At 68.3% G+C, this 56,573-nt stretch carries 52 protein-coding genes, 3 tRNA genes, 1 rRNA gene and 1 pseudogene (1 of these 57 running past the window's edge); 32 read left to right on the top strand and 25 right to left on the bottom strand.

What is annotated here, in order from left to right; translation table 11 throughout:
• The 4 genes from B0I29_RS21660 to B0I29_RS21645 all read right to left on the bottom strand — a co-directional run.
• A protein-coding gene (locus B0I29_RS21660; RefSeq protein ID WP_375790620.1) for a VTT domain-containing protein crosses the window boundary here: on the bottom strand, window positions 1–453 show its 5' end (the start). It extends 657 nt beyond the left edge of the window; 453 of the gene's 1,110 nt are visible here — the first part of the coding sequence; the start codon lies at window positions 451–453; its stop codon lies off the left edge, out of view.
• Window positions 454–539: 86 nt separating this feature from the next.
• The gene (locus tag B0I29_RS21655; protein ID WP_111650868.1) at window positions 540–3,038 is read right to left on the bottom strand and encodes a polynucleotide kinase-phosphatase; all 2,499 of its coding nucleotides are present in this window, start codon (window positions 3,036–3,038) and stop codon (window positions 540–542) included.
• Window positions 3,035–4,414, bottom strand: coding sequence for a 3' terminal RNA ribose 2'-O-methyltransferase Hen1 (locus B0I29_RS21650; protein WP_111650867.1), 1,380 nt, complete (start codon window positions 4,412–4,414; stop codon window positions 3,035–3,037). The genes B0I29_RS21655 and B0I29_RS21650 overlap by 4 nt, the downstream gene beginning before the upstream one ends.
• A 65-nt stretch (window positions 4,415–4,479) precedes the next feature.
• A complete protein-coding gene (locus B0I29_RS21645) occupies window positions 4,480–6,018 on the bottom strand; it encodes a COG1361 family protein (protein ID WP_111650866.1) in 1,539 nt (512 codons plus the stop codon).
• Between the two features lie 158 nt (window positions 6,019–6,176).
• Here B0I29_RS21645 and fbaA point away from each other — a divergent pair, with 158 nt between their 5' ends.
• Window positions 6,177–7,202, top strand: a complete 1,026-nt coding sequence (fbaA, locus tag B0I29_RS21640) for a class II fructose-bisphosphate aldolase (protein WP_111650865.1) — start codon at window positions 6,177–6,179, stop codon at window positions 7,200–7,202.
• Window positions 7,203–7,306: 104 nt separating this feature from the next.
• Window positions 7,307–7,831, top strand: a complete 525-nt coding sequence (locus B0I29_RS21635; RefSeq protein ID WP_245972667.1) for a hypothetical protein — start codon at window positions 7,307–7,309, stop codon at window positions 7,829–7,831.
• 36 nt (window positions 7,832–7,867) lie between these two features.
• Here B0I29_RS21635 and B0I29_RS21630 read toward each other — a convergent pair whose 3' ends face one another.
• Window positions 7,868–8,161 (bottom strand): hypothetical protein, encoded by a 294-nt coding sequence (locus tag B0I29_RS21630; protein WP_146616849.1) that lies wholly within the window; start codon window positions 8,159–8,161, stop codon window positions 7,868–7,870.
• 35 nt (window positions 8,162–8,196) lie between these two features.
• Window positions 8,197–9,387, bottom strand: a complete 1,191-nt coding sequence (locus B0I29_RS21625) for an LOG family protein (protein WP_111651066.1) — start codon at window positions 9,385–9,387, stop codon at window positions 8,197–8,199.
• Between the two features lie 76 nt (window positions 9,388–9,463).
• Between B0I29_RS21625 and B0I29_RS21620 the strand changes: the two genes are divergently transcribed.
• Window positions 9,464–10,456, top strand: a complete 993-nt coding sequence (locus B0I29_RS21620) for an ADP-ribosylglycohydrolase family protein (RefSeq protein WP_111650863.1) — start codon at window positions 9,464–9,466, stop codon at window positions 10,454–10,456.
• 47 nt (window positions 10,457–10,503) lie between these two features.
• The gene (locus B0I29_RS21615) at window positions 10,504–10,926 is read left to right on the top strand and encodes a DUF3151 domain-containing protein (RefSeq protein ID WP_111651065.1); all 423 of its coding nucleotides are present in this window, start codon (window positions 10,504–10,506) and stop codon (window positions 10,924–10,926) included.
• A 707-nt stretch (window positions 10,927–11,633) separates the two neighbouring features.
• Here B0I29_RS21615 and B0I29_RS21610 read toward each other — a convergent pair.
• The 3 genes and pseudogenes from B0I29_RS21610 to B0I29_RS21600 all read right to left on the bottom strand — a co-directional run.
• Window positions 11,634–12,569: pseudogene (locus tag B0I29_RS21610) on the bottom strand (MinD/ParA family ATP-binding protein); the annotation flags it as partial.
• A 374-nt stretch (window positions 12,570–12,943) separates the two neighbouring features.
• Window positions 12,944–13,909 (bottom strand): diacylglycerol kinase family protein, encoded by a 966-nt coding sequence (locus B0I29_RS21605; RefSeq protein ID WP_111650861.1) that lies wholly within the window; start codon window positions 13,907–13,909, stop codon window positions 12,944–12,946.
• A 1-nt stretch (window position 13,910) separates the two neighbouring features.
• Complete coding sequence (locus B0I29_RS21600; RefSeq protein WP_111650860.1) at window positions 13,911–15,200, bottom strand: adenylosuccinate synthase; 1,290 nt, start codon at window positions 15,198–15,200, stop codon at window positions 13,911–13,913.
• A gap of 104 nt (window positions 15,201–15,304) precedes the next feature.
• On the opposite strand from B0I29_RS21600, the gene purD reads away from it, so the two are divergent.
• Window positions 15,305–16,540, top strand: a complete 1,236-nt coding sequence (gene purD, locus B0I29_RS21595) for a phosphoribosylamine--glycine ligase (protein ID WP_111650859.1) — start codon at window positions 15,305–15,307, stop codon at window positions 16,538–16,540.
• Window positions 16,541–16,604: 64 nt separating this feature from the next.
• Here the strand turns inward: purD and B0I29_RS21590 are convergent, their stop codons facing one another.
• A complete protein-coding gene (locus tag B0I29_RS21590) occupies window positions 16,605–17,057 on the bottom strand; it encodes an SCP2 sterol-binding domain-containing protein (RefSeq protein ID WP_111650858.1) in 453 nt (150 codons plus the stop codon).
• A 167-nt stretch (window positions 17,058–17,224) separates the two neighbouring features.
• Between B0I29_RS21590 and purB the strand changes: the two genes are divergently transcribed.
• Window positions 17,225–18,646: an adenylosuccinate lyase gene (gene purB, locus B0I29_RS21585; protein WP_111650857.1), complete on the top strand. Its 1,422-nt coding sequence runs from the start codon at window positions 17,225–17,227 to the stop codon at window positions 18,644–18,646.
• Window positions 18,647–18,697: 51 nt separating this feature from the next.
• Here the strand turns inward: purB and B0I29_RS21580 are convergent, their stop codons facing one another.
• The gene (locus B0I29_RS21580; protein WP_111650856.1) at window positions 18,698–19,372 is read right to left on the bottom strand and encodes a S1 family peptidase; all 675 of its coding nucleotides are present in this window, start codon (window positions 19,370–19,372) and stop codon (window positions 18,698–18,700) included.
• Window positions 19,373–19,630: 258 nt separating this feature from the next.
• Between B0I29_RS21580 and purS the strand changes: the two genes are divergently transcribed.
• Genes purS through purL form a run of 3 tightly spaced genes read left to right on the top strand, consistent with a single transcriptional unit; the run spans window position 19,631 to window position 23,087 of the window.
• A complete protein-coding gene (purS, locus tag B0I29_RS21575) occupies window positions 19,631–19,888 on the top strand; it encodes a phosphoribosylformylglycinamidine synthase subunit PurS (protein ID WP_111650855.1) in 258 nt (85 codons plus the stop codon).
• Window positions 19,885–20,598 (top strand): phosphoribosylformylglycinamidine synthase subunit PurQ, encoded by a 714-nt coding sequence (gene purQ / locus B0I29_RS21570; protein WP_111650854.1) that lies wholly within the window; start codon window positions 19,885–19,887, stop codon window positions 20,596–20,598. Before purS ends, purQ begins: the two co-directional genes overlap by 4 nt.
• Complete coding sequence (gene purL / locus B0I29_RS21565; protein WP_245972666.1) at window positions 20,595–23,087, top strand: phosphoribosylformylglycinamidine synthase subunit PurL; 2,493 nt, start codon at window positions 20,595–20,597, stop codon at window positions 23,085–23,087. The genes purQ and purL overlap by 4 nt, the downstream gene beginning before the upstream one ends.
• A 97-nt stretch (window positions 23,088–23,184) precedes the next feature.
• Here the strand turns inward: purL and B0I29_RS21560 are convergent, their stop codons facing one another.
• Window positions 23,185–25,008 carry a carboxypeptidase regulatory-like domain-containing protein gene (locus B0I29_RS21560; RefSeq protein WP_146616848.1) on the bottom strand — a complete coding sequence of 608 codons (1,824 nt, stop codon included), beginning with the start codon at window positions 25,006–25,008 and terminating at the stop codon, window positions 23,185–23,187.
• A 152-nt stretch (window positions 25,009–25,160) separates the two neighbouring features.
• Here B0I29_RS21560 and B0I29_RS21555 point away from each other — a divergent pair, with 152 nt between their 5' ends.
• The 5 genes from B0I29_RS21555 (at window position 25,161) to amcA (ending at window position 29,873) form a co-directional block, all read left to right on the top strand.
• A complete protein-coding gene (locus B0I29_RS21555; RefSeq protein WP_111650852.1) occupies window positions 25,161–25,523 on the top strand; it encodes a sterol carrier family protein in 363 nt (120 codons plus the stop codon).
• A 115-nt stretch (window positions 25,524–25,638) separates the two neighbouring features.
• Complete coding sequence (gene purF, locus B0I29_RS21550) at window positions 25,639–27,249, top strand: amidophosphoribosyltransferase (protein WP_111650851.1); 1,611 nt, start codon at window positions 25,639–25,641, stop codon at window positions 27,247–27,249.
• Between the two features lie 35 nt (window positions 27,250–27,284).
• Window positions 27,285–28,436, top strand: a complete 1,152-nt coding sequence (gene purM / locus B0I29_RS21545) for a phosphoribosylformylglycinamidine cyclo-ligase (RefSeq protein WP_111650850.1) — start codon at window positions 27,285–27,287, stop codon at window positions 28,434–28,436.
• A gap of 140 nt (window positions 28,437–28,576) precedes the next feature.
• Window positions 28,577–29,680: a cyclophane-forming radical SAM peptide maturase AmcB gene (gene amcB / locus B0I29_RS21540; RefSeq protein WP_311733595.1), complete on the top strand. Its 1,104-nt coding sequence runs from the start codon at window positions 28,577–28,579 to the stop codon at window positions 29,678–29,680.
• Window positions 29,649–29,873 (top strand): multiple cyclophane-containing RiPP AmcA, encoded by a 225-nt coding sequence (gene amcA, locus B0I29_RS21535; protein WP_245972665.1) that lies wholly within the window; start codon window positions 29,649–29,651, stop codon window positions 29,871–29,873. The genes amcB and amcA overlap by 32 nt, the downstream gene beginning before the upstream one ends.
• 121 nt (window positions 29,874–29,994) lie before the next feature.
• On the opposite strand, the gene B0I29_RS21530 is transcribed toward amcA, so the two are convergent.
• Together B0I29_RS21530 and B0I29_RS21525 are read right to left on the bottom strand one after the other, a co-directional pair.
• Entirely contained in the window at window positions 29,995–30,216 is a 222-nt protein-coding gene (locus tag B0I29_RS21530; RefSeq protein WP_111650849.1) for a DUF3073 domain-containing protein, read from the bottom strand.
• Between the two features lie 181 nt (window positions 30,217–30,397).
• The gene (locus tag B0I29_RS21525) at window positions 30,398–31,462 is read right to left on the bottom strand and encodes a Glu/Leu/Phe/Val family dehydrogenase (RefSeq protein WP_111650848.1); all 1,065 of its coding nucleotides are present in this window, start codon (window positions 31,460–31,462) and stop codon (window positions 30,398–30,400) included.
• 149 nt (window positions 31,463–31,611) lie between these two features.
• On the opposite strand from B0I29_RS21525, the gene B0I29_RS21520 reads away from it, so the two are divergent.
• Both B0I29_RS21520 and B0I29_RS21515 read left to right on the top strand, forming a co-directional pair.
• Window positions 31,612–32,451 carry a DUF8083 family protein gene (locus tag B0I29_RS21520; protein ID WP_111650847.1) on the top strand — a complete coding sequence of 280 codons (840 nt, stop codon included), beginning with the start codon at window positions 31,612–31,614 and terminating at the stop codon, window positions 32,449–32,451.
• Between the two features lie 282 nt (window positions 32,452–32,733).
• On the top strand, window positions 32,734–32,943 hold the full coding sequence (locus B0I29_RS21515) for a BldC family transcriptional regulator (protein ID WP_014687221.1): 210 nt from the start codon (window positions 32,734–32,736) through the stop codon (window positions 32,941–32,943).
• A gap of 168 nt (window positions 32,944–33,111) precedes the next feature.
• Here the strand turns inward: B0I29_RS21515 and B0I29_RS21510 are convergent, their stop codons facing one another.
• On the bottom strand, window positions 33,112–33,483 hold the full coding sequence (locus B0I29_RS21510; RefSeq protein WP_111650846.1) for a PPOX class F420-dependent oxidoreductase: 372 nt from the start codon (window positions 33,481–33,483) through the stop codon (window positions 33,112–33,114).
• 19 nt (window positions 33,484–33,502) lie between these two features.
• Between B0I29_RS21510 and B0I29_RS21505 the strand changes: the two genes are divergently transcribed.
• The 4 genes from B0I29_RS21505 (at window position 33,503) to B0I29_RS21490 (ending at window position 36,759) form a co-directional block, all read left to right on the top strand.
• The gene (locus B0I29_RS21505; protein WP_375790621.1) at window positions 33,503–34,279 is read left to right on the top strand and encodes a class I SAM-dependent methyltransferase; all 777 of its coding nucleotides are present in this window, start codon (window positions 33,503–33,505) and stop codon (window positions 34,277–34,279) included.
• On the top strand, window positions 34,276–34,842 hold the full coding sequence (locus B0I29_RS21500) for an RNA 2'-phosphotransferase (RefSeq protein WP_111650844.1): 567 nt from the start codon (window positions 34,276–34,278) through the stop codon (window positions 34,840–34,842). Before B0I29_RS21505 ends, B0I29_RS21500 begins: the two co-directional genes overlap by 4 nt.
• 82 nt (window positions 34,843–34,924) lie before the next feature.
• Window positions 34,925–35,503 (top strand): hypothetical protein, encoded by a 579-nt coding sequence (locus B0I29_RS21495; protein ID WP_111650843.1) that lies wholly within the window; start codon window positions 34,925–34,927, stop codon window positions 35,501–35,503.
• A complete protein-coding gene (locus B0I29_RS21490) occupies window positions 35,503–36,759 on the top strand; it encodes a PrsW family intramembrane metalloprotease (RefSeq protein ID WP_111650842.1) in 1,257 nt (418 codons plus the stop codon). The genes B0I29_RS21495 and B0I29_RS21490 overlap by 1 nt, the downstream gene beginning before the upstream one ends.
• Window positions 36,760–36,764: 5 nt before the next feature.
• Here B0I29_RS21490 and B0I29_RS21485 read toward each other — a convergent pair whose 3' ends face one another.
• A complete protein-coding gene (locus B0I29_RS21485) occupies window positions 36,765–37,013 on the bottom strand; it encodes a hypothetical protein (protein ID WP_111650841.1) in 249 nt (82 codons plus the stop codon).
• 179 nt (window positions 37,014–37,192) lie between these two features.
• On the opposite strand from B0I29_RS21485, the gene B0I29_RS21480 reads away from it, so the two are divergent.
• The 3 genes from B0I29_RS21480 (at window position 37,193) to B0I29_RS21470 (ending at window position 38,708) form a co-directional block, all read left to right on the top strand.
• Window positions 37,193–37,543 carry a hotdog fold thioesterase gene (locus tag B0I29_RS21480; RefSeq protein WP_111651061.1) on the top strand — a complete coding sequence of 117 codons (351 nt, stop codon included), beginning with the start codon at window positions 37,193–37,195 and terminating at the stop codon, window positions 37,541–37,543.
• 79 nt (window positions 37,544–37,622) lie between these two features.
• Complete coding sequence (locus B0I29_RS21475) at window positions 37,623–38,015, top strand: hypothetical protein (protein WP_111650840.1); 393 nt, start codon at window positions 37,623–37,625, stop codon at window positions 38,013–38,015.
• An 18-nt stretch (window positions 38,016–38,033) separates the two neighbouring features.
• Window positions 38,034–38,708: a DUF2786 domain-containing protein gene (locus B0I29_RS21470; RefSeq protein ID WP_111650839.1), complete on the top strand. Its 675-nt coding sequence runs from the start codon at window positions 38,034–38,036 to the stop codon at window positions 38,706–38,708.
• On the opposite strand, the gene B0I29_RS21465 is transcribed toward B0I29_RS21470, so the two are convergent.
• Complete coding sequence (locus B0I29_RS21465; protein ID WP_111650838.1) at window positions 38,695–39,003, bottom strand: hypothetical protein; 309 nt, start codon at window positions 39,001–39,003, stop codon at window positions 38,695–38,697. The two genes, B0I29_RS21470 and B0I29_RS21465, sit on opposite strands and share 14 nt — an antisense overlap.
• Before the next feature lie 108 nt (window positions 39,004–39,111).
• Here B0I29_RS21465 and B0I29_RS21460 point away from each other — a divergent pair, with 108 nt between their 5' ends.
• From B0I29_RS21460 to B0I29_RS21440, 5 genes are all read left to right on the top strand, one after another.
• Window positions 39,112–39,927, top strand: coding sequence for a calcium-binding protein (locus tag B0I29_RS21460; protein WP_181557910.1), 816 nt, complete (start codon window positions 39,112–39,114; stop codon window positions 39,925–39,927).
• Between the two features lie 95 nt (window positions 39,928–40,022).
• The gene (locus tag B0I29_RS45815; RefSeq protein WP_181557909.1) at window positions 40,023–42,146 is read left to right on the top strand and encodes a hypothetical protein; all 2,124 of its coding nucleotides are present in this window, start codon (window positions 40,023–40,025) and stop codon (window positions 42,144–42,146) included.
• Window positions 42,147–42,289: 143 nt separating this feature from the next.
• Complete coding sequence (locus B0I29_RS21450) at window positions 42,290–43,531, top strand: calcium-binding protein (RefSeq protein WP_111650836.1); 1,242 nt, start codon at window positions 42,290–42,292, stop codon at window positions 43,529–43,531.
• Between the two features lie 199 nt (window positions 43,532–43,730).
• Window positions 43,731–45,095: a calcium-binding protein gene (locus B0I29_RS21445; RefSeq protein ID WP_111650835.1), complete on the top strand. Its 1,365-nt coding sequence runs from the start codon at window positions 43,731–43,733 to the stop codon at window positions 45,093–45,095.
• 193 nt (window positions 45,096–45,288) lie between these two features.
• Window positions 45,289–47,277, top strand: coding sequence for a calcium-binding protein (locus tag B0I29_RS21440; RefSeq protein ID WP_146616847.1), 1,989 nt, complete (start codon window positions 45,289–45,291; stop codon window positions 47,275–47,277).
• A 564-nt stretch (window positions 47,278–47,841) separates the two neighbouring features.
• Here B0I29_RS21440 and B0I29_RS21435 read toward each other — a convergent pair.
• The 8 genes from B0I29_RS21435 to B0I29_RS21400 form a co-directional block, all read right to left on the bottom strand.
• Window positions 47,842–48,351: a DUF6226 family protein gene (locus tag B0I29_RS21435; protein WP_146616846.1), complete on the bottom strand. Its 510-nt coding sequence runs from the start codon at window positions 48,349–48,351 to the stop codon at window positions 47,842–47,844.
• 112 nt (window positions 48,352–48,463) lie between these two features.
• A tRNA-Phe gene (locus tag B0I29_RS21430) sits at window positions 48,464–48,540 on the bottom strand.
• A gap of 13 nt (window positions 48,541–48,553) precedes the next feature.
• Window positions 48,554–48,627: transfer RNA gene (locus B0I29_RS21425), tRNA-Asp, on the bottom strand.
• 52 nt (window positions 48,628–48,679) lie between these two features.
• Window positions 48,680–48,752 (bottom strand) — tRNA-Glu (locus B0I29_RS21420).
• A 173-nt stretch (window positions 48,753–48,925) separates the two neighbouring features.
• A complete protein-coding gene (locus B0I29_RS21415; RefSeq protein WP_111650832.1) occupies window positions 48,926–49,834 on the bottom strand; it encodes a MerR family transcriptional regulator in 909 nt (302 codons plus the stop codon).
• Window positions 49,824–50,417, bottom strand: a complete 594-nt coding sequence (idi, locus tag B0I29_RS21410) for an isopentenyl-diphosphate Delta-isomerase (RefSeq protein ID WP_111650831.1) — start codon at window positions 50,415–50,417, stop codon at window positions 49,824–49,826. The genes B0I29_RS21415 and idi overlap by 11 nt, the downstream gene beginning before the upstream one ends.
• Window positions 50,414–51,895 carry a phytoene desaturase family protein gene (gene crtI, locus B0I29_RS21405; protein ID WP_111650830.1) on the bottom strand — a complete coding sequence of 494 codons (1,482 nt, stop codon included), beginning with the start codon at window positions 51,893–51,895 and terminating at the stop codon, window positions 50,414–50,416. Before crtI ends, idi begins: the two co-directional genes overlap by 4 nt.
• A 31-nt stretch (window positions 51,896–51,926) precedes the next feature.
• Window positions 51,927–52,955 carry a polyprenyl synthetase family protein gene (locus tag B0I29_RS21400; RefSeq protein WP_245972684.1) on the bottom strand — a complete coding sequence of 343 codons (1,029 nt, stop codon included), beginning with the start codon at window positions 52,953–52,955 and terminating at the stop codon, window positions 51,927–51,929.
• Between the two features lie 107 nt (window positions 52,956–53,062).
• On the opposite strand from B0I29_RS21400, the gene B0I29_RS21395 reads away from it, so the two are divergent.
• The 4 genes from B0I29_RS21395 to B0I29_RS21380 all read left to right on the top strand — a co-directional run.
• A complete protein-coding gene (locus B0I29_RS21395; protein ID WP_111650828.1) occupies window positions 53,063–53,950 on the top strand; it encodes a phytoene/squalene synthase family protein in 888 nt (295 codons plus the stop codon).
• The gene (locus B0I29_RS21390) at window positions 53,950–55,275 is read left to right on the top strand and encodes a cryptochrome/photolyase family protein (RefSeq protein WP_111650827.1); all 1,326 of its coding nucleotides are present in this window, start codon (window positions 53,950–53,952) and stop codon (window positions 55,273–55,275) included. Before B0I29_RS21395 ends, B0I29_RS21390 begins: the two co-directional genes overlap by 1 nt.
• Window positions 55,276–55,393: 118 nt before the next feature.
• Window positions 55,394–56,047 (top strand): hypothetical protein, encoded by a 654-nt coding sequence (locus tag B0I29_RS21385; protein WP_111650826.1) that lies wholly within the window; start codon window positions 55,394–55,396, stop codon window positions 56,045–56,047.
• A 462-nt stretch (window positions 56,048–56,509) separates the two neighbouring features.
• Window positions 56,510–56,573 (top strand): 16S ribosomal RNA (locus tag B0I29_RS21380); the annotation flags it as partial.

Genomic DNA, 56,573 nt, shown 5'->3' with positions numbered 1-56,573 from the left:
GCCGGCGACCGGGTTGAGGAACGTCCGCACGATCGGGATGAAGCGGGCCAGCACCACGGCCTTGGCCGGGCCGAACTTCTCGAAGTAGTACTCCGCCTTCTCGACGTACTCCTTCTTGAAGAGCTTCGACTCGGGCTTGTCGAACATCCGGCGGCCGTATTTCGCGCCGAGCCAGTGCCCGAGCTGCGCGCCGACGATGGCGAAGACCGGGGCGCCGATCAGCAGGGCGGTGATGGACAGCTTGCTGCCCGGGCCGAAGATCGAGTCGGCGACCGAGGAAGCCGCGACGCCCGCCAGGAACAGCAGGGAGTCACCCGGGAAGAAGAATCCGACGAGAAGGCCGGTCTCCGCGAAGAGGATGGCCAGAACGCCGGGCACACCGAAGGCCGAGAGCAGGTCCTTCGGGTCCATCGGGTTCAGAGCGAGCTGCTCGGTGAGCGCATGGATGTCCACGAGGAGCCAGGGTACCGGCCTGTTCAAGGCCGGTACCTGTATGAATCCTGTGGATACCGATTACTCGTCAAGAAGTAACTGTGTGGTCACAACCGGGGGTCGACCGGCTCCGATTCGGCCGCCAGGATGGCGAAGACCAACTCGTGCACCCGCCAGGCCGGCGCGCCCTCGGCCAGCCGATCCAAAGCGGCCAGACCGAGGCCGTGCTCCCGCAGCGCGAGTGCCCGTTTGCGGCCGAGATTCCGGCCGCGCAGCCGCTCCAGCTGCTCCGGCCGGGTGTACTCGGGACCGTAAATGATCCGCAGGTACTCCCTGCCGCGGCACTTCACCCCGGGCTGCACGAGCCGGCCGTTGCCGTCGGCTGCGGTCAGTCCCGTCCAGGGCTTGACCACCATGCCTTCGCCACCGCCGGCGGTCAGCGTGAGCCACCACTCGGTCGCTGCCGCTTCCGCCGCCGGATCGGCGAGATCCACGATCATCCGCCGGGTGGTGGTGAAGAGGCCCGGGTCTGCCGCGACCAGGCGGTCCGCCTGCGCCAGGTGCCAGTCATGATCCTTGCTTGTGTACGCGTGACCGGCGCCGGCCAGCACAGCGAAAGGCGCCAGCGTGATGCCGTCCAGACCGTCGGTCGGCTGCACATATGACCGGTACGCCGTCGAGTAGGCGTCGATCTCCGCCGACCTCAGTTCGAGCCGGTCCCGCAGCGCCGCCACGTCGAGCCCGCGACCCGCTGCCTGTTCGAGGACGGCCAACGCGACAGGCAGGGCGGATCGGCCGGCCGCGCCGACTCCGGCGTACTGGTCCCGGATCAGTGAGCCGGCCTTCGCCGACCAGGGCAGGAGTTCGGCGTCGAGCAGCAGCCAGTCGGTCTCCAGCTCGGCGAAGAGCGGAGCGGCGGCCGCACGGACCCGGGCGAGCAGCGGCACGTCCATCTCCGGCCCGAAGAACGGCCGGCCGGTACGCGTCCAGATCGCATCACCGGTGCCGGAGGCGGAGACCCGGACCACGGCCCGCGAGCCCATGTGTTTCTCCTCGCACACCACCCGGCCGACTCCGGCGGCCCGCAGGTCGGCGAAGGCGGACGACGGGTGCTCGAGGAAACCGTCGACTGTCGAGCTGGAACAGGGCGCCATCGTCGGCGGAAGCCAGACCAGCGTTTCCGGGTCGACGGCGAACCGGCCCATCACCTCGAGAGCAGCAGCGGCGTTCTCGGCCGGGACAGTCGTCCGCCCGTACCCGTAATCGATGTGACGACGGCCTGTCACGTCCGCGATGTCCAAGCCCGCATCGGGTTTGGTCGCGACAGCGAACAGGGGTCGCACCGGTGCGTAGTACTCCTTCGCCGCCGGTACCGCGACCAGCTCGCGCGACGGCCAGCGCAGTGCGGTGAGCGAGCCGCCGAAGACGCAGCCGGTGTCCAGGCAGATCGTGTTGTTGATCCACTCCGGGGCCGGGGTGGGCACGTGGCCGTAGACGACAGCGGCCGAGCCCCGGTAGTCCTTCGCCCAGGGGTAACGGACCGGCAGGCCGAATTCGTCGGTCTCGCCGGTGGTCTCGCCGTAGAGCGCGAAGCTGCGCACCCGGCCGGACGCCCGCCCCTGGTACGCCTCCTTCAGCCCGGCGTGCGCGACGACCAGGTTTCCGTCGTCGAGCACGTAGTGGCTGACCAGGCCTTCGATGAACGTCCGCACCTCGGTGACGAACTCGTCCGGTTCGGCGGCGAGCTGCTCCATCGTCTCCGGCAGGCCGTGGGTGAGCTGCACCTTGCGACCGTTGAGCTTGCGGGCCAGCTTCTGCTCGTGGTTGCCCGGCACACAGATGGCGTGCCCGGCCGCGACCATGCCCATCACCAGGCGCAGCACGCCCGGCGAGTCCGGGCCGCGGTCGACCAGGTCACCGACGAAGACGGCTTTGCGGCCCGGCTCCGGGTGGACGGCGTCGACCGGCCGGCCGTGCGCGTCGCGGAGCAGCTCCCAGCCCAGCGTGCCGAGCAGCGTCTCCAGCTCGGCACGGCAGCCGTGCACGTCGCCGACGATGTCGAACGGCCCGTGCTCGTCACGCCGATCGTTGAAGAGCTTCTCGTACCGGATCTCGGCGCCGGCGATCTCGTCGACCCCGCGCAGCACGTGGATTTTGCGGAAGCCCTCCCGGCTCAGCTGCTTGAGGGAACGCCGCAGGTCACGATGCATCCGGGTGATCACCTGGCGGCCGAATGTGCGGTCCTCGCGGGACTCGGTGCGCTCCCACGCGATCGACTCCGGCACGTCCAGGACGATCGCTGTCGGCAGTACGTCGTGTTCCCGGGCCACCTTCACCAGGCCGGCGCGGGCGTGGGTCTGCAGGTTGGTGGCGTCCACGACGGTGAGCCGCCCGGCGGCCAGCCGCTTGCCGGCCACGTAGTGCAGCACGTCGAAGGCGTCGGCGGAGGCCGACTGGTCGTTCTCGTCGTCGGCGACCAGCCCTCGGAAGTAATCCGAGGAGAGCACCTGGGTCGGCGCGAAGTGGTGGCGTGCGAACGTCGACTTTCCGGAACCGGAGATGCCGACGAGCGCGACGAGGCTGAGCTCGGGGACGTCGATGATCATGCGGAAACCTCCGTACCCTCGCTGGTGTTGATCTTGAAAAGAGCGAGCTGAGTGGGCGCGCCGGTCGTCTCGTGGTCCTCGCCGACGCCCCGGAACGTCACCGAGTAACCGTGCTCGGCCGCGACCCGCTCGGCCCACCCGGCGAACTCGGCGCGGGTCCACTCGAACCGATGATCCGAGTGACGCATCCCGGTCAGGCCTTCGTAGTGCACGTTGTACTCGACGTTCGGCGTGGTCACCACGACCGCGCCGGGCCGCGCGTGACCGAAGACGGCCGCCTCCAGCGCGGGCAGCCGGGACTCGTCGAGGTGCTCGATGACCTCCATCAGCACTGCCGCGTCGAAGCCGCGCAGCCGGTCGTCACGATAGGTGAGTGCCGTCTGGATCAGCCTGATCCGGTCCTTCTGCCGCTCCGGCAGCTGGTCCAGCCGCAGCCGCCGGGCCGCCTGTTCCAGCGCCCGGCTGGACACGTCGGCCCCGACGATCTCGGTGAAACCCCGCTGCTTCAGCAGCGCGGCAAGAAGCGCTCCACCCCCACACCCAAGATCGAGTACGCGTGAGGCTCCCGCCTCGGTCAACGCCAGAAGGACAGCCTCCCGGCGCTGTTCGGCGAGCGGCGCCCGGCGCTGCACCGGAAGCTCGGCCTCCTCCTCGGTGGCCGGTTCCTGATCCGCTTCGAGCAGCTGGAGGGCCGAGGTGGCCAGTGACTTGCGATGCGCCAGGTACCGGCGGGCGATCAGCACCTTCTCCGGGTGGCCGGCCAGCCAGCCCTCGCCGGAGCGCAGCAGTTTCTCGATCTCGTCCGGGGCCACCCAGTAATGCTTGCCGTCGTCGAGCACCGGCAGCAGCACGTAGAGGTGGTTGAGCGCATCAGCGACCCGCAGTACACCGGTGAGGCGCAGGTCGACATAACGGCTGTCGCCGCCGATCTCCGGTTCGAACGGGATCGGCGTCGCCGTCACCGCCCAGCCGAGCGGTGCGAACAGGCGGGTCACCAGGTCGGTGGTGCCGCGCAGCACCGGCACCCGGATCTCCAGCGGGATCGGCTGGGCGGCCAGGTCCGGGCGGTCCTTGGACGCGCCACGCAGGGCGCTGCGGAACACCTTGGAAAGCGCGCTGGCCAGCAGGCTGGAGGCGGCGTACGGGCGATCGTTGACGTACTGGCTCAGCTCGAAAGCGTCCCGCTGCGCCCGCAACCGCGCCGGGTCGACGTCCAGTAGCAGCGCCGCCGTGCACCGGTCCTCGGTCGCCTCCGGGTACATGACGTACGCCGTACCGGTGGGCACGTCGAAGGAGTGCACCTTCTCCGGATGCTTGACCAGCAGGTATCCGAGGTCGGTCGCGGGCCGATGGGTGGTCGTCAGGGTGAGCAGCACCCGCTGATCGTGTCAGCGACCGGCAAATGAGGCGATCGAAATAGCCATCGGTGTCAGGCTCGGGGTCAGGCTCGGCTGCGGGCTAGATAACGCCCTAGTCCACCCAGCACCAGCAGAAACGCGCCGATGGCCAGCAGCCCGGACGGCCCGGTGATCGGCAGATCGTCGTCACCGCCGGTCACGGTCACCACGATCGGGGCCGAGTCGTTCTTCCCGTCGCCGTTCAGCTCATAGGCCTGGACCGAGCCGTTCTTGCCGGACTTCTCCACCCGGAGCTCGAGATCGAAGTATTCGCGGTCGCCCGCTCCCAGCTCGGCGTCGCTCTCGCACCAGAGCCGGTTCGAGTCCGAGTCCTCGTCCTTGCCGTCATCGGTGTAGCAGTTGTCGCCGACTCCGACGAGCTGGGTGTTCTCCGGAAGCCGGATGCTGGTACCCAGACGGTTGTTCTCGAACAGGTCGGGATAGAGCCGCCCCGGACCGTTGTTGACCCGGCCGACGCGTACGTCGACAGTGCTGTCCGCCTTGGCGGTGACCTTGGCGCCGATCGCGGTGAGGTCCGCGGCGGGTCCGTCCTCGACCGTGACGGTGAGCTCGACGGTGTTGTCGTCCTCGGTGAGCTCCACCTGGGGGACCCCGGCCGTGGTGGTCGCCGGGCCGAGGGTCAGCTCGTCGCCGGTGCCCGGCTGCAGGTCCCCGAAGACGACGTCGAGGAGCTCGTCGGGCAGGGACGTCTTCAGGTCGTCCCACTCGGTCGCGGTGGTCCAGGTGAACTCGCCGTGCAGGCGGCTTCCGGAGGCCGCGTCGGCCGGGGTGCGTACGCCGATGGGCTCGGAGAGCGCGTAGGTGAGGTTCGGCTGGAGCTGGGTGTCGAAGGTGCAGATCACCGCCTGGCCGTACTCGCAGTTGCTGTACGAGGTGTCGGCCAGTGCGTCCCGGTCGACCCCGAGGTACAGCATCACGCCGTCGGCGACGGTGCTGCCGCCGTTGCTGACCCGGGCGTCCACCTCGGTCGTATCACCGGCTGTGACATCGATCGGATCGGTGTCCTCAGCGACCAGGTTCACGCCTTCGCCGATCCGTACCAGGGACTCGCTGGTGCTCTCCGGTCCGGCACCGACCGACGCGGTGACCCGGACGGCTCCCGAGCTGCCGGCGGCCGCGCCCGCCTTGGCCTCGACGGCGAAGTATCCGAGCCCGGTCAGTGGCAGGGCGTTGTCGATCCAGGTCCGGACGCTGCACGTGACGGTGGTCCCGCTGACCTTGCAGCCGTCGTCCGCCGGCGTGCTGGCGTATTCACTGCCGGTGGCGATGTTGTCGCGCATGATCCAGCTGCCCGTCTGGCTCAGCTCGACGTCGGCGAACGACGCGATGCCGGTCCAGTCGACGGTGAAGCGCACGACCTCCAGGCCGGCATCGCCGGCGCCGCCGATCGCGCCCCAGAGCAGGGCGTCCCGTGGCTCGCCGCCGGGCGTGAGGGTGAGCTGCTGGAAGTGGGTGGCGATGGTGGCCGAGGACGGCGCTGCCATGGCCGGAAGCGGGCAACCACCGACGGTGATCAGGATCGCGGACACGGTGGTCACGATCCGCCCGGGAAGTACGGACATGACCTGAAGGTTATTTGCCTTTTAAGCCCGATGTGCCGGGTTCTACTGACGAGTTTCGGGGTGATTTCCGCTACGCACCGCAACTGCGGAATACTGCCTGCTGGAGGACAGCGCGGTCCTGCCCTCTGCTTCCCGTTCCAAAGAGCAAGGAGCGCCCGATGCCTATCGCTTCCCCCGAGGTCTACGCCGAGATGATCGATCGTGCCAAGGCTGGCGCGTTCGCTTACCCGGCGATCAACGTGACGTCCTCGCAGACCCTCAACGCGGCCCTGCAGGGATTCGCCGAGGCCGGCAGCGACGGCATCGTGCAGATCTCCACCGGTGGCGCGGAGTACGCGTCCGGCCCGACGATCAAGAACATGATCACGGGTGCGGTCGCGCTGGCCGAGTACGCCACCGAGGTCGCCAAGAACTACCCGATCAACATCGCGCTGCACACGGACCACTGCCCCAAGAACAAGCTGGACTCCTACGTCCGTCCGCTGATCGCGATCTCCCAGGAGCGCGTCAACAAGGGCCTGGCCCCGCTGTTCCAGTCGCACATGTGGGACGGCTCGGCCGTGCCGCTGGACGAGAACCTGCAGATCGCCGAGGAGCTGCTCGCGGCGTCCGCCGCCGCGAAGATCATCCTTGAGATCGAGGTCGGCGTGGTCGGTGGCGAGGAGGACGGTGTCTCCGCCGCGATCGACGACAAGCTGTACTCGACCGTCGAGGACGGCCTGGCCACCGCCGCCGCGCTCGGCCTGGGCGAGAAGGGTCGTTACCTGACGGCGCTGACCTTCGGCAACGTGCACGGCGTCTACAAGCCGGGCAACGTCAAGCTGCGCCCGGAGATCCTCAAGGAGATCCAGGACGCGATCGGCGCGAAGTACGGCAAGGACAAGCCGCTCGACTTGGTCTTCCACGGTGGCTCGGGCTCGCTGCTCTCCGAGATCCACGGCGCCTTGGACTTCGGTGTGGTCAAGATGAACATCGACACCGACACCCAGTACGCGTTCACCCGCCCGGTCGTGGACCACATCTTCCACAACTACGACGGTGTGCTGAAGGTGGACGGCGAGGTCGGCAACAAGAAGGCGTACGACCCGCGCGCCTGGGGCAAGCTGGCCGAGAACGGTCTGGCGAAGCGCGTCGTCGAGGCGTGCGAGCACCTTCGCTCGTCCGGAACCACTCTCTCGAAGTAATCCCATCGGCATCGGCCGGTCCCCGTACGCGGGTACCGGCCGTTGTTGTCTTGCGGGGTTACGGAGAGGCAGGGGTACGATCGAACGTCAAGATCGGCGAGGCGGTGATCGTGCTCGGTATCGAAGGCTGGAAACCCGAGTGGCATCACGATGCCGAAGCGCTCGCAGCGACACATAGACATATGTTTGTGCGGCTCATCGGCCGGAAGCTGCGATCAAGCTGGCTCATGTGGGACGTCGCTCAGCGGGGCTGGTTCGCCGACGGCCCGGTCATTCTCGACTTTGGTTTGAGTCATGTCGAGATTACTCATCGTAAATTCGATGAGTGTGCGATCACCTGGGATCACATCGACATGGCCCGGCCGATCGACTGGTACGAGCACTTCGACTGGCGCGCCGACCCGAACGCCGCTCTGCGCAAGGCCCGTGGCCGGCAGCTGAGGGCCGTCAACATCATTGAGCACACCACGTCGGCGGACTGGCGGCCGCGCGTGCTGCACGCCGTCGAATTCCTCTTCGACGGCGCGCGCCTCGCGATCTACAACGCGATGGACGAGAACGGGATCACCGACGTGCCGGAGTCCGACCTGCCTCCGACGATCCACTGGCGCCGGGTCCACATCGCTTGATCACCGGGATTGATCACCGGGATTGATCAGATCCCGTCAGTCGCCGCCTCCGCCACCGCCGCCACTGTCCCCGCCGCCGCCGGAGTCCGAGGAACCGCCCCAGCCGCCGCCGGAGTCGGACGAGCTCCCGGAATCCGAGTAGTCGTACGAGTCCGACGAGCTGCCGTCCGAGTGCCACGACGAACCGTGACCCCGCGACCGGCGGTGCCGCACCGGGCCGTAGTTGCGCCCTCGCCGTGCGGCCCGGAAAACGAGCACCGCAACGACCCCCATGAACACGAAGAACGTCACCGCCACGATCGCGAAGACGACCACCACGAAGCTAGCCATGACCGCAGTGTGCGGCATGCCCGCCAGCAGGTCTGTCAGGAACGGATCAGTGCCGCTGTCGCCTCGTCCAGCGAGTCGGTCACCACGATCAGGCCGGACTGGTCGCCGTGCGGTGAGCGGGCCAGCAACGGCCTCAGAAGCTCGGCCACCGGCAGCGCGGTCCAGTGCTCGACACCGAGGAACACATACGCCCCGGACGGCCCGTCAGTCGCGTAGAACGTCTTCGTCGCGGCCTGGAAGATCTCCTGGACCGTGCCTGCCCAGCCGGGCGCGAAGACGATGCCGCCCCGGGCCAGGCGCAGGATCGAGTCCTCGCGGACCGCGTTCGAGAAGTACTTGCCGATCTGCCCGGCGAACAGGTTCGCCGGCTCATGCCCGTAGAGCCAGGTCGGCAGGGCCAGGCCGCCGTGCTGCAGCCGGCCTGCGAGGTCCAGGTCGGGCAAGGGGAACGCCGCGCGTACCGAAAGGGCCGCCGCGGTGTAGGGCTCGTGGTCCAGGAAGTGCGGCGCCTCCGCCAGCGCGTCGATCGCCGCGGAAAGATCTTCTTGGGTACGCGACGCGAAGTACGCCCCGAGGTTCGCGGCCTCCATCACACCGGGACCGCCTCCGGTGACGATCAGCCGCCCCTGCCCGGCCAGACGCTGGGCCAGCGAGGCGGCCATCCGGTACGCCGACGATCCACGCGGGGCCGCGTGCCCACCCATGATCCCGACCGCGCCCTCCTGCCCGTGCGCCTTCGCCCACGCCGCGAGCGCCTTGCCGAGCGCGTTGTCGATGCCGGCGTCGTGCAGCCGCTGCGCGAGGGCCTCCCGGATGTCCGGCACCGCACCGCCGTGCGCCACGAAGTGGTCGTAGACGGCCGTGTCGTACATCCCGGCGAACCCGGCCCCGTCGAACCCCGCAGCGAGGTCCTCGGGGGTGTAGAGGACGGCCGGGTGGGTGGCGTACGGCAGGCCGTCCAGCGGCGGGACCACGTGCGCGCCGCGCCGGATCAGATCGGTCTCGACGTCCGGCCCGCTGAACTCGCAGCCGACGAAGAGCGTGTCGTGCACGTCCACACCGGACATATCCGGCGGGTCGCGGTCCAGGCGAAGGCCGAGAACGACCAGGCCGGCGAGGGTGTGCTTGGCGAGGAGCGCGTCCAGCTCGGCGCGGGACTCGACCTCGAACTCGGTCGCGTCGAACGGCTCGTCGCCACCGAGGACAGGCTGTAACGGATCGGGCATGTGGTCCATCTTGCGCGTGGCGTGCGAGACCCGTTCGTGAACCCCACCTTGTTGACGGACTACCTAGAGTTGTCACATGCGTGCTGCGTCGGGATCGCTCTTCGGGTTGGCCTACGGGGATTCACTGGGCAAGCCCACCGAATTCCAGGAGTACGCGCAGATCGTCGCCCAATACGGCCCGGACGGCCCACGCCGGCTCGAAGGCGAACCCGCCCTGGTCACCGACGACACCCAGATGGCGCTCGCGGTCGGCGAGGCGCTGCTCGAACTGCGCGGCACGATCACACCGGAGACGTTCGAGCCGGTGCTGCGACGCCGGTTCCTGGAGTGGGCGGCCAGCCCGGAGAACGACCGCGCACCCGGCATGACCTGCCTGCGTGCCTGCGCCGCGCTCGCCGACGGCCGGCCGTGGACCCAGGCCACCCAGGCCGGCTCGAAAGGCTGCGGGGCGAACATGCGGGTCACCCCGATCGGGCTGATCCCCGGCCTCACCGACGACCAGCGTTCGGGTGCGGCTCAACTCCAGGCGGCCCTCACACACGGTCATCCAACTGGGTTGGCGGCTAGTGAGCTCACGGCGTACGCATGCCTGTGGCTGAAAGACGGCCTCGCGCCGAATCTCCTGCTTGAGGCGCTCCGGGAGCGCTGCGTCTCGCAGCGCGAGGTTTATCACGGCGACTGGCTCGGCGGGCTGTGGCAGCGACCCACCGTGACCTCGCCGGAAGAGTTCATCGCGCGCGGATGGGACGAGTGCGCGGCCGCGCTCGACCGGGTCACCGAAGCGCTCGCGGCCGGCAAATACGACGGCGACCCGTGCCTCGCGACCGGCGCCGGATGGATCGCCGAAGAGGCGCTCGCGACCGCGCTCTATGTCTATTTGATCTCACCCGACGACCCGGTCGCGGTCGTCGGCCGCGGCGCGGCCTCCTCCGGTGACTCCGACTCCATCGCCTGCCTTGCAGGCGCATTCGCAGGCGCATCGCTCGGCCTGAGTGCATGGCCGACCGAGTGGCAGACCCAGATCGAGTACGCGGACCGGCTCTTCCGCCTCGGAAAAGCCTGGGACTGATCTGCGCGTTGCGGAATTAACCTCTCGGGTACGGGTTGAATGAGGTCATGCAGAACCTCCTTCCCGAGCCTCCGGCCACCCGCCTGCCCGCCGACGCGGAGGCCGACCAGGCACTCGCCGACGCAGCGGCGACTGGCAACGTCGAGGCCTTCAAGGCGGTTGCCGCCAGGTTCCCCGCTTACAGCGCTGCCTGGGCGCCACTCGCGTCCGGCGCGCTGGCCGAGGGCGAGACGGTCACCGCTTACGCCTATGCCCGTACCGGATATCACCGCGGCCTGGACTCGCTCCGCCGCAACGGCTGGAAGGGCCACGGCCCGGTGCCGTGGTCACACGAGGCCAACCAGGGCTTTTTGCGGTGTTTGCACGCGTTGTCGCTGGCCGCGGCGGCGATCGGGGAGGCGGACGAGGCGGCCCGGTGTGCCCAGTTCCTCAGGGACAGCGACCCGGCGGCAGCTGACGCTTTGAGCTGACGCTTTGAGCTGACGCTTCGCGGCTTTTTACCGGCCGCGCAGGCGGCGGCGGTCGGTGGGTGCACGCACAAGCACTTCGCGTGCGCCGACCGCCCTCGCACAGCCGCAGCCGCCCGTGACGTAGGTGATAGACGCGGGGTCAGGTAGAACGGGTCGAGAGCGCACGGTGAGCTCGTGTCGCATGGGTCGAGAGCACACGGTGGGCTCGTGTCTGGCGCAGCGCGGCGGGGCGGGGCGGCTTGCAGATCTTGTGAGTTTCCGGCGGAATTGGCGGTTGAAGCTCACAAGATTGCGCCGGTCGACGTTCTCCAGCCTCGGCTACTGCCTCAGCCTCAGCCTTGGCCAGCCCTGTCCGCATGACGAGCCTTCAGCGCACGCGGATGTTCGGGTCGCCGCCGCTGTACGCCGGATCTTGGCGAGTCGGGGTGGCCATGGCGGCGGCGCAGCTTGCCAAGATTTCGAATTTGGCGGTTGGCGGTGGGGGTTGGGCGGCTCGCCGTCACAGATCTTGTGAGGTTCGGGTCGATTGGCGGGCGAAACCTCACAAGATCGCGGCGGCCACCGGCGACCGGCCGTCCCGCGAGCGGCCACTGGGCAGCCACCGGCCACCGGGCACCGGGCAGCCAGCGGGCGGCGGACGGCCATCGGCCGGGCAGCGGCGGCCAGCGGGCGACGGTTGGTGGGTGGTGGGTGTTTGGTTGGGGTGGCTATAGGCCCTGGGCTACCGCTGCGGCGATCTTCAGCCAGGCGTCTCGGGTGTTTGTTGACAGGGCGCTGTAGCGGAGCGGCTCGCCTGAGTCGATCAGCTTTTCGTAAGGGGCCAGCAGGACCGACCTCGTTCGGGCCGCGAAGTGGTGCTGGATTGCCGGCAGGTCGATGTCCTTGCGGGTCGGGGGCATGGTCACGACTGTCACGGCTTCGCGGACCAGGCGTTTGCGGCCGCTCTGTTCCAGGTGGTCGAGCATCCGGGCGGCCGTTTCGGCGGAGTCGTTGCGGGCTGACATGGTGATCACCAGCTGGTCGGTGGCGTCCATGGCGGCCTGCCAGTTCTCGGCGCGGACGTTGTTGCCGGTGTCCACGAAGATCAGTTTGTAGAAGCGGCTCACCACGTCGCGGATCTCGGCGAACGCTCCGGCGGTCAGCATTTCGCCGGCCGTCGCGGACTCGTCGGAGGCGAGTACGTCGAACATGCCCTCGCCCTGTGAGCGGACGTACTGCGACAGGTCGCCGACCCGGCCCTGCGCGCCCTGGAACAGGTGCAAATCGCGCATCATGTCCCGGACCGTGCGGGAGTGGAAGTCCTGCTGCGCGCGCATTCCGAGGGTGCCCTGGGTTTCGTTGTTGTCCCAGGCCAGAACGTAGCCGCCGCGTTTCTGTCCGAAAGTCATCGCCAGCAGCAGCACCGCGACGGTCTTGCCGGCGCCGCCTTTGGGGTTCACGATCGTGACCTGTCGCAGGCCGCCGAAGTTGCGCCGGACCGTGTCGACGTCCTGTTTGTACTCAACTTCACGCTTGCCCGGGGCGATCTTCACGAGGCCCAGCGTGCTGCGCTGCAGCAGCGCCCGGGCGCCCATGGTTGCGGTCTGCTGCGTGGGTTTCGCCAGTCTGCGGCGGGCGAACTCCTCAGCGGTCGGCGAGTCGCCCTCGTCGTCACCCAGCTCCGGAAAAGGATCATCCTCCGAAGGGGACACCGAGGACGGCGCTGGCCGCTGCAAAGGCTGTGACCAGGGCGAGGCCGCCGAGGGCGACCGCTGAGCCGGAACCCCGGGCTCCGGCGCGGAAACCCCCGGCCGGTACACCCCAGGTTGAACCCGCACAGCCTGGCCGGCAGAAGAATCAGTCGAAGAAGCGGCCGACGAAACAACCGGAGAAACAGGGGGATCCGGCTCCCCGGACCAGAACGGTTCGACGTCCCGGGGAGCAGGATCTCTTTCGGTGAGCTCGTCCGCCACGGATGCGACCTCCCGTACGACAGTTCGGATTGCGGCCGAATAGTCCGTTCAGAGTCGCACAGCGATCAGCTCGCGTACACCGCCCAGGCACCCGGCTCGGTCCACCAGGATCGCTTGCGACTCGTCGATCCCGCCACCCCGTCGTCGAGGAACTGCAGGTCACCCTCGCGAGGAAGCACCGAGACAGCTCGGCCGCGGGCTCGACGAACCTCGATGCGTACCTTCGTGCCCCTGAATCTTTGTTTCACCATGACCGGAACCGCCACCGCGACCTCGACCCGGCCGTCGGTCGGGTCGCCGTCGGCCAGCAGCCGGAAGCCGTCGAACTCGGCGTAACCGCCGGCGTTGCCGACAGCGCACGCCAGAACCGGCTCCTCACCATCGGTGAGCAGGGCGTCGTCGACCTCGACCCGGCCACGCCACGGCACCGCGCGACCGTTGTCGTCGGAGCCGCCGAGCAGCGCGCCGTCGAGGGTGACCGAGCCGCTGTCGTTGCGCAGCAGGTCGAGCCGGCGCACCGAACCGCTCAGCACCGCTTCGGCGACCTCGTCCGGCGTCCGGGGCAGGCCGAGCTGCGCCGCCAGGTCCTCCGTGTTGCTCGGGTCGAGCGGGAGGATGGCGAGCGGCGGCAGGTCCGGCACGGTCCGTTCGGCGGAGAGGTCATCCGGGCGCTTGCTGGGCGCTGGGGCGTACCGACGGACGAGCCTGCGCACGACGGCGCGCAACTGGCTGTCGGTTGCGCTCGCCACCACCAGGCGCAGCTTGCTGTCCGAATCTGGCCAGGTCAGGCCGTCAGGCCTGGCCGGACCGTCGAAGCGCGCGAGAACCGCGTCGATCTCCTGATCAGAAGCGGCCATGACGGTCTCAACCTGAGCGCCTGCCTTGCGCAGCGCGTCGGCACAGGCCAACACCGGGGTACGCGGAGCGCAGACGGTAGCCGCAGCCGAACCACAGCCGCCACAGCCGCCGCCCGAGCCGCAGGCGTCGCCGGACGACCCCTCGGTCAGGCTGAGGAGCACCACGTCGTACACGTCAGGACCCGAGGACCGAGTGGCGCTCGATGACGGCTTCGCGGCCGGGGCCGACGCCGACGATCGAGATGCGCGCGCCGATCCGCTGCTCGACGAACTCGACGAAGCCCTGCGCCTCCTTGGGCAGCTCGTCGAAGGTGCGGCAGCCGGAGATGTCCTGCTTCCAGCCGGGCAGCGTTTCGAGGATCGGCTTGGCGTGATGGAAATCGGTCTGGTTGACCGGCATCTCGTCGTGCCGGACGCCGTTGACCTCGTAGGCCACGCAGACCGGGATCTCGTCGAGCCCGTCGTAGTTGTCCAGCTTGGTCAGTGCGAAGTCGGTGACCCCGTTGATCCGCTGTGCGTAACGGCCGATCACCAGGTCGAGCCAGCCGATCCGGCGCGGGCGGCCGGTGGTCGTGCCGTACTCGTGGCCGACCTTGCGCAGGTAGTCGCCGCGCTCGTCGTGCAGCTCGGTCGGGAACGGGCCCTCGCCGACGCGGGTGGTGAACGCCTTCATCACGGCGACCACCCGGTCGATCCGGGTCGGCGGGATGCCGGAGCCGGTGCAGGCGCCGCCGGACGTCGCGTTCGAGCTGGTCACGAACGGGTACGTGCCGTGGTCCACGTCGAGCAGGGTGGCCTGGCCGGCCTCGCAGAGCACGACCTTGCCGTCGTCGATCGCGTTCGACAGCTCCAGGGCGGTGTCCGCGACGAACGGCCGGAGGCGGTCGACGTAGGAGAGCAGCTCCTGGACGACCTCTTCGGCCTTTACCGCGCTGCGGTTGTAGATCTTGGAGAGCACCTGGTTCTTCGTCAGGAGCGCCGCGGACACTTTCTGCCGCAGGATCGACTCGTCGAAGAGGTCCTGGACCCGGATGCCGATCCGGTTCATCTTGTCGGCGTACGTCGGGCCGATGCCACGGCCGGTCGTGCCGATCCGCCGCGCGCCGAGGAACCGCTCGCTGACCTTGTCGAGCGACCGGTTGTACGACGCGATGACGTGCGCGTTCGCGCTGATCCGCAGGCGGGAGGTGTCGATGCCACGCGCCTCGAGGCCGTCGATCTCCTGGAACAGCACGTTGAGGTCGACGACGACGCCGTTGCCGATCACCGGGACGACACCGGGGGAGAGGATTCCGCTCGGCAGGAGGTGAAGTGCGTACTTCTCGCCGTCGATGACGACGGTGTGGCCCGCGTTGTTGCCACCGTTGAACTTGACCACGTAGTCCAGCCGGTCTCCCAGCAGGTCCGTGGCTTTGCCCTTGCCCTCGTCGCCCCACTGGGCGCCGACCAACACGATCACCGGCACTGGAGTGTTGCCCTTCAGAACGGTACTGCCTCAAGGTCGTACCTCGGAGGAGCCCGGGTACTGCCGAAGTTTACGCGACGGGCGCGCAGGTAGGATGGGCCGTCGTGCGCGTACTTCTGATCGGCTCCGGTGGGCGCGAGCACGCGCTTGCCGTCGGACTAGCCGCCGACCCGTCCGTCGACTTCCTGGCCGCAGCGCCCGGCAACCCGGGCATTGCCCAGGTCGCCGAGCTGCACGACGTCAAAGTCACCGATTCCGCCGCGGTTGCCGCGCTCGCTGTCGAGCTGAGCGCCGACCTGGTGGTGATCGGCCCGGAAGCGCCGCTTGTCGGCGGGGTCGCCGACGCTGTCCGGGCCAAGGGCATCGCCTGCTTCGGCCCGAGTGGCGCCGCCGCCGCGCTGGAGGGCTCGAAGGCGTTCGCCAACGAGGTCATGGCCGCCGCCGGTGTGCCGACCGCCCGCTCCTTCGCCTGCACCGACATGGTCGCGGTGCGTGCCGCGCTCACCGAGCTGGGCGCGCCGTACGTGGTGAAGAACGACGGCCTGGCCGCCGGCAAGGGCGTGGTCGTCACCGACGATCTCGACGAAGCCCTGATCCACGCCGAGGCGTGCGGCAAGGTCGTCATCGAGGAGTTCCTGCCCGGCCCCGAGGTCTCCCTCTTCGTGGTCACCGACGGCACCGCTGTCGCGCCGCTGATGCCGGCACAGGACTTCAAGCGGCTCTCCGACGGCGACGAAGGCCCGAACACCGGTGGCATGGGCGCTTACGCGCCGCTGGACTGGGCGCCGGCCGACCTGGTCGAGCGGGTGCTCCGGGAAACCGTCGAGCCGACTCTCGCCGAGATGCGCCGCCGTGGCACGCCGTTCGCCGGCCTGCTCTACGTCGGTCTCGCGCTCACCCCGGACGGCCCGAAGGTGATCGAGTTCAACGCCCGATTCGGCGACCCGGAGACCCAGGTCGTGCTGGCGCTGCTGGACTCGCCGCTGGCCGGTCTTCTGAACGCCGCCGCCACCGGCACGCTCGACGCTCACCCGCCGCTGGCCTGGAAAGACGGCTCGGCGGTCACGATCGTGGTGGCCAGTCACAACTATCCGGGCGTTCCGCGTACCGGAGATGTGATCGAAGGCGCGGAAGCGCCGGGCGTGATCCATGCGGGGACCGCGAGGCGCTCCGATGGAGCGCTCATCTCGGCCGGAGGCCGAGTACTGAGCGTGACGGCCGTGGGCCAAGACCTGCGGGGGGCACGCCAGGCGGCCTACGCACTCATCGATGGGGTACGCCTTGACGGCGCTCAGTACCGGACCGACATCGCCCTGAAGGCGGTCGAAGGCCGGATCTGATCATTCGAAGCTTGAATACGCGAGAGGCCGGCACGGTGAATGTGCCGGCCTCTCGCGTGTCACGTCAGCTCTTGGGGATGTCGAAGAGCTTGGCGATGCTGGCGGCCAGGGAGAGGTCGCCCTTGGCTTTGATCTTGCCGGTCATGAACAGCATCATCGGGTTGCCGTCGCCGGCGACAACCTTGAGGAACGTGAGCGCGTCCATCGTCATGGCCAGCTTGGGCTCGCGCACCGGCTGGCTGGTCACAGTGCAGGTGCCGTTCTCGATCACGGTCTCGTAGGTGTCGCTCGAACCGCCCGCGCCGCCGGTGATGGTCCAGTGGATGACGGCCGAGGTGTTGCCGGCCTTGTCGGCGCGGAACAGCGAAGGCATCCGGTTGAAGACCTCGTCGAGGATCTTCGGGCGCACGTCCGAGGTCATCACTTCGGAGATCTTCGAGTCCGGAGTGGACTTGACGAGCTGAGAGAACTCCTTCGGGCCGATCGACGAGAGCGACTCGGGGCTGAAATCAGTCATCAGTGGACCTTTCGGGATCTGCGTCGAACCTACTCGCCAGTAACCTTAGCGAGCATGCCGCATGTCCGTGCAGTCTGCCACTGTTCGGAACGAGTTCGTCCGAGGTCCGTACCCTCACGTTTGCGCCTGCCGGAGGCGCTGCGGGCACCCGTGGGAGAATCGGCGGCGTGACCATCCCGAACGTGCTTGCCGCTCGCTATGCCTCCGCCGACCTCGTCGCGCTCTGGTCCCCGGAAGAGAAGATCCGGATGGAACGGCGGCTCTGGCTCGCCGTCCTGAAGGCCCAGCGCGACCTCGGTGTGGCTGTGCCGGATGGTGCCGTCGAGGCGTACGAGGCGGTTCTCGACCAGGTCGACCTGGAGTCGATCGCGGCCCGCGAGCGCGTCACCCGGCACGATGTGAAGGCGCGCATCGAGGAGTTCAGCGAGCTGGCCGGGTTCGAGCAGATCCACAAGGGGATGACCTCCCGCGACCTGACCGAGAACGTCGAGCAGCTGCAGATCCGTGCCTCCCTCGAACTCGTCCGGGACCGGGTGGTCGCGACGCTCGCCCGCCTCGCCGCCCTCGCGGTGGAGCACTCCGACCTGGTGCTGACCGGGCGGTCGCACAACGTGGCGGCCCAGGCCACCACGCTCGGGAAGCGGTTCGCCTCGGCGGCCGAAGAGCTTCTCATCGCGTACGAGCGACTGGACGACCTGCTCGCCCGGTACCCGCTCCGCGGCATCAAGGGGCCGGTCGGCACTGCTGCTGACCAGCTCGATCTGCTCGACGGCGCGTCGGAGAAGCTCGCCGAGCTGGAGACCCGGGTCGCCGGGCACCTCGGGTTCGCCCGGGTGCTGTCCAGCGTCGGCCAGGTCTACCCGCGCTCGCTCGACTTCGACGTGGTCTCCGCGCTGGCCCAGATCGTCGCCGGCCCGTCGTCGCTGGCCACCACGATCCGCCTGATGGTCGGCCAGGAGCTGGTGACCGAGGGCTTCAAGCCCGGCCAGGTCGGCTCCTCGGCGATGCCGCACAAGATGAACACCCGGTCGTCGGAACGGGTGAACGGCCTCGCCGTGATCGTCCGCGGTTACCTCTCGATGGTCGGCGAGCTCGCCGGCGATCAGTGGAACGAGGGCGACGTCTCCTGCTCGGTGGTGCGCCGGGTCGCGCTGCCGGACGCGTTCTTCGCCACCGACGGGCTGTTCCAGACGTTCCTCACGGTGCTGGACGAGTTCGGGGCGTACCCGGCGGTGATCGCCCGTGAGCTGGACCGCTTCCTGCCGTTCCTGGCGACCACGAAGATCCTGGTGGCTTCGGTACGCAAGGGCGTCGGCCGTGAGGTCGCGCACGAAGTGATCAAGGAGCACGCGGTCGGTGTCGCCCTGGCGATGCGGGAGAAGGGTGTGGCGGTCAACGACCTCTTCGACCGGCTCGCTGCCGACGGCCGGTTGCAGCTGTCCCGTGCCGAGATCGACACCCTGGTCGCCGATCGGGCGGCCTTCGTCGGCGCCGCTCCGTCGCAGGTCCAGGCGGTCGCGGACCGGATCGCCGAGATCGTCGCGAAGAACCCGTCGGCGGCGGGGTACGCGCCCGCGCCCATTCTCTAGAGACGGTGGTGGCGCCCGACCACTGGTCGGGCGCCACACCTGCAGCGAGGATCAGACGCCGGCGACTGACGTGATCCACGCGCGGTTGTAAGCCACGCTGCCGTAGTACTGACGGCTTGTTCCGTCGGCCGTCGACGCCACGCCGACCTGGGCACCGTTGTAGACCTGCGGCCCACCGGAGTCACCACGCCACGCGTTGCCGTTGATCCGGGTGCTGCCGATCGCGCGACCACCGTACGCATCGGTCTGGTTGGTCGACGTGACCTGGACCGTCGCGGTCTTCAGCGCGGTCGACGCGGCGCAGCCGGAGTAACAGGTCTGACCCCAGCCGTAGATCGAGTTGGTGGATCCAACCGGCGGGTACGAGCTGGACAGCGCCATGTACGTGGTGCTGATCGAGGTGCTCAGCCGCATCAGCGCCAGGTCGTACCGGGTCGACGTGCTGCTGACCGAGGCGGTGACGCCGCCGCTGGTCCGGTTCACGCTCCCGACCCGCACCGACATCGTGCCGCTGATGCAGTGCCGCGCGGTGAGCACGTAGTTCGCCGAGATGATGGTGCCGGAGCAGGTGAAGCTGCCGTTGCTGAACACGGCGGCGGCCCACGGCGCGGAGGAGACGGTGCCGCCTCCGATGATGTACGGGGTGACGTCGTCCGCCTGGGCGGCAGCGGGGGTGACCAGTGCGGCGGCGAGGCCGGCAAGGGCGGCCGCGAGTCGAATGCGCACGTCGGGATTCCTTCCTGGGGATCGGGGCGACGGAAGAACACGTGACGGTGAATCGAATGCGATGGATGCAACCTAGGGCATCGACGGCCGCCGCCATACCAATCAATCGACACCTATCACGATGTGATGCCCCCGCGATCAATGGGAGATTCCCAGCTCAATGACGCTTGGGTCGGCTGGTCGACACCGGCCCGTGGGTCGTGGATCAGCTTCACCAGGTAGGCTTCGCGTGCTTACACCTATCAGTCAGGAGTGCCCGTGGCTCGCGTCGTGGTCGACGTCATGCTCAAGCCGGAGATCCTGGACCCGCAGGGTCAAGCGGTGGCGAACGCGCTGCCCCGGCTCGGCGTCACCGATGTCTCCTCCGTCCGAATCGGCCGGCGAATCGAGATCGATTTCGCCGGCGAACCCGACCTTGATCGGGCTCGCGAAATCGCCGACAAGCTGCTCGCCAACCCGGTGATCGAGGACTTCGAGATCCGCGTTGTCGAGGGCACCACGGCCGAGGTCGCCTGACCATGCGGATCGGTGTGGTCACCTTCCCGGGTTCGCTGGACGATGGGGACGCCGCACGCGCCGCCCGCATCGCCGGCGCCGAAGCCGTGCGACTCTGGCACGGCGACCCGGACCTGCACGGAGTCGACGCCGTGGTCCTTCCCGGCGGCTTCTCGTACGGCGACTATCTGCGCTGTGGCGCGATCGCGCGATTCGCTCCGGTCATGGAGTCGATCATCGACGCGGCCCGTGGCGGCCTGCCCGTTCTGGGCATCTGCAACGGTTTCCAGGTCCTCTGCGAAGCGCATCTCCTGCCCGGCGCGCTGACCCGGAACCAGCACCTGCACTTCCGCAACCGGGACCAGTGGCTGAAGGTCGAGGCGACGAACACCGCCTGGACCAACCAGTTCACGCCCGGCCAGGAGATCCTCATCCCGGTGAAGAACGGCGAGGGCTGTTTCGTCGCCGACCAGAAGACTCTGGACTCGCTCGAAGCCGAGGGCCGGGTGATCGCGCGTTACGTCCGCGGGAACCCGAACGGCTCGCAGCGTGACATCGCCGGGATCACCAACGAGGCCGGCAACGTAGTCGGCATCATGCCGCACCCGGAACACGCCGTGGAGGCGCTGACCGGCCCGTCGCTCGACGGCCTCGGCTTCTTCACTTCCGTCCTGCGGGCCCTGGCGGGGTCGTCCGCGGACGGTCAGCTCGCAGGGGGACAACAGCGATGACCACGCAGCCGGAGACGGCCACCAGCGAGGCGCAGCCCTCGCGGGCTGTGCCGAACCAGCCGCCCGCGGCGGCCGCGGCGTCGAACAAGCCGAGTGGCTTCGCCGCCACGGACGTACTGGTCAACGAGTTCGCGGACGGGCCTGACACGGTCGACAAGGCGGTCGCCTCGCCGGACGAGTTGCAGCCGCACGCGGAGCTCGGCCTCAAGGACGACGAGTACGACCGGATCCGTCAGATCCTCGATCGGCGGCCCACCGCTTCCGAGCTCGCGATGTACTCGATCATGTGGAGCGAGCACTGCTCCTACAAGTCGAGCAAGGTGCACCTCCGCCAGTTCGGGGAGAAGACGCCGCCCAACACCCGGATGCTCGCCGGTATCGGTGAGAACGCCGGTGTGGTGCAGATCTCCGACAAGATCGCGGTGACCTTCAAGGTCGAGTCGCACAACCACCCCAGCTACGTCGAGCCGTACCAGGGCGCCGCTACCGGTGTCGGTGGCATCGTCCGGGACATCCTGGCGATGGGCGCCCGGCCGATCGCGGTTATGGACCCGCTGCGGTTCGGTGCGGCCGACCACCCGGACACCGCCCGGGTGCTGCCCGGCGTGGTGGCCGGCATCGGCGGTTACGGCAACTGTCTCGGCCTGCCGAACATCGGTGGCGAGATCGTCTTCGACCCGACGTACCAGGGCAACCCGCTGGTCAACGCGCTCAGCATCGGCGTTCTGCCGGTCGAGCGGCTGCAGAAAAAGGAAGCCACCGGCACCGGCAACATCGTGGTGCTGCTCGGTGCGCGTACCGGGCGGGACGGCATCGGTGGTGTCTCCGTGCTGGCCTCGGCGACCTTCGACGAGGAAGCCGAGCAGCGCCGTCCGTCGGTGCAGGTCGGCGACCCGTTCATGGAGAAGCTCCTGATCGAGAGCTGCCTCGAGCTGTACGACGCCGGTCTGGTCAGCGGCATTCAGGACCTCGGCGGCGCCGGGCTCACCTGTGCGCTCACCGAGACCGCCGCGGCGGCCGGCACCGGCATGCGGGTCTGGCTGGAGCGGGTTCCGCTCCGCGAGGCCTCGATGTCGCCGACCGAGATCCTGGCCAGCGAGTCGCAGGAGCGCATGCTCCTGATCGTCACGCCGGAAAACCTGGCCGCTGTGCTCAAGGTCGCCGAGAAGTGGGGCGTCTGGGCCACCGCGATCGGCGAGGTGACCCCGGCCGGTGCCGACGGCACCCCGGGTCGCCTGGTGATCAGCTGGAACGACCACGTCGTCGTCGACGTGCCGCCCGGCTCGCTCGCCGACGACGGTCCGGTCTACGCCCGCCCGCTGCGCGAGCCGGCCGACCTGATCCTGCTCCAGGCCGACCGCGCGGAGACCCTTCCGCGTCCGTCGACCGGTGACGAGCTGCGCGAGACCGTGCTGAAGATGATCGCGTCGCCGAACCTGTGCGACAAGAGCTGGGTCACCGAGCAGTACGACCGCTACGTCCTCGGCAACACCGTGCTGGCGCAGCCGGAGGACTCCGGCGTGCTCCGCATCGACGAGGAGACCGGCCTCGGCGTGGCCCTCTCGGTGGACGGCAACGGCCGGTACGCCCGGCTCGACCCGTACGAGGGCGCGCGGCTCGCGCTCGCTGAGGCGTACCGGAATGTGGCGGTGACCGGCGCCGAGCCGATCGCGGTGACCGACTGCCTGAACTTCGGCTCGCCGGAGGACCCGGCCGTGATGTGGCAGTTCGCCGAGGCCGTTCGTGGTCTCGCCGACGGTTGCCTCCAGCTAGGCACCCCGGTCACCGGTGGCAACGTGAGCTTCTACAACCAGACCGGCGCCGCGGCGATCCACCCCACCCCGGTGGTCGGCGTGCTGGGCATCTTCGACGATGTGGCCCGCCGCATCCCGATGGGCTTCCCGGCACCCGCGAAAGCCGGTGGCGACCTGCTCTTCCTGCTCGGCGAGACCCGCAACGAGCTCTCCGGCTCGGAGTGGGCCTGGGTGACCCACGGTCACCTCGGTGGCAAGCCGCCGAAGGTGGACCTCGCGGCCGAGCAGGCGCTGGGCGCTCTGATGGGCCGGGCCTCGAAGGCCGGTCTGGTCAGCGCGGCGCACGACCTCTCCGACGGCGGCCTTGCTCAGGTGCTGGTGGAGAGCTGCCTGCGTCACAACGTCGGCGCGAAGGTGACCTTGCCGGAGGACGGCTCGACGGCGTTCGTCCACCTCTTCAGCGAGTCGGCCGGCCGGGCCGTCGTCGCTGTGCCGCGTGGGCACGACAAGGCGTTCCTGGCTCTGGCCGCCGAGTTCGGCGTGCCGGTGACCCCGATCGGCGTCACCGCCGAGGAGCAGACGCTCCAGATCCAGGACCAGTTCACCATCGGGCTGGACGAGCTCCGCACCGCGTGGTCGGCGACGCTGAAGAACCTCTTCGGTGGCCCGGCCGAGACGGCTTCGGCCGACGGTGAGGGTCGTTCCGTCACGCTGGAGCTGACCGAGCGCAACTGATCATTTCGGTGAAGGGGGGCGGGTGATCCCGCCCCCCTTCACTACGCAAGAGGCCCTGTGCGATCAGATCGCACAGGGCCTCTTTCAGTTTTGCGGGTCAGCCGTTGTTCCAGTTCTGCGGCGGGCGCTGCTGCGGCGGGTAGTTGCCGTAGGCGTCCGGCTCGCCGTAGCCCTCCTGGGGCTGCTCGTAACCGGGCTGCTGCTGCGGGGCACCGTAACCGCCCTGAGGCTGCTGCTGGTTGCCGTAACCGCCCTGGTCGTAACCGGGGTAGGCGCCGCCCTGAGCCGGTGCGCCGTAGCCGCCGGCCTGGTCGTAACCAGCCTGCGTGCCGTAACCGCCGGCCTGGTCGTAACCGTCCTGTGCGCCGTAACCGCCCTGAGGCTGCTGCTGCTGGTCGTAACCAGCCTGCGTGCCGTAGCCACCGGCCTGGTCGTAACCGCCGCCCTGAGCGCCGTAGCCACCGCCGTAACCGGCGCCCTGCTCGGGCTGGTAGAGGCTGGTGTGCTCGTCGTAGCGCTGCGGCTGCTGAGCCTGCTCCGGCTGGTACAGGTTGGTGTGCTCGTCGTACCGCTGCTGCGGGGCCGCCTGGCCCTGCTGCCCGTACGCGCCGGCCTGCTGCCCGTACTGCGGCTGCGCGCCGTACTGCTGCTGCTGTCCGCCGTACCCGTTGCCGGCCTGCTCGGCAGCACCCCACTGGCTGTTGGTGCCGACGTAACCGCCCTGCGGCGGGACGGGAGCGCCGTACGGGTCGGGGAACTCGTCCTCGACCACCGGGCGGTGGATCATCGTCGGAGCGTCGCCGATGCCGCCACCCATGGGCGCGACCATCGTGGCGTCGCCACCACGGCCCGCGCCGACCGGAGCGGCCACCCGGGTCGCGTCGAAGCCACCCATGGCAGGCGCGGGGCCACCAGGGCCGCCGGGACCGGCAGGGGCGCCGTCAGGGCCCTCGCCGGCGGCGTTCTTACGCCGCATGAGCACCAGCACGATGGCGCCGATGCCGGCGGCCACGAGCAGAACGCCCATGATGATCAGGAGCCAGTTGGTGCCGCCCTCGGCGTCGCCCGAGACCGTGTCCTGAGCCACCGGGGGAGCGGACTCCTCGGTGGTCTCTTCGTCCTCCGGCTCGACGACTTCCTCGGTCGGCACGGCGCTCGCGGAGACGCTGGCCGACGGAGTCGCCGAGGGGCTCGCCGCGGCGAGCTTCTTCAGCGTGATCGGCACGTTGACCGACTTGCCGGAGGTGCCCTGCACGGTGACCGTGGTCCCCGTGTAGCCGTCCTTCAGCGCGCCGACCGTGATGTTGCCGGCCTCGATCGGCTTGGAGTCCGAGGCGATGAACGAGTAACTGCCGTCGCTGTTCGTCGTCGTCTCGTACGCGTTGCCGGCACCGTCCTGCATGGCCACCGAAACGCCGGCGACCTTGGCGCCGTCGCCGTCCTTGATCTTGCCGGAGACCCGGGTGACGTTCGTCGGCTTGTCGGCGCCCTTGACGGTGACCGTCTGGCTCGCCTCGCCCGTCTCACCGTTGATCGTCGCGGTGACCTTGACGGTGACGTCCTTGGTCTCGCCCGCTGCGACGCTCGGCGCGGTCAGAGTCGCGGTGAAGCTGGAGGAACTCTCGATCTGGCGGACCGAGCTGCAGTCGCCGCTGCAGTCCATGCCGCTGACCTTGATGTTGGCGCTGCCGGCTTGCTGCTGGCCGCCGCCTTCTTCCCCGCCGTCGCCGGACCCGGGGTTACTGATGGTGTACTGCATGGTTACAGTACTTCCCGTGGACACCTCGGTCGACGAGAGGTTTGTGATCTGCACGCCTGGTGGGTCGGCCAGTGCAGGGGTCTGCACACCGGCCACGAGGCCGGCGACCAGGGCCAGGAACGCACCGGCCTGGGTCGTCCTGGCACGTAGGTGCGTTGTCACATCCACCACCTTCCGGGTCGCGCGGTCCCCGGTTTCGGTGACCGGTAGATCCCGCGACTTGAACACCGTCGGCCACTATGCCTTGTCGCACGTCACTTTCGCGACCCAGGGCGGTGTGCCGTTGTCTACAAACCGAGTCGTATCGTCCCGACGTGTCCCCTGCGCACAGTAAATCCGAGTCCGTCGGGCATGCCCTCGACGCACTGGACCGGGGTGAGGAACCCGAGCGTCCGGTGCTGCGCGATGCCGTCCGAGCACTGCTGACCGAGTTGTCCCAACGTGCGCCTGGCCGTTCGGTGGAGGTGCGGATTCCACCTTTCGGTGCGATTCAGTGCGTCGCTGGTCCGCGGCACACCCGCGGCACACCGCCCAATGTGGTCGAAACGGATCCGATGACATGGCTGCTCCTGGCTACCGGACGCTTGAAGTGGGCGGAAGCCACGCGTGACGGCCGCCTCCGGGCGAGCGGTGTCCGTACCGATCTCTCCGAGTTCCTGCCGCTGACCGGAACATGAGCGACGGGCCGCTGCCCGTGGCCTCGCGTACACTGGGCGATCGGAGCGGACCAGCTAGTTCGAGCAGATCAGCGCTTCGAGCGTTTCAAGCAGATCCGAACGAGGGAGCGAGCAGGTGCCCCGAGGCGACGGCCTACTGACCGACGATCTCGACCCCCAGGAGCGCGGCCCGCAGGATGCCTGCGGCGTCTTCGGCGTCTGGGCCCCCGATGAAGAGGTCGCCAAACTCACGTACTTCGGGCTCTATGCCTTGCAGCACCGAGGCCAGGAAGCAGCCGGCATCGCGGTGAGCGATGGATCCGGCGTCGTGGTCTACAAGGACATCGGCCTGGTCTCCCAGGTCTTCGACGAGCCCACCCTGGCGAGTCTGCGCGGCCATCTCGCGATCGGTCACGCGCGGTACTCGACGACAGGTGGCTCCAACTGGGAGAACGCGCAACCCACGATTCGGGCCACCCCGGCCGGGACGACTATCGCGCTGGCCCACAACGGCAACCTGGTCAACACGGCCGAGCTTGCCAAGGAGGTCGCTGACCGCGGCCTCGAGGTGGGTGACTCCACCTCCGACACCGCGCTCGTCACCACGCTGCTCGCCGGCCGTCCCGACCTCTCGGTCGAGGCCGCGGCCATGGAGCTGCTGCCGACGCTGCGCGGCGCTTTCAGCTTCGTCTTCATGGACGAGCACACGCTGTACGCCGCCCGTGACGCTCAGGGTGTCCGCCCGCTGGTGCTGGGCCGGATGGAGCGTGGCTGGGTGGTCGCCAGCGAGACCGCGGCTCTGGACATCACCGGTGCCAGCTTCGTCCGCGAGGTCGAGCCCGGCGAGATCATCGCGATCGACGAGCACGGCCTGCGTTCCACCCGGTTCGCCGCGCCGGAGCCCAAGGGCTGCCTTTTCGAATATGTTTATCTGGCACGCCCGGACACCACGATCGCCGGCCGCAACATCTACTCGGCCCGGGTCGAGGTCGGCCGCAAGCTGGCCAAGGAGCACCCGGTCGAGGCAGACCTGGTGATCGGCGTCCCGGAGTCGGGCATCCCGGCCGCGATCGGTTACGCGGAGGCCTCCGGCATCCCGTACAGCGCCGGTTTCATGAAGAACGCGTACGTCGGCCGGACCTTCATCCAGCCGTCGCAGACGATCCGTCAGCTGGGCATCCGGCTCAAGCTGAACCCGCTGCGCGAGGTCGTGCGCGGCAAGCGGATCGTGGTGATCGACGACTCGATCGTTCGTGGCAACACGCAGCGGGCCCAGATCCGGATGCTGCGTGAGGCCGGAGCGCTGGAGATCCACGTCCGCATCTCGTCGCCGCCGGTGAAATGGCCGTGTTTCTACGGCATCGACTTCGCCACCCGCGCCGAGTTGATCGCGAACGGGCTGGAGATCGACGGCATCCGCCGCTCGATCGGTGCGGACAGTCTCGGCTACGTCTCGCTGGACAACCTGGTCCAGGCGACCGAGCAGCCGAAGACGAGGCTCTGCATGGCCTGTTTCGACGGGCAGTACCCGATCGAGCTCCCGGCCGGAGATCTCATCGGCAAGCACGTGCTGGAGGGCGTCAGCAAGCGCGCCTCCATGCCGGGCGCGTCCTCGGAGGCCACCGACGCTGCGGTCGCCGAGCTCGAGTCCGACTACGAGGCCCGTGAGTACAGCGACGAGGACCCGTCCGGTCCGGTCGCGCTGCTCGCGAGCCCCGGCGGCGCCGGCGCGCTGCACCACCCGTGACTTTAAGAATCAAAGAACCGCTAAAGGGGAGAACCGTGACGCACGTGTCCGAGCGCAGTGGTGCCGGATCGAACGGCGCTGAAGGCGCGGACCGCCAGCTGTGGACGGCCGGTGGCGGCCGTGGACCGCGCAAGCGCTCGGCGACGTACGCGGACGCGGGTGTCTCGATCCACGCGGGTGACCGTGCGGTCGAGCTGCTCAAGTCGAAGGTGAAGAAGACCACCCGGCCCGAGGTCATGGGTGACCTCGGCGGCTTCTCCGGCCTGTTCAAGCTGAACGCCGCGAAGTACAAGAGCCCGGTCCTGGCCTCGTCGACCGACGGCGTCGGCACCAAGCTGGTCATCGCGCAGCAGCTCGACATCCACGACACGATCGGCATCGACCTGGTCGCCATGGTCGTCGACGACCTGGTGGCCTGTGGCGCCGAGCCGCTGTTCCTGCTCGACTACATCGCCTGTGGCGAGGTCGTGCCGGACAAGGTCGCGGAGATCGGCGCGGGCATCGCGGACGGCTGCCGTTACGCGGGTTGCGCCCTGCTCGGTGGCGAGACCGCCGAGCACCCCGGCGTTCTGCGCCCGGATGAGTACGACGTCTCGGCGACCGGTGTCGGCGTGGTCGAGGAGAGCGAGATCCTCGGCAAGGAGCGGGTCGAGCTCGGCGACGCGATCATCGCGATGCGTTCGTCGGGTCTGCACTCCAACGGTTACTCCCTGGTCCGGCACGTGCTGCTGGGCGCCGGCCGGATGCGCCTGGACACCGTGGTCGACGACTTCGGCACCCAGCGCACCCTGGGCGAGGAACTGCTCACCCCCACCAAGATCTACGCCAAGGACTGCCTTGGCCTGATCGAGGAGACCGAGGTCCGGGCGTTCTCGCACGTCACCGGCGGTGGCATCCCCGGCAACCTGAACCGGGTCCTCCCCGGCACCATGGACGCCGTGGTGGACCGCTCCACCTGGCGCCCGCAGCCGATCTTCGACCTGATCCAGGCGAAGGGCCGGATCGAGGACTCCGAGATGGAAGCCACGTTCAACATGGGCGTCGGCATGTTCGCCGTCGTCTCGTCGGACGACGCGGACCGGGCGATGGCGTACCTGACCGGCCGTGGTGTCGAGGCCTGGCAGGTCGGCGAGGTCATCGAGGGCACCGGCGAGGTTCAGATGATGGGCTCCTACACCCGCGGCTGACCCAACGGGACAAAACGTGAAATGATCCGCGTGTGTCGATGTCCGGCACATGCGGATCTTTCGTATGGGTGGTGGATCGCAGGGCCTAGAGTCGCGAGTGCCGGACGGGAGTGCGTGACATGACCGATGCGTGGAGCGGGATGCGGGGCATCTCCGCGGTGCCCAGCTACGTCGTCATGCAGCCCACTACTCTCTGCAACCTCGCGTGCGGCTACTGCTACCTGCCGTTCCGGCGGGACAACCTGAAGATGCCGGTCGCGGTCGCCGAGAAGGTCGCGGAATCAGTGGCGGGCTTTGCGCGTACCCAGAGATTTTCGGTCGTGTGGCACGGCGGTGAGCCGCTGGCGGCGGGCTTGGAGCACATGGCCGCGCTGTTCGCGCCGTTCGGGGCGGCGGTGGAGCATCACGTGCAGACGAACGCGACGCTGATCGACGACGCCTGGTGCGAGTTCTTCAAGGCGCACGACGTGCGGGTGAGCGTGAGCGTGGACGGCCCGCGGGAGCGCAACGGCGACCGGGTGGACCGCCGGGAGCGCCCGGCTTACGACATGATCCTCAAGGGGATCGACGCGCTGCGCCGGCACGACATCCCGTTCTCGGCGCTCTGCGTGGTCAGCGACCCGCAGCCCGGCATGGCGACCGAGCTGTACGAGTACTTCCTCGACCTGGGCTGCGAGGTGCTCGGGATCAACGTGGAGGAGCTGGAGGGTGTCAACACCCGGCTCAACCGCCGCGATCCGGCCGCGGTGAGCGCGTTCTGGGCGGAGCTGGTCGGCGCCTGGCGGCAGGCGCCGCGGATCCATCTGCGTGAGGTGGAGTGGTCGCTGAGGTACGCCGCAGCGGTCCTCGACGGCAGCGCGGACGAGCTGCTGCCCCGGCAGCTGGACCCGATCCCGACCGTGGCGTACGACGGCTCGGTCGTGCTGCTCTCGCCCGAGCTGGCCGGCTTCTCCGATCCGAGGTACGGCGACTTCTCCAGCGGTAACGTGCTGCGGACGCCCTTGGCCGAGATCCTGGCCGGGGCGGCGGCCACGCCGTGGATAGGCGAGTTCCTGCGCGGCATCGAGGCATGCCGGACGAGCTGCCCCTATTTCGGCTTCTGCGGTGGCGCGCACGCGGCCAACCGCTATTTCGAACACGGCAGGTTCGACGTCACGGAGACGGACCACTGCCGGAACAGCAAGATTCGCCTACTGGAGGGAGTGCTGGACCATGCCCGAGATCATGAAGCCACGGCTGTCTGACGGCGTGGAGGATCCGGTGACGGCACGGCTGCACGAGACCCGGGCCGGCCTGACCGCTCTCATCGCGGAGGCGGACGTGGCCCGGCAGCAAAGGGCCGAGCAGACAGCGTCAGATAGCGGCTCGGCTGTGTGCGCCTGGAACCACTTCGAGAACATTCCTACGTTTTACAACTGGAACAACCGGCCGCGCTGAGGCCTGTCCGGTCGAAGCCCACGCGAGGTTCGCCCGCGTGGGCTTCGGTTCAACCGTAAAAATGTTCGACCACGACTCACCGGAGCACGCGGCTATGCCGCGTGCTCTGTGCTACTGCGGGTCAGCGCCTTGTCGGCGACCAGGTATCCCGGTCGTCATCCGCGTCATCATCGTCGTCCTCATCATCATCGACGAGCTCGTCGTTGTCGTCGTCGAAATGATGATTCGACTTACCGGCACTCGCCAGTTCGCGCTGCAAGGCGGTGAGGTCGGTGTTCGGGGAGTGATACTTCAACTCCCGCGCCACCTTCGTCTGCTTGGCCTTAGCACGGCCGCGCCCCATGGCTCGACCCCCTCGCACAGAATTCGGGGCAGCCCGAAGGCGGGCCCCGATGACGTCAGGCATCTCTCGTGGGTCTTACGGTACATGGACGACGGCGCGTTCGGCACCTCGGGTTGCGTGTGACACTGCCGCGCGTCGCGGTTTGGCCTCTCCACAGGCGCGCGGCAGGTGTCCGAGCGTCCTAGTTGAGGTAGATCGAGCGCAGACGCCCGACCTCGGCCATGCGTCGTTCGGCGAGCCGGTCGGCGGCGACGGCGGGCGGAACACCCTCGTCGCCGGCGAGCTGGAGGATCCGGCGGGTGGTCTCGAAGATCCCGGTCGCCCGGAGTTTCGCCCGCTCGAAGTTGAAGCCCTCGATCTCGTCGGCCACCTGGATCACGCCGCCGGCGTTCACCACGTAATCCGGCGTGTAGAGGATCCCGTGCTCCTCCAGGAGCTTGCCGATGCCGGTGTGTGCCAGCTGGTTGTTGGCGGCCCCGGTGACCACCTTGGCCCGCAGGACCGGCACTGTGTCGTCGTCCAGGGCGCCGCCGAGGGCGCAGGGCGCGTAGACGTCGATGTCGGAGGTGATCAGCGCTGCCGTGTCCGGCACCAGCTGGACCGACGGGTGGGTGGTCCGGGCCCACGCCAGGGCGGTTTCGTTCGGGTCGGTGGCGATCACGGACGCGCCGTCCTCCACCAGATGACCGGTGAGGTACTTGCCGACCTTGCCGAGGCCCGCGACGCCCACGGTGCGGCCACGCAGCGACGGAGTGCCCCAGGTGTGCTCAGCGGCGGCGCGCATGCCCTGGAAGACGCCCCAGGCGGTCAGCACCGAGGAATCGCCGGCGCCGCCGTGCTCCACGCTGCGGCCGGTCACGAACTTGGTCTCCCGGGCCACCACGTCCATGTCCTGCACGTACGTGCCGACGTCACAGGCGGTGTAGTAGCGGCCGCGCAGCGACTCGACGAAGCGGCCGTAGGCGCGCAGCAGGCCCTCGGACTTCACCCGGGCCGGGTCGCCCCAGATCACCGCTTTGCCGCCGCCCAGGTCGAGGCCGGCCATCGCGTTCTTGTACGCCATGCCGCGGGACAGCTTCAGAACGTCGGCGAGAGCGGCCGCCTCGTTCTCGTACGGGTAGAAACGCGTACCGCCGAGCGCCGGGCCGAGCGCCGTCGAGTAGATACCGATGATCGCCTTCAGGCCGGTTGCCCGGTCCTGGCAGAAGACGACCTGTTCGTGCCCGTCGGTGTCGAACACGTCCATCGCTGTTCTCCTGATCTATTGATCGGCCTTCGTGGGGCCACACGCCGGCGGGGGTGTGCCGGCATTTCCGAGCCTAGTAGTGCGGGCGGCGCGTCGATTACGTCCGCGCGGGAAGTTCCACCCGGCTGGATTCGTGAAAGGATCGCGCCGTGCCGTCACTGTTCGCGTCGTACCTACGGGTATACGAGCCACTGACCGCCTTTGATCGCGAACGGCAGTCGTTCTGGCGCCGTTACGCCAAGGAGGGCCGAGATCTCGGCCCCGTCGAAGGCCCGGTCCGTCAGCGCACCGCCGTTCTGGAGGCGCTCGGCGCCGGATGGACCAGGCTGCCCGACCTGCCCGACGAGGCGTACGTGCTGGAGTGGGAGAACTCCATCCTGGTCTGCCCCTGGAACCTGCGGTTGCGGGTTGCCGAGGCGGCGCTGAGTGCCCGGGACGGCGTTCCCGCCGTGCTGGCCGACGCTTTCGTGCCGCCGATCCTGGCCGGGCAGGCCCGAGCTGTGGTGGAGGACTGGCGCAGCGGCGCCAAGGTGCTGGAGCAGGGTGTGCCCCGGGTGCACGAGCAGGTCTCCACGTGGGGCGTGCCGCTGCGCTGGTTCGCCTTCGTGGACCTGGAGGAGCGGGAGATCGCGCTCAAGGCCCGCAGGCGGACGCTGCGGTACCGGACGGAGATCTCGAAGGCCCGCCGCCGGGCGCACCGGGCTGTCTCGGTGCTGCGCAAGTCGCTGGGCGACGCCCCGATCACGGAGGCGGTCGAGGAGGGTACCCGCTGGCTGGAGGAGTTCCACCCACGTTCCGTGGTGGAGCTGGACTACGGCGGCCTCGTCAACCTCCTACCGGAGGACAAGCTCACCGAGGACGATTCACCCGGATTGGTGGCAGCCGGACTTTCCGCACTTTCTCGCGGTGACGCTGAGTCAGCTAGTGAGGCTTACGAGAAGTTGGTGGCGCGTTGGCGTTCTGTCCAACTTCTTGAGCGATGCAACTGACCTGCGGAAATGGGACAGAGCCGTACGTATGTCAACGGTTGGAAGCGCTCCCGAAGCGAACACTCTTCGTAATCGGGGCCTACCGAACCGTGATAATCGGACTAAACGCGACACTATCTGGCGTATAAAACACGCAAAAATCGGGCATGCTTCATCCATCTATCTGGGGACGTTCGTCCGTTCGGCCCATGTCGGACATCGGGGACTAGCCGGACCATGAGAGACGCACCGGCCGGCGGGACCCCGGCCGATGTTTTTTAGGCACCTGTGGAGGAGTGACCGATGGCATCGCGTACGCACGATCCTGAGCCGCTACTAACGCCGGCCGAGGTGGCGTCGATGTTCCGCGTCGACCCGAAGACCGTTACTCGGTGGGCGAAGGCTGGCAAGCTCAGCGCAATTCGCACGTTGGGCGGCCACCGTCGCTACCGGGAGTCGGAAGTTCGCGCCCTGCTCCAGGGGCAGATTCCGACGCAGCGTCAGGGCGACTGACACCGCACCGACCGATCATCGTTGCAAGGGGCGAGCGCTGGGGAAGGCGATCGCCCCTTCTTCGTAACTATGAAGTTCTCAGTTCTGTCTCGCCGATCTGATCAACGAGACGGAGATCCAGAAGTCGCGCGGCCGCTTGATCTTTTTTCAAGCGCCGTCTGACCAGCACTAGCTGACCAGCACGACGACCGTTCCGTCGGCACCTCGCCGGAGGCGGCTGCCGAGCACGGTAAGCCGGCCCATCAGGCCGTACTTCTTCTTGAGCGTCCCGGCCACCCGCTGGAAATCGGCGGTGTCGCCGATCCGGGCGCTTGCCTCGATCGGCTCGCCGCTCGGGTTACCGCGCATGTCGCAGGCGGCAACGGTGACGCGGCCGCTGTTGCGGATCCGCTTGATCTTGCCGCTCCCGGCGACAGTCCAGAACCCGAGGCCTGCGCCGTCGGGCACCACCCATAAGGGTGTAGCCACTGCTCGACCGTCCTTGCGGAACGTGGTGAGCAGGACGTACTTCTCGGATCCGAGTTGCTCCAATCCGGCCATTCCTCAAGAGTAGATGACCATGGAGCAGCCGACCATCGGCGACGCCTTCGGTGAAATGATCCGGGACGCGTACGCGGTACGAACAGGGATCGGCCCGAGGCCACTGGCCGGCGGCAAATATCCGCGACCGGTCATCGAAGTGATCGAGCGCGACGACGGCCTGATCAACGGCGCGCCGGCCGACCACTACCTCGACGAGCCGGGCGACTGGCAGTCCTACGACCGCCGGGCCCTCAAACTCTGCCGCGGCCGGGTTCTCGACATCGGGGCCGGCGCCGGCCGGATCGCCGTCGAGCTCCAGCGCCGCGGCATCGCCGTGACCGGCTTGGACACCTCAGCCGGCGCGATCGAGGTGGCCCGCAAGCGGGGAGTGCTCGACACCGTTCTCACCACCGTGGACGAGTTCGCCCGGGCCTCCGTCCGGTACGACACGTTCCTGCTGCTCGGCAACAACCTCGGACTGCTGGAGAGCGCCGAGCGGGCACCGGTCTTCCTGGCCGCCCTGGCCCGGCTGGCCGCACCCGGCGCCCGGATCGTGGCGCAGGGCAGTGACCCGTACGGGACTCGTGACCCGGTGCATGTGGCGTACCACGAGCGGAACCGGCAGCGTGGCCGTCTCGGCGGGCAGCTGCGCCTGCGGTTGCGTTATCGGGAGGTCGCCACCGAGTGGTTCGACTATCTGAACTGCTCCGCGGCGGAGCTGGAGACGCTGCTGGACGGCACCGGATGGCGGCTCAAATCGATCGACGACCGGGATCGGCCGTATTACCTTGCGGTCATGGAGTTACGTACATGACTGAACTCACCCGCGACCAGGTCCGCCTCAGCCGGCGGATGTCGCTGGTGCTGCGACACCGGCCGGAGACCGCCGGCCTCACCCTCGACGCGAACGGCTGGGTGCCCGTCCCGGCCTTCCTCGCCGCCCTCGGTATCAGCCGCGAGGACCTGGACGTGGTGGTGGCCGAGAACGACAAGAAGCGGTTCGCCATCGCGCCCGGCCCGGACGGCGTGGACCGGATCCGGGCCAGCCAGGGTCACTCCCGGCGGGTCGGCATCGATCTGGAGCTGCCGCCGGCGACGCCGCCCGCGGAGCTTTTCCACGGCACGCCCCGGGCGAACACCGACGCGATCCTGAAGCAGGGTCTGCGACCGGGCAGCCGGCACCACGTGCACCTCTCGGCGGACGTGCCGACCGCTCTGGTCGTGGGCCGCCGCCGGTCGCCGGACGTCGTGGTCTTCAGCGTCGCGGCCGGGCTGATGGCCGACGAGGGCCACGTCTTCCACCGCAGCGACAACGGAGTATGGCTGACCGCTTTCGTGCCGTCACCGCACCTTTCGATAAAACGGACAAATCCGTAATCGGCCAGGTTGATTGTCCATCCACTGTGGGCGGCCAGAGGTTCTCCGGACAACTGCCCGTGAGCGCCGTTAGCTTTGACGGATGGGGAGGGTTACGCGCAGTCAGCACACCGACCTCCCCAGCACCCTCGGACTGCCCCTCGCGCTCGTTCTCGTCCTCGTGCTGGCCGGCCTCGCGTTCGGCCTGCCGCTGGTGGACGAGGCCGTTCCCGCCCAGCGGGCCATCCCGGACGGGGCGGCGTACGAGGTCGGTGCCGGCGTCACACTCGTGCCGCCGCCGGGCGCCACGCTCGACGTCACCGGGACCCGGCCCGCAGAGGACCGGGGCACCGTTCTGTTCCGCATCGGCCCGGTGCGGTACGCCGTGGCGGTGCAACCCTTCGACGGTGACCTGACCGCGGCTGCGGTCCGCCTTCGCCAGCGCATCACCGGCACCAGTGGTTACCAGGTCACCGGCACCCAACTCGCGGTCTCCACTGCTGGTGGGCTCGCCGGTCTGCAGGGCGGGTACACCGCCGGCAACCGCGGCGGCCGGTACGCCGTCTTCGTGGCGCACGGCCTCACCATCGAGGTCACGGTCAGCGGCGGCGACCCCGACCTGGCCCGCACCCTCCCGGCGATCGACGCGAGCACCCGCACGCTGCGGTACGAGGACCGCTGATGGGCGAGCCGGTCCGCCCCGGCGGCGTCCGGGCGGCAGCGCTCGTCCGGAACCCGGCCTTCTGGGTCGTCATCGCCCTGCTGGTCGCCGGCGCTGTCCGGATCGCACAGATCACCTGGCGCTTCTTCGAGATGTACCCGATCGCCACGCTCACCGCGGCCGGCCTGTTCGCGCTGCTCGCCGTACCCTTCTGGCTCTTCGTCTCGGAGCTGGATTTCCTGGAGCGGGAACCGCCGAGCCTGCGCGTGGTGGCGTTCGCCTGGGGTGGCCTGGTGGCCACCACGGTCTCGATCCCAGCGAGCACCGCACTGGACAATCTGATCGCGAAACTGGGTTCACCGGGTTTTGCGGCCGACTGGGGTGCCGCGCTGGCCGGTCCCACGGTCGAGGAGATCGCCAAGACGCTGGGCGTGGTCGCCATCGTGCTGATCGCCCGCGCCCAGGTGAACAGCGTTCTCGACGGCGTGGTCTACGGCGCGCTGGTCGGGCTCGGGTTCCAGATCGTCGAGGACGTGGTCTTCGCGATCGGGGCGGTCGCGCTGGCCGGGCAGGGTGATCAGATTCAGCCGGTGATCACCACGTTCCTGGTCCGCGGCTTCCTGGCCGGGGTGTGGAGCCACACGCTCTTCGGCGCGCTCGCCGGCGCCGGCATCGGGTACCTCGTGGTCAACCCGGACCGCACCCGCCGGCACCGGATCGGGATGGCCGCGCTCGCGCTCTTCGGCGCCTGGGCCTCGCACGTGCTGTGGAACTCGCCGCTCTTCCGCGACGGCCTGGGCAACGGCGCGCTCGCGCTGCTCGCGGTGCTGGTCTTCAAGGGCCTGCCGCCGCTGTTGCTCATCCTCTATCTGGTCCGCCGTGCCCACGACCGCGAAGCGGCCTATTACGTCGCGAAACTCGCCACGCTGCGTGACCCCACCCTGATCACCGAGAACGAACTGAAAGTGCTCGGTTCCGGGTCGCGGCGCGCGGCGGCGCGCCGGCATGCTGCCGCGCAAGCAGGTCGCAGAGCCAGAGCGACGGTACGCCGATTGCAGCGCGCCCAAGCCCGTCTAGCGGTCGATCTGAGCCGGTCGGAGGGCATGGCAGACACCGTCTCGAAGGTGCGGGAACACCGGGCCCGCCTCGAAGAACTGGGCCACCCCGAGGCGGTCGAGGGCACACCCTCCGTCTGGCACACGGTCTCGGCGGTCGGCACGACCGCCGTCGCGATAGCCGTGGTCTGGGTGGCCCTCTCCGCGCTCGGTGGCGGCTGAGCAGGTCAGGCCACCGGAGGCAGCCCGCCGTCCCCGTCCACGATCTTGTCCGGGTTGCCGTCCTCGTCGAGGTCCACCATCGTGATGTCGACCAGGCCATCCCCGTCGGTGTCGAACTGGTAGAGGTCGGGCTTGCCGTCCCCGTCGGTGTCCGAGACCCAGACGTCGGTCTGTCCGTCGCCGTTCGCGTCCTGCTTGATCAGGTCCACGCGGAACTCGCCCCGCGTCTCGATGATCTCCTGCGGCTCGCTCATGGTGCTCCTCTCGTCGTGCCCTACACGTACCCTGAGCAACTTCGGATCACTCACGTCCCTGTGACGACTGTCGCTGGTTCGCACAAGGTGCGGCGGTAACGTCTGCCGACGTGGATATCGCGGAGGACGGTAAGCAGCACCTGTTCACCAGCAGCGGCGGTGGTGCGCTCGCCGAGCGGATGGGCATCGAGATCACCGAGGCCAGCGCCGAGCGGGTGGTCGGGACCATGCCGGTCGAGGGCAACACCCAGCCGTACGGGCTGCTGCACGGCGGGGCCTCCTGCGTGCTCGCCGAGACGCTGGGCTCGGTCGGCGCGGTGATGCACGGGCAGACCGTCGACCGGCCGTTCGCGGTCGGCGTCGACATCAACGCCACCCATCACAAGGCGGCCCGGTCCGGTCTGGTCACCGGCGTGGCGCTGCCGGTGCACCGGGGACGCGCCGTGGCGACGTACGAGGTCGTGCTGACCGACGAGTCGGGCGAGCGGGTCTGCACCGCGCGGATCACCTGTCTGCTCCGCGGCGCCTGAGAGCGTTTGCTTCGCACTGTGGTGCGGGAAATACCTCGTCGACGAGCGTTCCTTGACCGTTGGACGTACCTTTTCTTCCGTGACCGAAGTACCACAGCATGCGTTCGACGACGCCGCGCAGATCCTTGAGAGTGCGATCAGCGGCGACAGCGCTGCTGTGGCCGACACCTTCGACGCGGTCGTCGACCGCGATGGTGTGGTCGGCGCGTGGGACGTGGCGTGGTGCCTGGCAGCGACCATGGTCGGGCAGATGCCCGGCGGTGGCGGCGCCTGGACACTCGAGTTCCCGGGCATCGACGAAGCTCAGTACGACAAGCGCTGGGTGGCGCGTTTCGTCAGCGCCTATGTGAACGGCGACTTTCCCACCAGTGAGGCGTTGTTCGGCGCCGCGATCGCCGACGGCCAGCTGCCCGACTGCCTGCTCGCGCTCGCCGGCTCCACGGTCGCCACGCTGCGTCGCCGGGCGGCGTGAAGGGCTTTACGCGTACCCATGAATGACGGCCTGCTGGCCCGCGTGCGCAAGTTGCTCGCCATGGCTGAGGATCCTGCCTGTACGCCCGGCGAAGCCGAGGCGTTCACGGAGAAGGCCGCCGAGCTGATCGCGAAGTACGGCGTCGACCAGGCGATGCTCGCGGTCGGTGATCCGGCGGCGGACCCGATCGGGGATCGCGTCGTCACGATCGACCCGCCTTATGCGCGCGACAAAGCCGGCCTGCTCGCGGCCGTCGCGTCACCGTTGCGCTGCCGGGTCGTCCATCTGGAGCGGCGCGGGCTGGCACGCAGCCACCTGTTCGGGCACGCGGCCGATCTGGAACGCGTCGAGCTGCTCTTCACCTCGCTGCTCGTGCAGGCGGCGCACGGGCTGTCGGCGAGCCCGGTGCCGTTCGGCGAGAGTCCGGCGGCCTATCGGCGTTCCTGGCTGGTCGGGTACAGCCAGGCGGTCAGCGCGCGGCTGTGGTCAGCCGAGAAGAACGCCGCGGCGGAGACGCCCGGCGCCGAGCTGGTCCTGGTCGACCGCACCGATCTGGTCGAACTCAAGCGCGACGAGACGTACCCCAAGCTGGCGAAACTACCGCCGCGCCGGTTGCAGGGCAGCGGGCGGATCCGCGGGTACCGGGCCGGGCAGGAAGCCCACCTGGGCAGCGCCGAGGTCAGCGGATCTTGAGGTACAGCGCTTTCGCGTATTGAACGGCCGCGGCGTTGTTGTACATCGAAGCCTGTGACATGAAGAAGTTGTTGTCGGCGATCGCGCGGGCCGCCTGCGAGGTGCCGGACCAGCGTATGTCCGCTTCCGCCTCGGACAGGCCGCGCGCCTTGAACTGCCTGCGCATCGCCATCTTGCCGGAGCGGAACGCCTCGCCCGCCTCCTCGGCGTATTTCATGCAGGACATCGCTTTGTCGCTCAACGCCTCCGCCAGGGTGTAGGCCGATTGCTCCGCTTCGTTCGTGAAGGTCTGCATGACATCGCCCTCCTTGTATCCAACCGTCTCACTCTGGTGGAACGGCCGCTGACCATCAAGAGGCTCACTCTCCTGCTTATGATCCTTTCGTCCACGGGGAGGATTCACATGCTTCGTTCCACCTGGCCGGCCCTTCTTCTGCTGTCCACGATGGTCGCCACAACGGTCGCCGCCGCACCCGCTCAGGCCGCGACCGCGGGCGTGGCCTCGGTGTACGACACGACGAAGGTGCGTTACAAGGCCGCGAAGAAGAAGCAGAACAAGGTCGTGGTGACCCGTTCCGGCAACACCGTCACGATCGACGACCGGGTCGCGGTGAAAGCCGGCAAGGGCTGCAAGGCGGTCAAGGGTGACAGGACCAAGGTCAGGTGCACCACGAAAAAGGCACCGACCAGGGTGTACGTGTACACCTACGACCGGAACGACTCGATCACCAACAAGGCCGACCTGAAGATCACCGCGGACGGCGGCACCGGGAGCGACCGGATCGCCGGCGGCCCGCGCGGTGACCGGCTGCTCGGCGGCGACAGTGGGAACGACACGATCTACGGGTACGGCGGCGCGGACTGGGTCGACACCGGTTCCGGGAACGACGTGGTCTGGGGTGGCTCCGGCAGCGACCAGATCATCGACGGCGGCGGCCGGACCTCGGGCAACGACGTCGTGCATGGCGAAAGCGGCAGCGACGTGGTCTTCGCCGCCTTCGGAAATGACCGGCTCTATGGTGGCAGCGGCTCCGACCTGCTCTTCGGAGGGTCCGGCAACGACCGGCTGACCGGAAACGGCGGCGTCAACTTCATCTCCGGCGGCAACGGGAACGACGTGCTCCGCGGTGGCGCCGGCGCCGACACGCTGGACGGCGAATCCGGCCGTGACCAGTGCATCGACTCGTCGGCGGACACCAGGGTGAGCTGCGAAATCTAGGCCGTTTCAGGGGCAGCTTTATTGAACGGCTGCGGTCTATGATCTCTGACACCGTGCGGTTGATCTTGCCGCCGGATCCTTGGGGAGGATCCACTGTGTCTCGACGCTTCATAGCGTTCGCAACTACTTCTCTGCTTGCCTCGGGTGTGGTGGTGGGACTCGGTGCCGCCCCCGCGTCCGCTGCCGGCTTCCGGGTCGGGGCCACCAGCACTGCTGCTTCCGCCGGCGCGCCGTCGGTCAGCTCGGCCCGGTACCCGGACGCCCTGACGCCGCATGGTGGCATCGCCCTGAGCGGCGATTTCACGATGGAGAGCGCGGCCGGCGACGCGGTGCGGTACGAGTACCACTTCACCGGCCCCGAGCTCGGCGACAGCCAGCCGTGGTTCGAACGCTCCCCGCAGACGCCGGGTGGCCCGCTCACCATCGAGTGGACGCCGCTCTTCTCCGGTGTCCACGAGCTCACCGTGCACTCCTTCGACGCCGACGGGAACCAGTCGGAGACGGCAGTCTTCAAGTTCTGGGTCCTCGACACCCGGCCGACGGTCACCTCGACCGACTACCCCGGGATCTTCTTCCACGACCTGAAGTTCAACGTCGGCGTGCCGGGCGAGTTCCACATCGACGGGCCCGCCGGCGCCGAGCGGCTCGACTGGCGGTTCGAGGACAGCGAGCCGACCGGGTCCGTTGTCCCGGACGCCGACGGCGACGCCGATGTGAAGATCACGCCGACCGAGGGCGGGTACCAGCTCCTGTGGGTGCGCGCGATCAAGACGATCGACGGGAAAGAGCGCAAGTTCCCGGAGCACGCGTACGCGTTCCTGGTCGACAACGGCCCGCTCGTCTCCGGCGGCGTCTACCGGGAAATGTTCCTCGGCGACAAGGTCAGCGTTCACGCCACGCCCCGGGTGCCCGGCGTGAAGGAGTACCGGTACTGGTTCGGTCTCGACGGCGGCGGCATCACCGAGCAGGTGGCAGTGCCGGCCAAGAGCGACGGCAGCGCCGATTTCGTCTTCACGGTGACCGATCCGACTCAGCGCGACCTTTACGTGAGGACCGTCGACGCCGACGGCGATCTCTCGGTGGCGCGGCACACCTCGGCGAGCGTTTCGGACCGGCCGAAGGTCGTCTCCAGCGAGTTCCCGGAGATCGGCACCGCGCGGCTGATTCCGGGCACGTTCACCTTCACACCCCGGGAGCCGGGGGTGACCTCGTACCGGTACACGCTCAACGGTGGGCCGGCCGTCACGGTGAAGGCCAAGGCGGACGGCACCGCGACGATCACCGTGACGCCTTCGGTGGCGCGTACCCATGAACTGGTGGTCCGCAGCTTCGTCGGCGAGGCCGGCTCGGAGGAGACCTGGTACGTCTTCAAGGTCGCGCCGGCAGCGGTGAAGGTCACCGCGGCCGGGCCCGCGTCGGTCACCACCGGTGGGGTTCGGACGATCACGGTGAAGGGCTCGAACCTGCTCCGCAAGGACGTCCTGCAGGTGACGCCGGCCGGTGGCAAGGCGATCACCGCGACGATCAAGTCGGTGTCGGCGGACGGGACCACGGCTGTCGCCGATGTGAACCTCACCGGTGCGCCGGCCGGGGTCGCCTCGGTCACCCTCCGGCCGTACGGCGCGGGGCAGGCGGCGGTCGTCCTGGCCAAGGCGTTCACGATCGTGCTCCAGGCGAAGCCGGTGGCCACGAAGCGCCCGGCGATCTCCGGGACGGTGATGGTCGGCAAGGTCGTGAAGGCCGTGCCGGGCACCTGGTCGCCGGCGGCGACCGGATATCGGTACCAGTGGGCCGCGAACGGTGTCGCGATCAAGGGCGCGACCGGCTCGGCCCTGACGATCCCGGCTTCGGTTGCCGGCAAGCGGCTCACCGTCACCGTGACGGCTACCCGCGCCGGTCACCAGCCAGGCACGGCGGCCTCCGCCGCCACCGCCGCGGTAGCCAAGGCCAAGGCGCCGAAGGCCACCAAGAAACCCAAGATCACGGGTACGCCGAAAGTCGGCAAGAAGCTGACCGCGAACGTCGGAACCTGGTTGCCGAAGGTTGACTCGTATCGATACCAGTGGCGGGTGAACGGCAAGGTGATCAAGGGGGCGACCGGGCGTACGCTGAAGTTGAAGTCCGCCTGGCGCAACAAGAAGATCACCGTGACGGTGATCGCCAAGAAGGCGGGTCACGTTGATGGCAAAGCCATCAGCGCATCGGTGAAAATCCGCTGACCTCAGAGGCCGGGTACTGATCAAGTACCCGGCCTTTACATTGGATGAACAACGCGTCGGTACGGTCCCGTCCTCTTGATTGCGCCATTCGCATACGTTGAGATCGACGTCGACCAGTTCATGCCCGACACGGGGGTTTCCGCATGTTCCTGCTCAATCGAGCTGCCTTGGCCGCTATCGGCGCCGCGGTGGCTTCGACCGCTTTCCTCGCGTCGCCGGCTCAAGCCGCCTCGGCCGGTCTGGCGAAGGTGACAGGGCCGGCGACCGTCCAGTTCCAGGCGCTGACCGGCAAGGCCAACTCGCTCGTCATCACGATCTCGGGCCGGACCGTGACGCTGGACGACACGGTGGCGCTCAAGCCGGGCAAGGGCTGCAAGAAGGTCGATAAGACCAAGGTCAAGTGCACGACGCCGAAGGCGACCAAGCTGATCAAGGTCGCGCTGGGCGACAAGAACGACGCCGTGAAGAACAAGACCAAGGTCGCTCTGCTCGCCAACGGCGGCGCGGGCAACGACAAGCTGACCGGCAGTGCCGGCGCGGACGAGCTCCAGGGCGGTCCGGGCAACGACAAGATCTGGGGCGTCGGCGGCAACGACAAGCTGTTCGGCGGCGTGGGCAACGACGCCATCTACGCGGGTGCGGGCAACGACAAGGTCGACGCTGCCGCCGGCAACGACGTCGTTTACGGCGAGGCCGGCAAGGACCTCATCTACGGCGGGGCCGGCAACGATGTTGTCAACGCCGCGGCCGGCGACGACGTCGTGCGGGCCGGCGCGGGCAACGACAAGATTTACGGCGGCGCCGGGATCGACGAGCTCTACAGCGAGGCCGGCAACGACGTCGTCTACGGCGACGCCGGTGACGACACCCTGCTCGGCGGGGCCGGCAACGACGTGCTGAGCGGCGGCGACGGCAGCGACTTCGTGAACGCCGAGGCGGGCGACGACAAGCTGCTCGGCGGCAACCAGGACGACCTCCTCGACGGCGGCGCCGGCAACGACCGGATCTCCGCCGGCGCGGGCGACGACCTCGCGCTCGGCTACACCGGTAACGACGCCATCTTCGGTGAGGCCGGTTTCGACGGCATCGTCGGTGAGGCCGGCAACGATGTGCTCTCCGGTTCCACGGAGGACGATCTGCTGATCGGCGAGTCGGTCGACGAGAACTTCAAGCCGGTCGGCAGCGCGACCGCCACCGACCGGGTCGACGGCGGCGCTCAGGTGGACGCGGATGTCTGCCTCGTTCTCGCGGGCGCCACCAAGTCCGGCTGCGAGCTGTACGAGCTGCCGGTCGAGTCGCTTTCGGCCGCGGCGTCTTCCGCCGGAGCGGTCAACCCGGCTCTTGAGGGTGTCAAGGCGCGGCTGCTCGCGGAGATCACCAAGTAGTACCTTTTGCGACAAAGAGGGCCCGGCTGATGCCGGGCCCTCTTTCTGTCAGTCCACAGAGTGGTCAATACGTCGGTACGGTCCCGTTCTATGAGAACGCGCTTGGTTTCGTGGCGTGTAACCGCTGAGATATCGACGCGGGGGAAGATCGTGGACCCTCCGTCTCGATCTCTCCTGAACCGGATACGGGGGTTTCCGCATGTTCCTGATCAACCGCAAGGCGCTGGCCGCCATCGGAATCACAGCCGCTGCCGTTGCTTCGACCGCTTTCCTGTCGGCGCCTGCACAGGCAGCCTCGGCCGGAACGGTCAAGGTGGACACGTCGTCGTCCGTCTACTTCAAGGCGCTCAAGGGCAAGACGAACACGCTCGTGATCACGATCTCGGGCCGTACCGTCACGCTGGACGACAAGGTCGCCATCAAGGCCGGCAAGGGCTGCAAGAAGGTCGACGCGACCAAGGTCAAGTGCACGACCAAGAAGAAGACCAAGCTGGTCACCGCCGAACTCGGCGACAAGAACGACTCGTTCAAGAACAAGACCAAGGTGGCCTCGCTGGTCTTCGGCGACGCCGGTAACGACAAGCTGACCGGTGGCCCCGGCGTCGACGAGCTGCAGGGTGGCTCGGGCAACGACAAGATCTGGGGCATCGGCGGCAACGACAAGCTGTACGGCGACTCGGGCAACGACGCGATCTACGGCGGTGCCGGCAACGACGTGGCCAACGGCGACGCGGGCAACGACGCCGTTTATGGCGACGCGGGCAACGACAAGCTCTGGGGTTCCACGGGCAACGACAAGATCGCCGGCGGTTCCGGCAATGACAACATCAGTGCTGAGGCCGGTAACGACGTCGTTTACGGCGAGGCCGGTAACGACGACATCTGGGGCGGCACCGGCAACGACCGCATCGGTGGCGGCGCCGGCACCGACTACATCGATGCCGAGGTTGGCCACGACACCGTTTACGGCGACGCCGGCGACGACGACCTGTTCGGTGGTGCCGGCAACGACGCTCTCTCCGGCGGCGAGGGCATCGACTGGGTCAACACCGAAGCCGGTGACGACAAGGCTTGGGGCAACAACGGCGACGACACGCTCGTCGGCGAGGCGGGCGTCGACCGGCTCTACGGTGGCGCCGGTGCCGACCTCCTCGCGGGTGGAGCCGGCAACGACTTCGCCTGGGGCGAGGCGGGCTTCGACGTCCTCGGTGGCGAGGCCGGTGACGACAACCTCAGTGGTGGCGCCGACACCGACTACGTGTACGGCCTGGCCGGCAACGACCGCCTCTGGGGCGACGCCGGTGACGATGTTCTGATCGCCGACGACCTCACCGAGGACGGCAAGCCGGTCGGTGACCCGGCCGCCACCGACAAGGCGGACGGCGGAGCCCACGTCACGGGCGACACCTGCCTCCTGCTCGCCGCCGGCACCGCGATCAACTGTGAGCTGAGCGAGCTTCCGGCCGAGGCGGCTCTCTCGGCGAAGTCCGCCGCTGGCTCCGGCGCTGACATCGCAGAGGTGCTGTCCGCGAAGGCCCGCCTCGATGCGGCCATCGCCAAGTAAGACCTTTTCATTGGTACGGCCCGGTCGCCTTGATGGCGGCCGGGCCGTACTTTTTCCAGCTAGTGGTCAATACGTCGGTACGGTCCCGTTCTATGGGATCGGAGTTGGCAGATAGATCATGAGGCGCTGCAATGATGCCGATCGCTCCAGCTCCAACGGGGGTTTCTTGATGTTTCTGTCCCGGCGTACAGCTATGGCGGCCATCGGCGCCGCGGCCCTCGCAGTCGCTTCGACCGCAATCCTCGCCTCACCGGCGCAGGCGGCCTCGGCCGGTCTCGCCAAGGTGGTCGGGACGAACACCGTCCAGTTCCAGGCGCTCACCGGTGCGACCAACGCCCTGACGATCACGATCTCGGGCCGGACCGTGACCCTCGACGACCGGGTCGCGCTCAAGGCGGGCAAGGGCTGCAAGAAGGTCGACGCGACGAAGGTCAAGTGCACGACCTCGAAGACGACCGCCAGGATCAGCGTGGCGCTGGGCGACAAGAACGACTCGGTCAAGAACAAGACCAAGGTGTTCCTGCTGGCGGACGGCGGCACCGGCAACGACACCCTGACCGGTGGCACGGGCGCTGACGAGCTGCAGGGCGGCTCCGGCGCCGACAAGCTCGTCGGTGGTGCCGGCGACGACAACCTTTACGGCGGCTCGGGCGACGACACCGTTTACGGCGGTACCGGCAACGACGGGATCGACGCCGGGACTGGCAACGACAAGGCGTACGGCGACTACGGCCACGACCGGCTGGCCGGCAACACGGGCAACGACCGCCTCGCCGGTGGCGTCGGCAACGACGTGATCGACGGCGGTGCCGGCACCGACACCATTTACGGCGAAGCCGGCACCGACAGGCTGTACGGCGGCGCCGGCAACGACGCGATCGGTGGCGGCGACAACGACGACCAGATCGACGGCGGCGCGAACAACGACTCCATCTACGGCGACGCCGGCAAGGACCGCCTCGTCGGCAACACCGGCGACGACGCGATCAGCGGTGGCGCCGGCAACGACGTGGTCGACGGCGGCGCGAACAACGACACGATCTACGGGTACGCGGGCGACGACCAGCTCGCCGGCGGTGCCGGGATCGACAAGGTACGCGGCGGCGACGGCAACGACGTGATCGACGGCGGTACCGAGAACGACTCCATCTGGGGCGAGGCGGGCAACGACCGCCTGGGCGGCAGCAACGGCGCCGACGCGATCAGCGGCGGAGCGGGCGACGACGTTCTCAACGGTGGCGCCGGCGACGACGAGCTCCGCGGCGAAGCCGGCAACGACCAGCTCATCGGCGTAGCCGGTGCCGACCGTCTCTACGGTGGCGACGGCAACGACGCGATCGACGGTGGCACCGAGGACGACTACCTCGTGGGTGACGCGGGCAACGACAAGATCTGGGGCGGCGATGGTCATGACGCCATCAACGCCGGTGCCGGCGACGATGCGATCGACGGCGGCGCGGACACCGACTCGGTCAACGGCCTCGCGGGCAACGACAAGATCTGGGGCGGCGCCGGCATGGACTCGCTGTACGGCGGCGAGGGCGACGACGCGATCGACGGCGGCGCTGACTCCGACAACGTCAAGGGCGACGCGGGCGCCGACGTCCTGGTCGGTGGCGACGGTTACGACACCCTCTGGGGTGGAACCGGAGACGACCAGCTCGGCGGTTCGGCCGACGACGACAACCTCCTCGGTGAGGACGGCGACGACTACCTGCTCGGCGGCGCCGGGAGCGACACTCTCACCGGCGGCGCGGGTGACGACACCATCGTCGGTGAGACCGGCGCTGACACGATCAAGGGTGGCGACGGCATCGACGTGATCTCCGGTGGCGACGGCAACGACCAGATCTGGGGCGGCGCGGGCGACGACTTCGCGTTCGGCATGGCCGGCGACGACTGGATCCTCGGCGAAGCCGGCGACGACTTCCTGATCGGCGAGGACGTCGACGACAACGGTGTGCAGGTCGGCAGCGCCACGGCGTACGACCTCCTCGAAGGTGGCGACAACACCGTCGCCGGTGACGTCTGCCTGGTGATGGCCGGCGGTTTCGCCCTGAACTGCGAGTCGGTCAACCCGGAGCTGTCCAGCGTCTCCGAGACCGGCGTCTCCGCCGCTCGCGCTTACGCAGGGAGTGCTGCCGGTGCGGCGCTCGCGGAGGCCAAGGCTCGCATCAAGTAGCACTTACTCGTGGTGCCGGCCGCCAGAACCACGAGCGGCTGTGAGTTCCAGCAATCTCGGCCCGGTCGTCGCCTCGGCGTTGACCGGGCCGATTCTGTCATTCCTGTGAGAGTCCCTGTGCGTTCGCTATGGATGTCCCGCAGCCTCTCGATCAAGGCGAAGATCGTCGCTATGGTTGCGTTCGGGCCCGCGCCGTCTCCCCCGTGACAGCGCGGGCCCTTTCACATCCGAACCGCGCGACTCGTCTTACCGGGCCGTCACGGGGGCCGCCTGCCAGATCTTGAGCGATTTTCGACAGCCGGACGTGCAACATCGCTCAAGATTCAGCGGGCGACCGTCCAGCAGCGTGCTTCCAAAGTGGATTCGCGTACTTTCTGATCAGGGCGACACCGCGGCGGTGACTTTGCGGTGGACGGCACGCCGCCCGATGCCTGTGCCCAGTTCCAGACGCAGTTCGTCCCCGGCGGGATCTCGGGCATCTGGGATGGCTGATGTGGCGCAGCCTTGTAGCGGTTGAGGAGTAATCGCCCACGCCCGTGTCAGTCCAGGCTGCGCGTAACCGATCTAGGTAGTCGAGTTCGCCGGTGGCAAGGGAGCTTTGAGGCGCCACCGTGTCGTTCGCTTCTGGGCACGGGCGTCGGTGAGTTGGTCGATCTGGTCGTGGAGCTCTTCGATCAGATCGGCCGGGTCATCGTTGCAGGCATCGCATCCGCAGGCCGGGAGTGCGGTCTCTTGTTCCTGGCCTAGCTTCACCATGAGGCCGGGAAAGGCGGTGAAGGTGATCCGGAGCCGTCCGACGCCAGGACGTGCGGGATCAAGCTCGCGGAACGGTGCCTGATCGCGACTTCCGCTCGGGTCGGAGGTCATTCCTCTGATCTCGGTGACCTCGTACTGTCCAGCCAGTTCGTCGAGGAATCGGTGTGCTGTGTCGTGGAGCACCCGGAAGCGTTCCGGATTGGTGACTCGTCCGTACGCCTCTTCGGGAGGATCGTCGGCAGGGTCCATGCCGGCCAGCGTAGTGAGGAAGCAGCGCTGAAATCGCCGATCAAACCAACAACTCGCGACGGCGATCATGGGGAATCCGCGGTCGACAGAGGTCATCTTCGAGGGGAGACAACACCCTGGAAAGCGAAACGTCCACCACGCGTTTCCGCAGGTGGACGATGCTCAGTGCCCGGCGAGGGCCTGGTGGCCAGGGGCGGGGTCGAACCGCCGACCTTCCGATTTTCAGTCGGACGCTCGTACCAACTGAGCTACCTGGCCGTGCAATTTGTTGCGGTCCTGACGGGACTTGAACCCGCGACCTCCGCCTTGACAGGGCGGCGAGCACTCCAACTGCTCCACAGGACCTTGCTATTCACTTGCTTTGGTTCGTCAGCAACTTGCATCGCTAACTTACCAGTACCCCCAACGGGATTCGAACCCGTGCTACCGCCTTGAAAGGGCGGCGTCCTAGGCCACTAGACGATGAGGGCAACTCCTCCATCATTACACATCTCGCTGGCCGCGAGATCAGCAACGCTTGGTGGCCTTCGCCTTCAACCGCGCCCCGTTGAGTGCCTGCAAAGCATATGTGATCCCCCGAGCGGTCTCCAAATCGGTACCCCCCTTTCTTTCCGCAAGTCGCTGACCTGCGGAAACGTGAGGGTCATGCGGCGGCTACGGCACGGACGGCGCTTGCCAGGTCACTGAACGTGGTTACCGCGGGTGGTAAACCGTCGGTCGGCCAGCCGGGGCCGGCTGCGGCAAGGATCAAAGGCGGATTGGGTACGCCCAAAAGCTCCTCCAGCTGTTCCACACGCCCAGTGGCCGGCAGCTGCGACCACAGCACCACAGCCGCCGGGCCGGTACGCGCAACCGCGTCCACCAGCGCATGAGACGGCATCCGGGCCCCCATCAACCGGGTAGGCACCCCCACCTCAGCCAGCGCGGCAGCCAGCGCCTCCAAGGGCAACGTGTGCTGTTCCTCGTCCGTCGCGGCCAGCAGTGCACGGGGTTCCCGGTCACGAGGCGGCCGTGGCACGCCCGCGAGCACCTCGGTGACCGTGCGGGAGAGCAGGTGCTCCACCTCGATGAATCGTTTCGTTGCCTCGTAGCGCTCACCGATGCCGATCAGCACCGGCGTGATCACGTGCTGCCAGGCGGGGATGACGCCACGGCCGGTCACGGCGCCTTCGATGATGAAGCGCATCGACGGCCCGTCGAGCCGCATGGCCGCCCGGGCAAGCCCACGAGCGGCCGGATTCGCGTGCGGACCGAGGGCGATGGTCTGACCGCCGCCGGCTGGAGCCTCGGAAGACCCGGCACCCGCGATTTCCAGGGACGAGGAAGGATCCCTCTGCGCCCAGGCGGCAGCCTCGGCCGGCGCCACCCCCTGGGCCGTGAGCCGTTGCATGACCTGCAACCGGACCATGTCCTCGACGGTGTACCGCCGATGGTGGCCCGGTTCGTGACGGCTCGGTCCGAGCCCGTACCTCTGATGCCAGGTGCGAAGAGTGGTGACCGCGACGCCGAGCCGACGGGCTGCGGCGCCCGCACTCAGGCCGTCATTTCCCACCCAACCGCTCCGAAACCGACGCAGGCGAAGACGCAGGCGCCAGCGAGGACAAGTACTCCTCCAGGCGCGCTGTCACCCCGCTCAGCCAAGGCGCGTAAGACCCCGGATCGCTCTCCAGCCGCTCCCGCAGATCCGGCACCGAAACCCAGAGCAGCCGCGCGACCTCAGCCGGGTCCGGCCGGAACTGGGTGCCGACCGGCAGCCGCCCGACCAGCACGTGGTCGTACTCCCGCTCGACCCGCCCGGTCACCGGATCCTCGGCGAAATACGTGTAGACACCCGCGTCGACCAGGGAAACCCCACCGACGCCGATCTCCTCGCCGAGCCGTTCGAGCGCGGATGAGGTCACCGGCGTACCCGGTGTGGGATGCCCGCAGCAGGTGTTCCCCCAGCGCAACGGAAAGCGGGTCTTGACGGCGGCCCGCTGCTGGAGAAGCACCCTGTCCTGATCGTCGAGCAGGAACACCGAGAACGCCCGATGCAACTGGCCGGGCGAGAGATGGGCCTGCTCCACGGTGGCCGACCCGACCGGCACCCCGGAGTCGTCAACGAGCTCGACGAGATGCGCCTCGCGTGAGGTCACCGCTTACCGCCGGTGATCCGCGATGCCGCCAGCTTCCCGGAGATCAGCACCATCGGCACCCCGACGCCAGGCTGTGTCCCGGAACCGGTGAAGACGACGTTGGGCAGGGTGGGGTGCAGGTTCGACGGCCGGAACGGGCCGGTCTGGGTGAAGCTGTGCGAGGCCGCGAACGGTGTTCCGGCGGCCATCCCTTCATCGGCCCAGTCGGCGGGCGTGATGATCCGCTGCACTTCGACGCCGTCCCGGAATCCGATGTAACCGCGGTTCTCCAGGACCTGCAGGATCTCGTCGGCGTACCGCTTGCCGAGGCCGCCGCGCCAGTTCATCGGGCCGGTCTCGAGGTTCGGCGCGGGCGCCAGCACGTAATACGTCTGTTTGCCGTCGGGCGCCGCCGTCGGGTCGGTCCGGGTCGGGTTGGTGACCAGCAGTGACGGGTCACTCATCAGCAGACCCTTGTTGATCACCTCGTCGAACGTACCCTTCCAGGCCTTTCCGAAGTGGATGTTGTGGTGTGCGATCTTCGAGTAGACCCGGTCGGAGCCGATATGAAGAACCACACAGGACGGTGAGTAACGCAGCGAGCGCTGCCGCCGGCTCGGAAGCAGATCTCGGTACGCGACCGGAAGATCCGGATTGAGTACGACGACGTCGGCCGGAATGTGCTCGCCACCCGCCGTGACGACGCCGGTGGCCCGCCCGTTCGTGGTGAGCACCCGCTCGACCGTGGTGTCGTAACGGAACGTCACGCCGTGCTTCTCCGCCGCGCCGGCCAGCGCCTTCGGAACCGCGTGCATGCCGCCGACCGGGAAGTAGACCCCGGCGACCGAGTCGAGGTACGCGATCACGGCGTAGATGGCGAGCGCATCGTGCGGCGAGAGGCCCGCGTACATCGCCTGGAACGAAAAGATCCGCTGGGTACGCGGGTCGCGGAAGAACTGCTCGATCTTGGGCTGGAGCTTCCGGAAGGCGCCCATCCCGAGGAGTTTCAGTAGGCCAAGCCCGAGCAGGTCGGTCGGTGCGTCAAGGTTCTTGTCGATGAAGTCGTTGCGCTCCAGCTGCCAGAGCCGCCGGGTGTAGTCAACGAACCGCAGGTATCCGTCGGCCTCGCGGGCACCGCAGACGCGGGCGATCTCGGCGGCCATCCGGGTGGTGTCGGTACGAACGTCCAGCGTGGACCCGTCCGGGTAGTACGCCCGATATGCCGGGTCGAGCGGGGTCAGTTCGAGCCAGTCGGAGAGCTTCTCACCGACGGCAGCGAGGGGTTCCTCGATCAGCTCCGGCATGGTCAGCACCGTCGGCCCGGTGTCGAACTCGTAACCGCCGACGGAGAGACGGCCGGCCCGGCCGCCGGGTATCGGCTCCCGTTCCACGACGGTGACCTGGCGTCCGGCCGCGGCCAGATGAAGAGCGCAGGCCAAGCCGCCGAGGCCGGCTCCGACCACGACGACCCGGTCGGTGGGTCCGGTCACAACACGCACGAGGGATGCTCCAAACGAGGGGGGAAAGACATCATGCCGGGCGGTGTGTGGCGGCGGTGGCCAGCTCGACCAAGGCCTCACGCGCGTCCGGGTGAATCGGAGCTTCCGACAGGGCGGCGACGCCTTCGTCCACGCGTACCCTGATCATCTCCTCGACCAGGTCGGGAGCGCCGGTTTCCGCGATGATCGTCGCGCGCTGCGCGACGTCGCCGGCGGCGAAGGCAGCGAGCTGGGCCTCGGTGGACATCCGCCGGGCCAGCATGAGCAGGGTGGTGGGCTTTCCGGTCCGCAGATCGTCGGCAATCGGCTTGCCGGTGATCGCCGGGTCGCCGTAAACGCCGAGCAGGTCGTCACGCAGCTGGAAGGCGTCACCCACGGTGGTGCCATATACCCGGTACGCCTCGTCGACCCGGCGGTCGCCACCGGCCAGCGCGGCACCGAACGAGAGCGGCCACTGCACGGTGTAACTGGCCGTCTTGTGCCGGGCGACGGTGAGAGCCCGCTCCACCGACCAGGATCCGGGGTCGCTTTCGCCGAGGACGTCCAGATATTGACCCGCTATCGCTTCGACGCGCATCTTGTCGTACCGATCGCGGACCTCCATCAGCGCCGCCGCCGGGAGCCGGGTGTGGCTCAGCAGCTGGTCGGCCCAGACCAGGCAGAGGTCGCCGACCAGGATCGCGGCTGAGCCACCGAAGTGCTCGCCGTGCTGGGAGGCGAAGATTCGATGCGCGGTGGGCCGGCCACGCCGGGTGTCCGACTCATCCATCAGGTCGTCGTGCACCAGCGCGAACGTGTGCATGAGTTCGAGAGCGCCGAGAGCGGGTAACACCGGATCAACCGGCTCGGCCGGGCCGACCACACCGCGCCAGCCCCAGTAAGCGAATGTCGGCCGCAGCCGTTTGCCGCCGGCCAGCACCAGGTCACGGGCGGTCCGGGCGAAGTTGCCGAGCGCCGGGTCGACAGCGTCCAGGGCGGCGGTCTGCGAAGCGAGGAAGTCGGCGAGGGTCCCCTCGACAGCGCCGATCAGCGCCCGATGCGAGACCGGCTGGCGTGGGATCGCATCAAAGCGATGTCCCTCGAGGGTGTGATTGGCCACGCGGAATACCGTACCCTAACTTTTTGAAGTTGCGTCGATTCGTGCGTCGATTTACCGGGAGGCCCGGGATGGATACTGATCTGACGGCGGCGTACGCACGCTGCCGCGAATTGCACCGAGAGCACGGACGGACGTACTACCTGGCGACCCGCTTGCTACCGGGGTGGAAGCGCCGGCATGTGCACGCTCTCTATGGATTCACCCGATATGCGGACGAAATCGTCGACCGGACCGAGTCTCGGCCGTCCGCCGAGCGTGCAGCGCTGCTCACCGCGTGGTCCGAGCAGTTCCTGGCCGGCCTGCGCGGCGAGCCGACCGACGACGAGCTGCTGCCCGCCGTGCTGCACACGATCGCGGTCTTCGACCTGGACCTCGACGACTTCGAGAAGTTCCTGCGCAGCATGGCGATGGACATCACCGTCACCAGGTACGCCACCTATGACGATCTGCTCGATTACATGGAGGGCTCGGCCGCGGTCATCGGCACGATGATGCTGCCGATACTCGGCTCTTCCGACCGGGCGGCGGCCCGGGAACCGGCTCGGCAGCTCGGGTTCGCGTTCCAGCTCACCAATTTCATCCGGGACGTCGCCGAGGACCTCGACCGTGGCCGGATCTACCTGCCCGAGGAGCACCTCGCCGAGTTCGGCGTGACCGAGCAGATCCTGGAGCGCCGGGTCGCCACCCCGGCGGTCAAGGAGCTGATCAAGGCGGAGATCGCCCGGGCCCGCGAGCACTATGTGGCCGCGGCTCCCGGCATCCCGCTGCTCGAACCCGCGTCCCAGGCCTGCATGCGGACCGCGTTCCAGCTGTACGGCGGGATCCTCGCCGAAATCGAGGCGGCCGATTACGACGTCTTCGCCCGTCGCGCCACGGTGCCGAACCGCCGCCGCGCCGCCGTCGCCGTCCGCAGCCTGCTGACCAGGCCGGGCACACCGATCCAGATCGCGGCCTGATGAGCACTGCGGTCGTGTTGTTCACCCGGGACCTCCGGGTGCGCGACAACCCCGCGCTCGCCGAGGCCTGCGCGGACGCGGATCGGGTCATCCCGCTCTACGTCCTCGATCCGAAACTGGCCGGCCTCTCCGGAAACCGGTCGCGCTTTCTCCACCAGTGCCTCGCCGATCTGCGGGAGCAGCTTCGCGAGCGGGGTGGGGACCTGGTTGTGCGTACCGGCGATCCGGTAACCGAGACGATTCGGCTGGCCCGCGAGCACGACGCCGGAACCATTCATCTCGCCGCCGACGTCAGCGGATATGCCCGCCGCCGGGAGAGCCGCCTGGCCGAGGAGTGCGAACGGCATCGGCTTGAGCTGCGCCTGCACCCCGGCGTCACGGTCGTCGAGCCGGGGACGCTGCGCCCCGGCGGTGGCGGCGACTGCTACAAGGTCTTCACGCCGTACTTCCGTACCTGGTCACAGGCCACCTGGCGGCAGCAGGCCGGCACACCGCGCACTGTCACCCTCCCGGACGGGGTCACGGCCGGCCGGCTGCCGGCGATCCCCAGCGGAGATTCACCACACGCCGCCGAGGGCGGCGAAACCCTCGGTCAGCGCCGGCTCACTGCCTGGTTGCGCACGATTGACGGGTACGCGGATGCGCATGACGACATGGCTGGTGACAAGACGAGCAGGCTCAGCCCGTACCTGCGCTGGGGTTGTATCTCCCCACTGGCTGTCGCCGAGGCAGCGAGGGCGAGTCAGGCAGAAGCTTTCGTGCGACAGCTCTGCTGGCGCGATTTCTATTACCAGGTCGCCAAAGTGTTCCCGAAGCTCTCGACCGAACCGTTGCGCCCTGGCAACGACAAGAACTGGCGGTACGACAAGGACGCGCTGCAGCACTGGCAGGACGGGCTCACCGGTGTGCCGGTCGTCGACGCCGGGATGCGCCAATTGCGTGCCGAAGGCTGGATGCACAATCGGGCACGGCTGATCACCGCGGCGTTCCTGACCAAACATCTCGGCCTCGATTGGCGCCTCGGTGTCGACTGGTTCTTCCGCTGGCTGATCGACGGGGATGTCCCGAACAATGCCGGAAACTGGCAGTGGGTGGCCGGCACCGGAAACGACTCGCGGCCCCACCGGCGCTTCAACCCGATTCGCCAAGCGCTCCGATTCGATCCCGAAGGCGTGTACGTTCGTCGCTACGTACCCGAGCTCAAGGGAATCGACGGCCCGGCCGTTCACCAGCCCTGGCGCCTACCCGAGCCGGTGCGCCGCGGCCTCGACTATCCCGGACCGCTGGAGTCGCAACGGGACGAGGCGGTGTGGCTGCGGCCATGATCTCCGCCCGGCGCGTTTCGGGTGGTCTCGCCCGGCTTGCCCGGGTGAGTGAAGCGGGGCCCGCCGGCGGTTGCGTCCGTCATAACGGTTCAACCGGCGGGCCCCGCCGACCAGCATCATGGTGAGGGCCGGATCAGCGCTCGCCGAAGCGCGGCGCATTCCCGGACTGGCCGGCTCGGCCACCGTCGAACCCGACTGGGCACCGGTCGCCAAGCGGATCCGCGATGAGGCCACCGACGACTGGAACGACAAAGTCGCGGTCGACCGCTTCACCGGCAAAGGCGGCATTTTCGTACGCGGAACGGCCACCATCACCGGTCCGGGACAGGTCCGTGTCGGCGACCAGGAGTTCGTCGCCTCACGCGGGCTGGTCGTCGCCACCGGACTGATGATCGGATGCGCGCCGGGTGCTGATTACCGGGCACGGCCGCGGGTCACCTCCATCGACCCGGAAATCGGAGCGGTCGGCCTCACCGAGCAGCAAGCGCGCGACGCCGGCCTCGATGTACGGGTGGGTCACGTGCCGTTGTCCTCGACATCGCGTGGATTCATCCACGGTCCGGGTAATGAGGGGTTCATCAAGGTGGTCGTGGACCACGGGCGGGGAGTGGTCGTCGGCGCGACCACGGCTGGGCCCGCCGGTGGCGAGATGATCGGGGCGTTGTCGGTCGCCGTGCACGCTGAGGTGCCGATCGCGACGCTGTCGAGCGCGATTTGGGCGTACCCGACGTTCCACCGGGGGATCGGTCAAGCGCTGGCTTCCGTGGCCTGATCTCCGGTTCGGCTGCGTTGACCTGCGAGAACGCGTAACACTGGGGGCCGATTTGGTGGCTCGGAAACCAACGGGTAATGTTTTCCGAGCCGGCAGGGAAACGGGCGAGCAAGCAGGGCCGAAGTTGAGGCTCAGCGCAGCGGCCGTCCTGCCAAATCCTCTGAATCGGATCTAGGGCCTTGGCCTGCGGTCTGCCATGAGGACGTACCGGGTTAGATCGGCACCAACCGGGATTAACCGGTTGACAACGCCAGGAAGACCTAGTAATGTTGAACGAGTGCCCCGGGGAACGGGCCGCCGAAACGGTGGTTCTTTCGATGGTGTGCGGTTGTTCTTTGAGAACTCAACAGGGTGCTTGATAAGCCAGTGCCATTTATGGCATTACCCCGGCCTGTCCTTTTGGGATGGGTAGGGAAATTCCTTTGGCAACTTTTTTGTTGCCGGGACGCTTTTCCAAAGATTTTGTTGGAGAGTTTGATCCTGGCTCAGGACGAACGCTGGCGGCGTGCTTAACACATGCAAGTCG

This window comes from Actinoplanes lutulentus (genome assembly GCF_003259845.1).
In the GTDB taxonomy this organism is placed as follows: Bacteria; Actinomycetota; Actinomycetes; order Mycobacteriales; family Micromonosporaceae; genus Actinoplanes; species Actinoplanes lutulentus.
This window is presented reverse-complemented; position numbering and strand designations above follow the sequence as displayed.

Excerpts from the sequence above, each read along its gene's own strand:
- B0I29_RS21655 (WP_111650868.1), bottom strand. The coding sequence starts at position 3,038 with ATGATCATCGACGTCCCCGAGCTCAGCCTCGTCGCGCTCGTCGGCATC.
- B0I29_RS21645 (WP_111650866.1), bottom strand. The coding sequence starts at position 6,018 with ATGTCCGTACTTCCCGGGCGGATCGTGACCACCGTGTCCGCGATCCTG.
- fbaA (WP_111650865.1), top strand. The coding sequence starts at position 6,177 with ATGCCTATCGCTTCCCCCGAGGTCTACGCCGAGATGATCGATCGTGCC.
- B0I29_RS21630 (WP_146616849.1), bottom strand. The coding sequence starts at position 8,161 with ATGGCTAGCTTCGTGGTGGTCGTCTTCGCGATCGTGGCGGTGACGTTC.
- B0I29_RS21625 (WP_111651066.1), bottom strand. The coding sequence starts at position 9,387 with ATGCCCGATCCGTTACAGCCTGTCCTCGGTGGCGACGAGCCGTTCGAC.
- B0I29_RS21620 (WP_111650863.1), top strand. The coding sequence starts at position 9,464 with ATGCGTGCTGCGTCGGGATCGCTCTTCGGGTTGGCCTACGGGGATTCA.
- B0I29_RS21615 (WP_111651065.1), top strand. The coding sequence starts at position 10,504 with ATGCAGAACCTCCTTCCCGAGCCTCCGGCCACCCGCCTGCCCGCCGAC.
- B0I29_RS21590 (WP_111650858.1), bottom strand. The coding sequence starts at position 17,057 with ATGACTGATTTCAGCCCCGAGTCGCTCTCGTCGATCGGCCCGAAGGAG.
- purL (WP_245972666.1), top strand. The coding sequence starts at position 20,595 with ATGACCACGCAGCCGGAGACGGCCACCAGCGAGGCGCAGCCCTCGCGG.
- amcB (WP_311733595.1), top strand. The coding sequence starts at position 28,577 with ATGCGGGGCATCTCCGCGGTGCCCAGCTACGTCGTCATGCAGCCCACT.
- amcA (WP_245972665.1), top strand. The coding sequence starts at position 29,649 with ATGCCCGAGATCATGAAGCCACGGCTGTCTGACGGCGTGGAGGATCCG.
- B0I29_RS21530 (WP_111650849.1), bottom strand. The coding sequence starts at position 30,216 with ATGGGGCGCGGCCGTGCTAAGGCCAAGCAGACGAAGGTGGCGCGGGAG.
- B0I29_RS21525 (WP_111650848.1), bottom strand. The coding sequence starts at position 31,462 with ATGGACGTGTTCGACACCGACGGGCACGAACAGGTCGTCTTCTGCCAG.
- B0I29_RS21515 (WP_014687221.1), top strand. The coding sequence starts at position 32,734 with ATGGCATCGCGTACGCACGATCCTGAGCCGCTACTAACGCCGGCCGAG.
- B0I29_RS21510 (WP_111650846.1), bottom strand. The coding sequence starts at position 33,483 with ATGGCCGGATTGGAGCAACTCGGATCCGAGAAGTACGTCCTGCTCACC.
- B0I29_RS21505 (WP_375790621.1), top strand. The coding sequence starts at position 33,503 with ATGGAGCAGCCGACCATCGGCGACGCCTTCGGTGAAATGATCCGGGAC.
- B0I29_RS21500 (WP_111650844.1), top strand. The coding sequence starts at position 34,276 with ATGACTGAACTCACCCGCGACCAGGTCCGCCTCAGCCGGCGGATGTCG.
- B0I29_RS21495 (WP_111650843.1), top strand. The coding sequence starts at position 34,925 with ATGGGGAGGGTTACGCGCAGTCAGCACACCGACCTCCCCAGCACCCTC.
- B0I29_RS21490 (WP_111650842.1), top strand. The coding sequence starts at position 35,503 with ATGGGCGAGCCGGTCCGCCCCGGCGGCGTCCGGGCGGCAGCGCTCGTC.
- B0I29_RS21485 (WP_111650841.1), bottom strand. The coding sequence starts at position 37,013 with ATGAGCGAGCCGCAGGAGATCATCGAGACGCGGGGCGAGTTCCGCGTG.
- B0I29_RS21480 (WP_111651061.1), top strand. The coding sequence starts at position 37,193 with ATGGGCATCGAGATCACCGAGGCCAGCGCCGAGCGGGTGGTCGGGACC.
- B0I29_RS21470 (WP_111650839.1), top strand. The coding sequence starts at position 38,034 with ATGAATGACGGCCTGCTGGCCCGCGTGCGCAAGTTGCTCGCCATGGCT.
- B0I29_RS21465 (WP_111650838.1), bottom strand. The coding sequence starts at position 39,003 with ATGCAGACCTTCACGAACGAAGCGGAGCAATCGGCCTACACCCTGGCG.
- B0I29_RS21460 (WP_181557910.1), top strand. The coding sequence starts at position 39,112 with ATGCTTCGTTCCACCTGGCCGGCCCTTCTTCTGCTGTCCACGATGGTC.
- B0I29_RS21450 (WP_111650836.1), top strand. The coding sequence starts at position 42,290 with ATGTTCCTGCTCAATCGAGCTGCCTTGGCCGCTATCGGCGCCGCGGTG.
- B0I29_RS21445 (WP_111650835.1), top strand. The coding sequence starts at position 43,731 with ATGTTCCTGATCAACCGCAAGGCGCTGGCCGCCATCGGAATCACAGCC.
- B0I29_RS21440 (WP_146616847.1), top strand. The coding sequence starts at position 45,289 with ATGGCGGCCATCGGCGCCGCGGCCCTCGCAGTCGCTTCGACCGCAATC.
- B0I29_RS21435 (WP_146616846.1), bottom strand. The coding sequence starts at position 48,351 with ATGATCGCCGTCGCGAGTTGTTGGTTTGATCGGCGATTTCAGCGCTGC.
- B0I29_RS21395 (WP_111650828.1), top strand. The coding sequence starts at position 53,063 with ATGGATACTGATCTGACGGCGGCGTACGCACGCTGCCGCGAATTGCAC.
- B0I29_RS21390 (WP_111650827.1), top strand. The coding sequence starts at position 53,950 with ATGAGCACTGCGGTCGTGTTGTTCACCCGGGACCTCCGGGTGCGCGAC.
- B0I29_RS21385 (WP_111650826.1), top strand. The coding sequence starts at position 55,394 with ATGGTGAGGGCCGGATCAGCGCTCGCCGAAGCGCGGCGCATTCCCGGA.